Genomic DNA, 57,671 nt, shown 5'->3' with positions numbered 1-57,671 from the left:
ACGTCGAAAAAATCACCCCCGGTCAGTTCAGCCAGGGTCTGCTTGTCGCCTTCGCCGATGTGCACGGCGGCGTGGATATCCAAGTGTTGCTTACAGAACGCAAGACGATCCTCACGGGTATCCAGCACAGTGACTTGCGCCCCTCGCAGGCCGGCGAAGATCGCCGCCGCCATGCCGATCGGGCCGGTGCCGACCACCAGCGCGCGTTTATCCGCCTGGACATTTGAGCGCCGTACAGCGTGGGCGCCGATGGACAGGAACTCGATCATCGCCGCCTGATCGAGGGAAACACCCACCGCCTTGTGCACGAACTCGTGGGGAACGCTCAGGTACTCAGTGAACGCGCCATCGCAATGAACCCCCAGCACTTGAATGCGGGTGCAGCAGTTGGTCTTGCCCTGGCGGCAGGCGATACATGTCCCGCAGGAAAGGTAGGGCATCACATAGACAACATCACCGATGGCGAGGTCGCTGGCGCTGTCCGTCTCGTCGACAACGCCGGAGAACTCGTGGCCCATGACGCGCGGATATTCGAGGTACGGCTGATGGCCGGTGAAGATGTGCAGGTCGGTGCCGCAGACCCCGACGCGCTTGACCCGGATGAGGATCTCTCCCGGTTTCCTGAGGGGCTTTTCACGTTCGATGGCGGTTAACGAGCCGGGTTCGTTACAGATGACAGTCAGCATGTCGATGCTCCTTGGCTGGCGTGCAGGCAGTGGCTGCCTGCAGGCGGGAGGAGGGTTGTAAGCGCACGGCTGCCGGGACCGGGGCTCTTTTTTGTTGTGGGCGGGCAGTGACCTGCACCGATGGCCTTGGCCCGAAACTACACGCCGTAAAAAATATTGGCAAGACCAATTAATAAAAATATGAATTGGACTTACCAAATTCAATCTGGACGTCGCCCGTCGCTGCATCTTGAGTGAACCCAGGTCCATCCCGGCAGGTCACTCGTTTGTCAGGAACGAAAAACAGGATGGATCCTCTGATGCGACCTATCGACCTCGCCAGCCTCTCTTTCGCCGCGCTGCTGTGCGTGGCATGCACAAGTCAAGCGCCCGCAACATGGAGCTACGCAGACGCCCAAGGACGGGCCAACCTTCCCCCCAACCAGGCCTACCCCGAGCTTTTTGAAGCGGTGCAACGTGGGCAGGTGTTCACCGACCAGAAACATTTCGTGGACGCATTGCCCAACCGTGATCCGGCGCAGATCCGCGCCGATTACCTGGCCCAACGTGGCCGCGACGGCTTCGATATCAAGGCCTTCGTGTCAGATAACTTCATCGAATCCGGCGTAGCCGAAAGCCCGGCGCCCAAGCCCGGCGCTCCGATCAAGGCACACATCGACAGCCTCTGGCCGGTACTGAGTCGATCCTACAGCCAGGTGCCGGCCTACAGCAGTTTGTTGCCCCTGCCGCAGCCTTATGTGGTGCCCGGCGGACGTTTTCGCGAGATGTACTACTGGGATTCGTATTTCACCATGTTGGGGCTTGAGCAGAGCGGTGATAAGGCCCAGGTCCGGCAAATGACCGACAACTTTGCCTACATGATCGACACCTACGGCCACATTCCCAACGGCAATCGCACCTACTACTTGAGCCGGTCGCAGCCGCCATTCTTTGCTTACATGGTGGAGTTGCAGGCGCGCATCGAAGGCGACCAGGCCTATGGACGATACCTGCCACAGTTGCAGAAGGAGTATGCCTATTGGATGGAGGGCGCCCAGGCACTCAAGCCCGGCACGGCTGAGCGGCACGTGGTCAAGCTCGCCGATGGCAGTGTGCTCAACCGCTATTGGGACGCCAGCCCGACGCCTCGACAGGAATCCTGGTTGCAAGATGTCAGCACCGCCGAGCAGGCGTCGGACCGGCCCCGGGAGGAGGTCTGGCGTGACCTGCGCGCTGGCGCCGAAAGTGGCTGGGACTTCAGCTCGCGCTGGTTGGACGACGGCCAGAACCTGGCGAGCATTCGCACCACCGCTATTGTGCCCGTGGATCTGAATAGTCTGATCTATCATCTGGAAAACACCATCGCCAAAGCCTGCGCGACGGTGCAGAACAGCCCCTGCGTCCAGGCTTACGGCCGGCGTGCCGAACTGCGCCAGCGCGCCATCGAGAAGCACTTGTGGAATGCCGACAAAGGCTTCTACGTGGACTACGACTGGCAACGCAACCAGCCCCGCCAGCAGCTCACGGCCGCGACGCTGTTCCCGCTGTATACGGGCCTGGCGTCTGTCGAGCATGCCAATCGCACCGCCGATGCGGTACGCGATGGCCTGTTGCGCCCCGGCGGCATCGCCACCACCCAGGTCAGTAATGGCCAGCAGTGGGACGAGCCCAATGGCTGGGCTCCGTTGCAGTGGGTCGCGGTGGAGGGGCTGGACCAATACCGGCAAACCGCCCTGGCACAGCAAATTGGCAGCCGCTTCTTGCAGCAAGTCGAGAACCTTTACCGCAAGGAAAACAAACTGGTGGAGAAATACGATCTGTCCGGGCGCGGTGACGGCGGGGGAGGCGGCGAATATGAATTGCAGGACGGCTTCGGCTGGACGAACGGGGTGACGCTCAAACTGCTGGGTAAATATGGCGCGACTCCCCCAACCCTAGTAGGCAAGTGAATGCCGTACACATCCTGTGGGAGCGAGCTTGCTCGCGATGACTGAGTGCCAGCCACCCTCAATGTTGCTGAACCACCGCTATCGCGAGCAAGCTCGCTCCCACAGGGGGATGTGTGGTGTGGTCAAGTCGCATCATCACCTTAAGTAGGAAGGTGGGCTCGCTATTCATGCACCGTCACCCGATTGCGCCCGCTCTTCTTCGACGTATACAGCGCCTGGTCCGCCCTGGCGATCAGGTCGGCGTGGTCGTTCGAGGGTTGGCTCAGGTCGGCCACGCCCAGGCTGATGGTGAAGCGGATCGCCTGGTCGTTGTAGTGCACTTGCAGCGCTTCGACGGCCTTGCGCAGGCGCTCGGCGAAAATCTGCGCGCCGGCCTTGTCGGTGTCCGACAGCACCACGCCGAACTCTTCACCGCCATAACGCCCGGCCACGTCGGCCTCACGCACATGCTCGCGCAATAGCCTGGCGACGTGCTCGATGACCTTGTCGCCGGCCTGGTGACCGTAGGTGTCGTTGACCCGCTTGAAGTGGTCGATATCGAGCATCACCAGGCTCAATGCATGGCCGTAGCGCTGGTGCCGGGCGTAGGCGGCTTTCAGGTTGCTCTCCCAATGGCCGCGGTTGTACAGCCCCGTCAGCCGATCGGTGCTGGAGAGTTGCTGCAACTGCGCGTTGGCGGCCTGGAGCTGGTGCCGGTTGGTGGCGACGTCGGTGACGTCATAGATCACCAGGCAGATGTGCTTGATGGTGTTGTCAGGCGAGCGCAGCGGCAGCAGCGTGGTGTTCTGGTACATGAACGCTTCCTGGCCGGTGATCGGCTGGTAGCTCTTGAACCGGATCAGGTACGGTCGCTGTTCCCAGACCGTGAACGCCGGTGTGCCCAGGGTCGCGACACTTTCCACCTTGCGGCTGAACCATTGGCGATCGATTTCAGGGAATAGAGTGAAAAAATGCTGATTGTGCGCATCCTTGGGTTGCACCCCGGAGCGGTTCTCCATGAAGGTGTTCCAGACCTGCACGCGGTACTCGCGGTCGAGCACCACGACCCCGACGTCGATGCTCTGAACGATGGCCAGCAACCAGTGAAACTCGTTCAGATCGATGGAATCGTTCATGGGTCAGCTCATCAGGTAGGCGAGTTTGTGGGTCAACCGTTCGATGGAGTCTTCCGTGAACAGCAGCAACAGGTCGAAGCGAATATCGTGCCCTTCCAGGCTGTAGCTGATTTCCACGGCCAGGGTCTTTTTCCAGTGCTTGCGGTTGACCTGGATCAGTTCCTCGATGGCCGCGTGCTGGCCGAGAATCTGCGGATGGCCCTGGGAAAACACCACGTCGATCTGTTCGGCAATGCTGCTCAGGCACGCACCGATCAAGACGCTGGAAAGGTCCAGCAACATTTCCAGGTCCGAATAATCGGCGCTCTCGCGCTGCATCAATTGCGCGATGTCGGCGATTTCCGAGTCATGGAATATCAGCAGGGCTTCGCCGGCGATGCCGCTGCCGATGAAACCCTGGCAGATGGCCGTGAGTTGCTGGGAGCTGCCGACGTCGTTGAGCGCCATATGCAGTTCCCCGACCTCGAGGATGTTCACGTTCGGCACCGGCAACTGCACGAAGACCCCAAGCACCTTGGCGATCAGGGCCGCCGCCCGGCCGATGGCCACGTTGACCGTCTCGCGGAACACGTCGTGAAAACTGATGGTGGCGTTCGTGGCCGAACGATTTTGCAGCGGCACCTGGCCGGATGGGGTCAGTAGCCCCACCCGGGTGAGGGTCTGGCGCAGTTCGTTTTCGTCGAACGGCTTTTTCAGGAATGCCAACGCGCCCAGCTCAAGCACGCGGCGCACTGCCTCGTCCTGGACGTCACCGGAAATCACGATGACTTGCGCCTGCAATCCCTCGGCGCGCAAGGCACTCAGCACTTGGTAGCCGTCCATCTCCGGCATGGTCAGGTCGAGCAGCACCACTTGCCCCAGGCCCTGGCGTATGGCGTCCATCGCCTGGCGCCCGTTGACCGCCTCGGTGACCGAGACCGGCCAGTCTGTCGGCAACGCGCGCAACACCTGTTTGCGCGCCATGTTGGAGTCGTCGCACACCACCAGGGGAATCAACGACACAGGGGCAACCAGTGTCGTTCAATGGCAGGGGAGGTCCTACGTACATCATTCATAGGCTGGCAGGGGCCCTTTGCTTAACGAACGGGAGTTATCCGGCATTGCGTCCTGCATGAAAGACCTGCAGGACACTGTTGTATTAAAAACTGGACCAATAAGTCAGGGGCGTCAACTGCACTTCGTCATGATGACCAGCGCGAAGCCACGGTCGACGTGCCGATTGGCAGTGGCAGGCGCAGTTTGTGGTCTATAGTTTTCTGCAGGTCCGGAACCCTTCAGTGCTGGCGGCCAGGCATTACGGACGCCTCGCAGCGTTGCCGCGTCGGATACCCGCAGGCCGTCGGCAGTGAATAATGCAGGGAGCACACCATGGCGATCCAACGGGCGAGTGTACTGACGTCGGCCCAGGATGTCGGCCATCGTGGAAACACCTTGTCCGATGCGACGAGCGATCTGTTTCTGCGCCGCTTCGACCAGGTCAAGGAAGCCTACATTCTGTTCCCGCTGCTGGCGGCTCTCCTGCTGTCCGTCATATGGGCGGGCACCCTGTACCTGGTCAAGGTCCAACAGGCCCGTGCGCAGCAGGGCATCGCCGAGGCGAGCCTGGAAATCGGTGCCACCTACGAAGCGCAGATCCTGCGGGCGATGCGTGAAATCGACCAGACCCTCAAGCTCGTCAAGTACACCTACGAGTCCGAGCGCGAGACAAACCCGCTGCCCAAGCTCAAGGCACGCGCCTTGCTGCCTTCACCTTACTTGTTTGATGTCAGCGTGGTCGATGCCAGTGGCCTGGTCGTCGCCAGCACCCAGTCGAGCGAGCTCGGAAACCGGATCGCCAAGGATGAGCTGCAAGCGGTGGGGCGTGACACTGCACTGTCGATCAGCCGCCCGTGGAAAAGCCCGGCGACGGGGGAGTGGAGGTTGCGTTTCAGCCGGCGGCTCGACGCGGCGGGTGGCGCGTTCGCCGGGATCGCCATGGTCGAAGTCGATGCGGCCTATTTCGTCAGCAGTTATGACCCCTCGAAGCTTGGCAATCAGGGTTTGCTCGGCCTATTGGGCATCGACGGCATCTTTCGGGCACGGCGCAGCGGGGAAGCGATCTCGGCCGGCGACGAGGTCGATTACGCCGCTGTGGTGCCGGACACCGAAAACACTGAAGCCATACGTTCGATCAATGGATGGGACGGTGTGCGGCGCTACACCAGCGCCCGCCAGCTCTACGATTTTCCATTGGCGGTGATTGTCGGCTTGTCCGAGCAAGAACAACTGGCCGCGGTGAATCAGCAAGCGCGGACCTATCTCTGGCGCGCCGCGGGCGGCAGCCTGTTGCTGGTGTTGTTGGCGGGGCTGCTCGCCCGGATGAGCTGGCAACTGGTGCAAAGCCGCCTGCGCGCGGCCGAAGCGAAAATTGCCTACGCTGAAAATGTCGAGTACCTGGCCTATCACGACGGCCTTACGGCGTTGCCCAATCGCAGTCTGTTCAGCAAGCTGTTGAGCCAGAGCATCGGCGAGGCAGGCCGTTATCACCGGCAACTGGCGGTGCTGTTCCTTGACCTCGACCGCTTCAAGCAAGTCAACGATACGCTTGGGCACGATGCCGGCGATCAATTGCTCCAGGAGGTCGCGCTGCGACTCAAGGGGTGCCTGCGCGCCAGCGATACGGTGGCCCGGTTGGGCGGCGATGAATTCGTGATCCTGCTGCCGGAGCTGTCCGATGACAAGGACGTGGCAACCACCGCCCAGAACATCCTGGGCGCCATTGGCCGGCCCTTCAACCTCCAGGGCCAGGAGTTCCGGGTGACCGCCAGCGTCGGCATCAGTGTCTTCCCACAGGATGGCCTGGACGAGCAGACCCTCAAGAAAAACGCCGATATCGCGATGTACCAGGCCAAGCAACGCGGCAAGAATAACTTCCAGTTCTACTCCGCGAAGTTGAACGCGGACTCACTGGAACGGTTGACACTGGAGTTGAGCTTGCGCCACGCACTGGAACGCCACGAGTTCGAGCTTCACTACCAGGCCAAGCGAGATATCGGCAGTGGCCGAATGACCGGCATGGAAGCGCTCCTGCGCTGGAATCATCCGGACCTGGGTATCGTGGCGCCGATGCAATTCATCCCCGTCGCGGAAGAGACCGGTTTGATCGTGCCGATCGGCAAGTGGGTACTCAAGACCGCCTGCCAGCAAAACGTGGCCTGGCAGCAACAGGGATTGCCGCACCTGGGGGTCGCCGTGAACCTCACGGCACGGCAGTTTGCCGATGAGAACCTGCTCACGGACCTGGCGCAGATATTGGCCGAAACCGGTATGGATGCACGTCTGCTGGAGCTGGAAATCGCCGAGAGCCTGCTCATGCGGGACGTCAAGAGAGCGTTGAGCGTGTTGACCGGGCTCAAACACCTGAAGGTCCGCATCGCCATCGATGATTTCGGCATTGGCTATTCTTCGCTCTCTGCCCTCGAACAGTTTCCGCTCGACGTCATCAAGATTGATCGCTCGTGTATCTGCGATACCAGCAGCGTGTCGGAAGACAAAGCCTTGACCGAGGCCATTATCGCCATGGGCCGGACCCTCAGCCTGACCGTGGTGGCCCAAGGCGTGGAAACCAAGGAACAGGCCGATTTCCTGCGCGACAATGCCTGCGACGAGCTCCAGGGCTTTTACTTCAACAAGCCGGTTCCTGCCGATCAGTTCAAGGTGTTGCTGCAAGCCCAGGCGGCCGAGACGGATCTCGATACGTAAAGGCCCGTGCTTATTGCGGCAGTGCCCTGACGCTGCCGTCCACCTCCCGAGCATCGATATAGCCAATGGTGCCGGGGTTCTCTGCAACACGCTTCTTGACCTCTGCACTGCTTGAAACAGCCTGGGGCGGTTGGCCTCTGCCGGTAAAGATGATTTTCGACCAGTGCGCCTTGAGCTGGGAGGCGGACTTGCCGGTGAACGTTGTGTAGAACTCATCGCGCGTCGGCGAATCTTCCGTCAGGTCTATGGGAGTTGCCTGTCCGCCGTCGGGGAAACGACTGGTCTTGCCGAGGAAAATATCCGCCACCTGATTGCGCGCAAGCGCTTTCACCGGGCTGGACGTGGCGACGACCACGACCACCTCGGCCTTGACGGCAGCGCTGGCTGCGCACATGGCGAGCCCCGCTACGGCGAATCCGATGAGCCTCGCAAACCACATGGCCCGCTCCATCAGAATACAAAATCGACAGCTAGGCTGATGACGTTGAATGAGCCCCCCGGCTCGAAGTCCGATTGGGGGTTGATCAACGGGCCGACCGAGTTGCCCTTGAAGCGTGTGTGATCGTATTGCAGCTTGGCGTCCATGTTCTTGGTGAAATCCCAGCGCACGCCCAGGGAAAGGGTCTGCTGGCCTTCGTTGGAGCCCAGGACAGAGTTGAGTGCACCGTTGAGCTGCGCGGCAGCCCCCGCCAGGGCGGGCGGCAACGCCGATGTCGTCAAGCCCGGGCTGGAGACTTCTGTTTCGGTCTTGGAACGAGCGTAGGTGGCATAGGGGGTGAACGCTTCAATGCGGTACCCGCCGCTGATGTACCAGGCGCTGGTCCTGCCCAGGCCGGAGCGGCTATCGAGACGCCCCCATTCGCTCATGACGAACCAATCGCCCGGATCATAACTGGCGCCTACTCCAAGGAAGGTGACGGGCGTGTCATCGGAGTCGTAGCGATCGGCGATGGCGATGCCTTCTGCACCAAACTCCCTGAACGTATCGAAGAGTGAGTTGAACTGCTCCAGGGTCAGGTCGGCTTTCATGAAGGTGATGCGCGTGGTCAGCACGCCGAACTCGGTGGTGTTGGTGACCCCCCAGAAGTTTCTCGTCAGTACCTTGCCGGCGCCGTCAGGCCGGCGGCTGTCGGTCTGACCGTAGTGCGCCTGCACGGTATCGGTGATTTCATCGACATGAAACCGATAGCTGCCATCGATGCCGTCGCTGCTGGAGATCGGCATCAGGCTGTAGACCTCCATGGGCGCCCGCACCCAGGGCAGGGTATAGCCCACTTTTCGAGTGTCGGAGACCAGGAAAGTCGGCAATACGGTACGGCCAACGCGTGCGTTGAAGTCCGGCGTGAACTGGTACTTGATGTTGGCCCACTCGACAAAGGGTCGGTAGCTGTTGTCGTAGCGCTGCTCTGAAATGACCTGCACCACGGCCGACAGCTGCGGGGTGAACGTAGCGGTCAGCTGAGCACCGATCAGGCTGTCGACGTCGGCGCTCCAGTTGCGTGAATGACCGGCGCCGTTGGGTTTGAAGAGACTGGAGGTGAAGTCGGCTTTTTTCTCGCTGGAGTGAACGATCCCCACCGTGCCGAAGCTGCTCAACGAGAACATCGCCGTATCGGCTGTGTCGGCGCTGGCCCCGCCGGCATACAGCGTCATGACGGCCAGGGCCAGGGTATTGGGTCTTGTCGCCATAGGGTCAACGAGACCTCGTTGCATGGATCGCCATTCGTCTGTTCCTTGTAACGTTGGCTGAAACTGCGTGAAACCACCGAAGCGTAGTCTAGATCGCCAATTTGAGCGTAAAGGTCGCCCCCGTTCCCGGGCCCTCGCTGTGGGCCTCCAGCGAACCGCCCATCTCCATGGCCGCCAGGACGCAGCTGTGCAGGCCAAAGCCATGGCCATCCTTGCGCGTGGTAAAGCCATGGGCAAAGATGCGCGTCAGGTTTTCGGGGGCGATGCCTTCGCCATTGTCGATGACCTTGATCACCAGGGCGTTCTCTTGGGCAAGCTCACTCTGGAGGATGATTTGATGGGCAAGCTCCGGCCTGTCATCCATCGCCCTGCTGGCGTTTTTTATCAAGTTGACCAGGATCAGCAGCACCCGGTGCTTGTCCAACAGCAGCAAGGGCGTTTCGGCAAAGTTCCGCACCACGGTTATCCGGCGCGCCGCGATGATGCCGGCGTTCATGCGCAGGGCATCCTCGATCAGGTCCTTTATCTGCACGGTTTCGGCGATGCTGGAGGTGCCTGCATAGGATTGCTGGGCGGCGACGATTTCCTTGATGTGATCAACGCTTTTAGTCAGTTGGCCGAGTTCCTCGGTCATGCTCTGTTGCTCGATTGCAAGCGCGTCCACCAGTTGGTTCAGGTAGCCGGGCAGCAGCTTGCCTTTTTCGTCATGGGAGATGAAGTCGCCAAGATTCTCGGCATGCTCGTTCATCATTTGCACCGCCTTGCCGAGCCCCAAGGCTTTGCTGGTACGCAGCTTGCGGGTGACGAGGTCGGCGGAGATATTCACGCTGTTGAGCACATTGCCCACGTTGTGCAGGACGTTGGTGGCGATTTCCGCCATGCCCGCCTGGCGGGCGGCCGCGGCCAGTTGCGTCTGGGCTTCGGCGGCGCGCAAACGGCTTTGCGCCAGTTGCCAGCTCATCCGGGCGAGCAGGCTCACCAACAACACCAGCACCAGGCTGCCGCCCGCGGCGCGCCAGAGATAGGTGCGCGCTTGCTGGTTCACCGCGGCCAGTTGCTCTTGCTCGGACAAGCCGACAATCACCGCCAACGGAAAGTCGTAGAGCTGGCGGGCACTGGTGTAGCGCCGCACCCCGTCCCACCCATTGACCGAGAGCACGGCCTCGGTGTTTTCGGCGTCCGGCACCACGGCGCTGTAATCGACCGTATCGCCGGCCAGTACCGTTTCCCCGGTGCGCCGCACGCGGAAGATACCGTCAGTGCCAAGGAGCCCGAGCGCACCCTGGTCGCCGAGTTTCGAGGCGTCGTAGCTGCTGACGAAATAGGCCGCATCGACCTCGACCCTGGCGATCCCGGAAAGCCCGCCATCCGCCGCGTCGAGTCGCCGACTGAAGCGCAGGCGCCATTCCCCGGTGACAGGGCTTTTCCATGGGTGGCTGATGGACAGTGAGTCGCTATGGCGCAGCGTTTGTTGCTCATCCGGGTCCGCGATATTTTCCCGCTCGTTGACCCGCGTGCTTGCCACGAGCCTGCCGTCCGGGTTGACCACACTGACGTCAAACACCAAGGCCGGCGGCAACAAGGCCCGCTCCTGGAGCCGGCGCAAGGGATTGGGCTCACCCTCAGCTTCGTAGGTGTATTTGACCAGCTTGAGGGTTTGATCGATTTCGTGAATGGCGCGCAACATTTGCGCTTCATAGGTGGCGCCCATCTCCAGGCTTGCCGTCGCGGCGCTCTGTTGCGCGCGGGCCTGTTCAACCTTGATCAGGTACAGGGTCGCGGTCCAGATCGCCAGCAACAGCAGCGCGGCCAGCAACGGGAACAGAATGTAGGCTTCCTTGGCCTGGTCGAAGCCGAACCGAAACACGCCGGCCCCGGTATCCCCATCCATCTCTGCATGACGGACAGGGCCAGGGGCCAACCTCAGTGTCTCAGGCCGCTGGATCGGCATGGTGTGCTCCCTGCATTGTTCACTACCGAAGGCTGGTGGGCATCCGACATGGTTGCGGCTCGAGGGGGTGTTGCTCCTATGGCCCGAGCGAAACTCTGGATCTGTCAGGAACTATAGACCACAAAACCTGCATGCTAATAGGCGAGCAGGGATGTTGTGCCACACAGGTCGTTTACGCTTTTCAGAGATCTGTCCACGAAGGAAGGGGCACACGTCGCCCCCGTGGCGAGGGAGCTTGCTCCCGCTGGGCTGCGCAGCAGCCCCATAGGCAGCCACTGAGGTGTATCAGGAAGATGTCATCAGCTTCATGGGGGGCGCTTCGCACCCCAGCGGGAGCAAGCTCCCTCGCCACAGGGGCACTTTTGCACGCTCTATTGCATAGACACGGAATGCGGGTTCACACCGCTTGCTTGACCTTGCGATGCACCCACTGCGCCTCGTCCTGCAGTTCGAGGACTTGCCAATGGAAGTGCTCCAGGGAGGCGCTGTGCCCGACGCTGATCAGGATCGTGTCCGGCAGCGTTTGCTTGAGCAGTTGATAGCAGCGCGCTTCGTTTGCCGCATCCAGCGCCGAGCTGCTCTCGTCGAGAAACAGCACCGCAGGGCGGGCCAGCAGGGCCCGGACGAATGCACAGCGTTGCTGTTCGCCGACGCTGAGGGTCTGCGTCCAGTCCCGTTCCTGCTCCAGCTGATCGGCCAGGTGTTGCAGGCCGACTTGCTCCATGATCTGGCGCAGCGCCGCATCTTCTTCGCGGCGCGGTGGTGTGGGGTACCACAGCGCTTCGCGCAGGCTGCCCAGCGGCAGGTAGGGTTTTTGCGACAGTGTCAGGGCGCGCTCACGGTCATAACGACTTGAACCGCGAGCATGATGCCAAAGCCCGGTAATCGTGCGGATCAGCGTCGATTTGCCGTAGCCGGACGGCGCGCTGATCATCAGGCTGTCGCCGGGTTTGAGGGAAAGGTTGAAGCCTTTGAACAATGGCCGGCCGTTCGGCAGCCAGATGTCCAGGTCCTCGATGTCGAGGCCGTTGGCCTGCTGTTGGTGCCTGACCTGGGACTTGACCTCGACGTTATCCAGGCGCGCCTGGAAACCGGCCAGCCGATCGATCACCGACTTCCATTCCGACAGCTCCGGGAACACGCTCACCAGGTAGGCGATGGCCGCGTGCACTTCGCCGAAGGCCGCGCTTATCTGGGTCAGGCGGCCGAGGGGAAAGGCGCCGGCAAAGAACTGTGGCGCCATGATGAACATCGGGATGACCGTCGCGCTGCGCAAGTAGAAAGTCGAGTAGCCCATGATCAGCTTCTGTTTCTTCACCAGCGCCCAGAAGTTCTCCAGCGCCGCCTCCAAGCGATGGTTGAAACGTTCGTTCTCCACGACTTCGCCCCGGTATTGCGCCACCGAATCAGCGTTCTCCCGCAGGCGGATGAGCGAGAAGCGAAAATCCGCCTCACGCCGTTGTTGCATGAAATTGAGGCTGGGCAGCGCGCGACCCAACCAGAAGGCAAGGCCGGTTCCCAGCAGTGCGTACACCAGGGCGACCCACACCAGCAGCCCCGGAATGACCACCGATTGGTCGTTGAACGGCACACTGACGAGGCTGGAGGCCTGCCAGAGGATATGCAGGAAGGAAAACAGCGACACCACCGACGTCAACAAGCCCAGGCTCAACTTCAGCGACTTGACGATAAACAGGTCGATGTCCTCGGCGATCCGCTGATCGGGGTTGTCGACGTCGGTCTCGGTCAGCTTCAGTTTCTGGTAGCGCTGGTCGCCCAGCCATTGATCGAGCATGTTGCGGGTCGCCCAGCGCCGCCAGCGGATGGTCAGCTTCTGCTGGAAGTGGAATGCACCTACGGTAAAGGCGGCCGTGCCGATCTGCAGCAGGATGAATTGCAGGCTACCGACCAGGAAGCCGTGGTAGTCCAGGGCCTGCAAGGCGTTATAGAAATGCAGGTTCCAGAAATTGGTGAGGATATTGACGCCGACCAGGCACAGGGTCATCAGCACGGTGGCCAACAGCAGCAACAGGGCCGGGTACTTTTCCTCGGAGGCCCAGAAAGGCCGCGCGAGACGCCAGAAATTGCGAAGTGTGTGCATGGGGTCTTGGTAAGCCTGGTCGCTAACGACGTTGAGTTTGCAGGGGCAGGAGGATAGGATCAGCCAATGCTAATCGTTTGCATTAATTAGGGAAAGCCACGGGAGCCCCGTTATCGAATTTCCAGAATGGCTTAACCAGGCCTGGCCGCCGATACAGCGGGTTATCCGGCAGGCACCTGGCGACCAGCCTGCCATCGCGTTGAGCCTGCTTGCCGAGCCTGCCGTACTGCAACCCTTGCTGAGCCGGTTTGCCCTGCGTTACCCGGGCGTGAACCGCGCCGCCGTGGTCTCGCAGTGGTCGATGAACTACATGAGTATTGTCCTGCCGGCCACCCTGGCCTGCGTGCTGACGCGTTACTGCGCCATCGAATTCTGGGGCGAGGACGCGCTGCTGCTGCACGACGACGGTCAACCTGCGGCGCTGGGCCTGGCCACCGGGCTGTCGGCCTTGGGCGCGGATGATCGTGCCGCGTACTGGTCGCGATTGATCCACGAGCACCTGGCGCCGCTGTTCAGCACCTTGGCCGCCGCCGGTGGCCTGGCTCCGAAGATATTGTGGGGCAACTTCGTCGCCATCTGGGACGGCGCGTTCGCCAGGATGGACCCCGACCTGTCCAGGGACGGCTTCGCTGAGGCGCACCAGTGGCTGGAACAGGTCACGGTGAACAACGGACGCTTGAAGCTGCGGGGCCTGCAACGCATGGTTGAATCGCCGGCGCCGCAGATTTGCCCGTGCTTGCCGCTGCGTCGGCATTGCTGCCTGCATTATCAGCTGCACGAGCCGGTCGAAGGCCAACCGCCCGTGCTCTGCGAATCCTGTCCCAAGCTGCACCGCCTGCCGGTGGCGGAGCAGGTGAGCTATCTGCGTTACATCTATGAGTAGGGGGGAGCGCATCGTTTTCTTTTGGGGTGGGTTGGACTGGACTGGATTGGATTGGATTGGATTGGATTGGATTGGATTGGATTGGATTGGATTGGGTACATATCCGTTGCTGCGGTAACGGCTGCTTAGGGTTCCGCCCTTACGGCGGGTCACTTTTGGAAGAGCGCCAAAAGTAACCAAAAGCGCTTTGCCCCACCACTCGGTGCCTCGCCTAGGCTCGGCATGCCCTCACTCCGGCATTGCTCCGTGGGCCGCCGCGAAGGGCCATCCATGGCCCAGCGCGGCTATCCCGGCATCCATGCCGGGATGCCCACTGCGCAATGCCTGCGTTCGGCCATCGTGGTTAATGGGGCGTCGAGATCAACGTCCATCACGAGGCGGCCTAGTAGCCGACCTGGTTTTGGGTGATCGCGTTTCTCCTGTGGGAGCGGGCTTGCTCGCTAAGGCGGTGTATCAGGTTGCGGTGATGTTGGATGTGCGGGCCTCATCGCGAGCAAGCTCGGCTCCCACAGGGGATCTTGGATGTTCATAAGTCTTGTGTCATCGCAGGTCCATTGTGGGAGCGAGCCTGCTCGCGAAGGCGATGTCACAGCCGATGAAGATGTTGGATGTGCCGGCCTCATCGCGGGCAAGCTCGGCTCCCACAGGGGATCTTGGGTGTTCATAAGTCTTGTGTCACCGCAGGCCCATTGTGGGAGCGAGCTTGCTCGCGATAGCGGTGGCTCAGCCACATAGATGTCGGCATGTACCCCCGCTCTTGATCTTGATCTTGATCTTGATCTTGATCTAGGGCGCCCCGTTAACCACGATGGCCGAACGCAGGCATTGCGCAGTGGGCACCTCGGCATGGATGCCGAGGTAGCCGCGCTGGGCCATGGATGGCCCTTCGCGGCGGCCCACGGAGCAATGCCGGAGTGAGGGCATGCCGAGCCCTAGCGAGGCACCGAGTGGTGGGGCAAGAGCGTTTTGGTTACTTTTGACTGGGCCGGCTTCCGGGCTCTTCAAAAGTGACCCGCCGTCAGGGCGGAACCCTAAGCAGCCGTTACCGCAGCAACGGATATTCACACTACCCGCCTGGAAAAAGGCGAGTAGATGTTTCAAAAAAAGCGAACAGCATTCCCCACAATGTCCAGGTCTTCCTCAAGACATCATTTGCGCCAGGGACTCGGTATCAGCCTGCGGGGCAACTTCGCTGAGCTTGCCATGTTCGATGCGAATCAGCCGGTCGGCCAAACCGAAGTAGGCGTCGTCATGGGAGATGACGATCAGCAGTTTGCCGCGTTTGCGCAGGTCCGGCAGGATCCGGGTGTAGAAAAAGTGCTTGAACACCGGGTCCTGGTCGGCGGCCCATTCGTCGAACAGGTAGCACGGACGATCATCCAGGTACGCACTGAGCAGCGCCAGGCGCTTGCGTTGCCCGGTGGACAGCGCCAGCGTCGTCAGTTTGCCTTCCTCGATTTGCACCTTGTGGTCCAGTTGCAAGTGCACCAGGTAGTCCTGCGCCTGTTTCACCAGGTGCGGATCGTCGCCATCGAACAGGTTCTCGAACAGGCAGAAGTCGGTGAAGATCGCCGAGAAGTGCTGCCGGTAATGGTGGTTGTCATTGCTCGAAGACACTTGCTCGTCGAGCATGATCTCGCCGCTTTCCGGCCGGTACAGCCCGGTCAGCAACAAGGCCAGGGTGGTCTTGCCGCTGCCGTTGCCGCCGGTGATGAACACCACTTCGCCGGCATTTAGGGTGAGGTCGATGGGGCCCAGGGTGAAATGACCGTCCTCGCGCTCGCGGTAATAGGTGTGGGTGACCTGGCGGCACACCAGGCTGCGAACCTGGGTTGGCGAGATCGTGTCGAGGGCCTCGTCGGCGGTTTGCATCTCGCCTTCCAGGGCGCGGATCTTGTTCAGCGCCACGCTGGCCCGGCCGAGGGTCGGCAAGGCGTGCATCAGCTCCGACAGCGGCGTGATCATGTAGAGGATCGCCAGGATATAGCCGGTAACCAGGCTTGCGCTCAGGTCGATGAAATGCGGCGCGGCGAACAGCACCACGCCGATCAGCAGGTAGAACACCGCATTGCCCCAGTTCAGGACCAGGGCGTAGATGCTCATGCCCCGGACAAAATCGCGGCGATATTGCTGGCTCACCGGTATCAGCAGGCGGGTGAAGAAGTGCTGTCGACGCGGATGGTTGAGTTGCAGTTCCTTGCTGCCATCGGTGAGCAGGCGGTATTGATTGAACAACTGGTCCTTGAGCTCGCGAGCGCGGGAGATCGAGGTCAGTGCCCGGCGTTGTGGCCAGTGAAAGCTCAGGCTACCGAGGGCGATCAGCAGCAGCGTCAGACCGAGCAACGGCATGCTGAGCCAACCCAGGTAGCCGAGGCACGCGGCGATGATCCCGACGTTGACCAGCAGGATCGGCACCAGTTCCACCGCCTGGCTGATGGTTTGTGTATCGTCGGTGAGCATTGCCAGCAGGCGATGTTTGCCCAGGCGCTGCAATTGCGCGTAGGGCGTGTCGATCAGCTTGGCGCTCAGGTGCAGGCGCATGTCGTTGACCGCGGCCTGGCCCAGGCGCAGCAGGCTGATGTCGGAGACGATCCGCGACACCGCGACCAACACCACCAGGCCGGCGAAGAGCAGGCCATCCACCGGGCGCAGCTTATCGAACACCTCCAGGCTGTGGTTGATATTGGCGATCAGGCCGGCCGCTGCGAGGCCGCAGGTCAGCCCCGTCAGGGTCGCCACCAGCAGTGCGCGCCATGAGCGTTTAGCCATGAGTAACAACAGATCCATTTCAAACCGCTCCGTGTGTAGCAATGGCCATGAGGCGCGCCGCCAATTGTTCATGCAAGGCGCGTTGCTCAAGGATGGTCAGGTGTTGTGCGGCGATGACCTCGCGGGTCAGCGGCCCACTGCTCAGGCGTTCCCACTGCGGGTCGGCGAAGTCAGGCTGGTCCAGGGTGTCGCTGGCCCACCAGACATGCACCGGGCAACTGAGCCGGGCAGGTTGGAAAGTCGCCAGCAGATGTTGCGTATGCTGCTGGTAGCGCAGCCGCGTTTGCAAATGCTCCCAACTGTCGCCATCGAGTTGCAGGCCTTGTTGCCGTGCCCACTGGACCAGTTCCGGCAGGCGTGCCGCGGGGGGCAGGGCGTCCAGTTGCGCGAGCAACGCGGCCATGATCGGCGGCGGCAACTGGCGCAACACGGCCTGGCTGTCCGGTGTCAGTGCTTGGGTAGCCGATTCCAGCAGTGCTTGGACACTGTTTTCCGGCGCCTGATGCTGGTATTGCGAGTCGATGATACCGAGAAACGCCACTTCTTCGCCCTGGCGTTCCAGGCGCGCGGCTGCGGCAATCGCGAGCAGGCCGCCGAGGGAGAAGCCCAGCAGGTGATAAGGCCCCTGCGGTTGCTGCTGGCGCAGGTGCTCGACATAAAGCGCGCCGAGGCTCTCGATATCGCCGCCCAGCGTTGCGCTGTCGTCGCTCAGGTACGCCGCCTGCAAGCCCCACAGGTGCCAGCCCGAAAGCGGCGCCAGCAGCGTGCGGTAATCCTGCACGTGGCCGGTGGAGGGGTGGAAACAGAACAGGTTGGCGGCTTCAACGGCGTTGGGCGCCGACAGCCGGACCAGCGGCGAGAGCTTGAGCTCGGCCTGTACCAGCGCCGCAAACGCCGAGACGCTCGGGGCGTTGAACACCGCATTGACCGTCACCGGTGCCGACAGCGCGGTCTGCAAGCGGCTGGCAAGGGTCACTGCTGCCAGGGAGTGGCCGCCCAGCTCGAAGAAGTCATCGTCGATGCCCACCCGCTCCAGGCCCAGCACCTGTGCCCAGACGTCGGCGAGCAGGGCTTCCAGCGGCGTGCGGGGCAAGGCGCTGCCGACCGTGTCGAGGACTTTGTCGGCCCATTGCTGCAAGGTCTTGCGGTCGAGCTTGCCGTTGCCCATCAGCGGCAAGGCTTCGACGATCCGCAGGGTGGGCAGCATGTAGTCCGGCAAGCAATCCTGGGCCTGGCCATGCAGCCGGGCGACGGTGGTCGAATGCCCGGGCGCCAGGGTCATGAAGGCGAACAGTTGCTGGCCGAGCTCGCCCCGGGGGATGCATTCCACGGCAGCCTGGGCTACACCGGGAAGGCCGGTCAGTTGCGCCTGGATCTCGTCGAGTTCCACACGGAAACCACGGATTTTTACCTGGCGGTCTGCGCGTCCGGTGATTTCCAGGCTGCCGTCATGGCGATAGCGGGCCAGGTCGCCGGTGCGATAGAGGCGTTCGCCAGGCCGTTGCGCCAGTTCGATAAAACGCCCGGCGCTTTGTTGTGCCTCCAGGTAACCGCGGGCCAGTTGCGGGCCGGCGATATACAGCTCGGCGCTTTGGCCAGGGGCGGCCAGCGCTTGCTGCTCGTCGAGCAGGTACAGGCGCATGCCGTCGAGACGGTCGCTCAGCGGCAGGCGGCGATAATCCATGGCCGGCTCGGCTTTGTGCATCACCACGCCAACGGTGGTTTCGGTCGGGCCGTAATGGTTGAAGACCGCCAGCGTCGGCGCGAGGTCGCGAATGCTTTGCAACAGGCGCCGCGAACAGATTTCGCCTCCGAGGATCAATTGCTTGCGTGGCAACACGGCAGCGCTTTGGGCGTGAATCAACCAGGCGTCGAGCAACGACGGTACGATCTTCAGGTGGTCGATCGGGTACTGCGCCTGCCAGGCAGCCCAGGCCTGGGCGTCCATCGCCGTTTCCTTGTCCAGCAGGTGCAATTCGCCGCCGCTGAGCAGTGCCGGGAACAGCAACGTGTAGCCCAAATCGGCCGCCAGGGAAGTCACCACCGCGCTGCGTTCGCCGGGCGCCAGCCCCAAGCGGCGGGACACGCTGGCGACATAACTGGCGAGCTGCCGATGCTCGACGATAACGCCTTTGGGCGTGCCGGTGCTGCCGGAGGTGAACAGCACGTAAGCCGCGTCCTCGGCTTGGATCTCGATGTCGACTGGCGTGGTGGGTGCTTGCTGCCAGGTCGCCTCATCCCGCAGGTCGAGGCTGCCGATGCCGGGCAACGCGGGGGCGCTGCCGGCCGAACCACTCAGGACCAAGACCGGCTGCGCCTGTTGCAGGATGGCCAGGGAGCGCTGTGCCGGCTGATGCACGTCCAGGGGGACGAACGCCGCGCCGCTCTTGAGCACGGCGAGCATGGCCAGGACCATCTGCGCCGAGCGATCCAGGTACAACGCCACGCGGTCTTCGCGACCCACGCCTTGAGCGCGCAGGTAATGCGCCAGTTGGTTGCTGCGGGCCTGCAATTGGGCGTAGCTCAGTGGCCCGCTGTGATCGCGCAGGGCCAAGTGCTCGGGGAACTGCGCGGCACACGCATCGAAGCGCGCCGGCACGCTGCTAAACGGCAGCGCCGCGACGTCGACTGGCGCCTGCAGGGCGGCCAGCGTCGCGGTGAAACTTGGCGACTGCAATGACAGCTCGGCCAAGGGCTTGCCCGGGTTGGCGAGGGCATCGAGCAGCAGCGATTGGAACTGCTCCAACAGGACCAGGGCGGCTTGTTCGCTGTAGCGGCTCGGCAGGTGGCAGAGGTTCAGGCGATAGCCGCCAGCGCTGGTTTCGGCCACCAGCAGCAGCTCCATGCCCGCGGGGACGGCTTGTGCGTCCAGCACGGTGAGCGTCGAGGCCAGGCTGCCCAAGGTGTCGAGCCGATCGGGCAACTGCCCACCCCACTGGAAACCGTACGGCGAGGCGTCGGCCGGCAGTGCAGCACTGACGCCGCAGTATTCCTGCCATTCCGTGGCTTGCTCGCAGAGCACCTGCAGGTTCGCCAGCGCCTGGGCAAACTGGCCGTCCGCCGCCGGTTGCCAGCGCAGGGGCAGGGGCTTGGCGAACAAGCCCCAGCAGTCGGCGAGTTCTTCGTAGTCGTCGCGGCAATCGTGGACCCAGTTCAAGGTCAGTGCCGGACTGTCGCCGGTACTCAGGCGCTGCAACAGCACGCCCCAGGCCGTCATCAAGACCTGCTCGGGCGATGCGTCGTGACGCTGGCAAAAGCTCTCCAGGGCCATGCTCAGCGGCGGGGTGGCGCTCAGGCGAGTGATGACCGAGGCGTCGGGGCGGTCGCTGCGTACCTGGCGGTAGAGCAACTCGCTGGCGGCCGGCTCGTCCAGGGCCTGGCTGGCCCAGAAGTGCCGGCCAGGCTCGGCGTCTTCATCGGCCTGCAACTCGTAGAGCCAGGCACTGTACTGGGTATAGGTCATGGCCTCGTCATCCACCGATGGTGCATCGGTCGAGGCCAAAGCCTGCGCCAGGCGCAGCAAGGTTCCGCGATCGGCGCTCAGTGCCTGCAGCTGCAGTGTCACCCGGTGGCGATCGGCCCCGAGCGCGTGCACCTCGACGCTGATGGCGTCCGCAGCCATGGCGGTGGATTCAACCACCTGCAACGGCATCAGCAGGCCCGGCTCGGGCCGCACCCGCAGGCGCAGGGCCTCGTGACACGTGCTCAGGGCAACGAGGCGCTGCTGCAGGCGCTCCAGGGCCAACGGGCCTTTGATTTCCAATTCCAGGCGCGCCGCTGGCGACCCCGCCAACCACTGGCTGCGTTGTTGCGGCGAGAGGGCGAAGGCTTCTTCACGTTTTTCGAAGGCGCTCATGCCTGCACCTCCGCAGCCGGCGACGGCTGTGCGTCGGGCAGGCTCCCGGTCAATTGTTCGCGACGCATCATCTGGCCCATGGCGACGCAGATCTTGCGCTCGCCCTCGAAGGGATCCCGGGCGTGGGCCACCAACATATTGTCCAGCATCACCATGTCACCCTTTTGCCAACTGAAACGTACCGCGCAGTCTTCATAGGCTTCGCCGATCACTTGCATCACTGCGTCTTCGATCACGCTGCCGTCGCCGTAGTAGACGTTGCGGGGCAGGTGCCCGGGGCCGAACAGGCTGATCAGGTTGCTGCGCACTTCCGGCTCCAGGCAGGCGGTGTGGTGCAGTTGCACCTGGTTGAAGAACGACAGTTCCAAGGTTTCGGGATGCGCGACGATGGCGGGGCAATGCTGGGCGATCCGCAGGTTGTCGGCCCCCAGCCATTCCCAACGCATGCCCGACGCCAGGCATTGGCGCTCGACTTCCTCGCGCTGTTCGGTCTTGAAGAAGTCCTGCCAGCGCACATCCAGCTTGTCGGTGAAGTGCCGCACATAAAGCAGCCCCAGGGCCTTGAAGCGAGCGACGATGTCCTCGGGCAAGCGCGCCAACACCTGCCGGCAATCGACGATGGGCGTGCAGCCGCCGCGCGGTGCCGGCGTTTCGCAATAGAACCACTGCTTGCGTGGCCACTGCGGCAGATGGGAGCTCTCGTTGTGGAAGAGAATCATGTGCTGTTCCGGGTACGGCGTGGAGTGGTAGATGTTCTTGCCGGACTTGTTTTTCGGCAGGTCGCCGTAGGTCCCGTAGAGGTCGGGTTCGATGGCCTGGGCGAATTGTTCGAAAGCGCCAGCGTCCGGCAGGTTGAAACCCCGGAACAGCAGCCCACCGTGGGTCAGCAACTGGGCATTGATCCATTCCCGGGCTTGCAGCGCCCAGTGCACCGGGTCCAGGTCGCCGAGCAACGGCTCGATCACCAACGGCAAGGCTTGCCCGGCGTTGAGGGTGCGGGTACGGACCTGCTCGTGGGCCACCTGGCTCACGGCGGTTGCACGGGTCTGCTTGAGCTTGCTCAGTTTCGACTGCTTGCGCGCGCTGCGGGCCGAGGCCTCGTCGAGCGGCGAATCAGGCGTGGCGCCAGCGTTGCTGCCTTCAAAGCGCCACGACCACTGGTCCAGCGCCTGCGCCGGGGCTGCGATGAGCTGTTCCAACAGGTGCTCGAAACCTTGTTCGAGGCGCTGGAGGGTCTGCTCTTGCAATACGCTGGTGCGATACACCCAGCGCACGTTCAGGCCTTGTTCCTCATCCTCTTCGACAAACACAGCGAGGTCGAACTTGCTGCTTTCCTGGGGCGATACCAAGTGCTCCACCTCAAGGTCCGGCAGGCTGGCATTGCCGCTGGGCGTGTTCTGCATGACGAACAGCACCTGGACCAGCGGATTGACCCCTGGCGTACGCGGCGGCTGCAACGCCTCGACCAGTTTGTCGAACGGCACTTGCTGGTGCTGGAACGCCGCCAGGCAATCCTCGCGCAAGCGTTGCAGGCGGGCGTCAAAGGTTTCGCCCTCGCTCAGGCGGGCCCGGATCGGCAACACGTTGACGAAGAAGCCGATGAGGTGTTCCAGGGCCGGATGTTCGCGGTTCGCCAGGTCGGTGCCGACGATAAAATCGTTGGCCCCGGTGGCGCGCTGCAACAGGCTGTTGAAGGCATTGAGCAAGACCATGAACAGCGTCGCCCGTTGCTGTTGGGCATAGGCCTTGAGCACCTGCGTCTGGGCCGCGGTGAAGCGTTGCTCCAGCGCCGCACCCTGGTAGTCGGGGCGCGTCGGGCGTGGCTGGTCAAGCGGCAGCGGGATCAGCGTTGGCGCGCCGTCGAGCTGGCGGCGCCAGTAGTCGATGGCCCGTGCCAGCAGGCGCTGTTGCGCTTCGCTGCGTTGCCAGTAGGCATAGTCGGCGAACTGGATCGGCAACACCGGCAGCACCGGTGTCGAGCCGCTGGTGCGGGCCTGGTAGCCGACGATCAGCTCCTGCATCAGGATGCCCATGGACCAGGCGTCGGTGGCGATGTGATGCAGCACCAGTTGCAGCACATGATCATCGCTGCCCAGGCGCAGCAGGTTGGCGCGCAGCATCGGCGCCTGTTGCAGATCGAACGGGCGTGCGGCCTGTTCAGCAATCAAGCGTTGCAGGGTTTGTGCCTGTTCTTCGCTGTCGAGCTGACTCAGCTCGGTCGGCGTCAAGTCCACCACAGGCGCCGGGCTGATGATCTGGCAAGGCTGGTCGCCGTGGAGGTGGAACGCCGTGCGCAAGGATTCATGGCGCTCGAAGACTGCCTGCAACGCCGCTTGCAGCGCCGCGATGTCCAGCGCGCCACGCAGCCTGACGGTGGTGGTCATGTTGTAGGCGGCGCTGGGGCCTTCGAAGCGATCCAGGAACCACAACCGTTGCTGGCTGTAGGACAGCGGCAACGGCTGGTTGCGCGGCGCCAGGGCCATCTCGCTGTCGCCGTCGACTTCGGTCTGGGCGTTGCGCTGCTGATCGACCGCCTGGGCCAATTGTTCGAGAGTGCCACGCTCGAACAGCGTGCGCAGTGGCAGGTTCACGTTCAACCGTCGACGAATCCGCGACAAGACCTGGGTGGCCAGCAGCGAGTGACCGCCGATGGCGAAGAAGTCGTCGTGCACACCGACGTCGTCCAGGCCGAGGATTTCCTGCCAGAGTTCGGCGAGCACCTTCTCGGTTGGCGTACGCGGCGCGACGCCTTGCGTTTGCGCTGTCTCGTCCTGGGGCAGACCCAGGGCGGCGAGGGCGCGACGGTCGACCTTGCCATTGGCGTTCAGCGGCAATTGCGCAAGGGCCAGCCAACGGGCCGGGACCATGTAGCTTGCCAGTTGCTGGCCCAGGTAAGCGCTCAAGACCTGTTGCGCGGACGCATCGCCGAGGTCGGCCGCTTCGTCGAGCACATACCAGGCCACCAGTTGCAACGCACCGCGGGCGTCGGGCAGCGCGAGCACCGCCGCGCTGTCCACCGCCGGGTGTTGCATCAGGCGGTTTTCGATCTCGCCCAGTTCGATGCGGTGGCCACGGATCTTCACTTGCTGGTCGCGACGGCCGAGGTACTCGATCACGCCGTCGGCGCGCATCCGGCCGATGTCACCGCTGCGATACAGCCGCGCATCGGCCTGGAATGGGTGCGGGACAAAGGCTTCGCGGGTGCGTTGCGGGTCGCGCAGGTAGCCGCGACCGACGCCGACGCCGCCGATGCACAACTCGCCGGGTACACCGATGGGGACCAGGCGCAGCGCAGAATCGAGGACGAACACTTGGTTATTGGCGGTCGGCTTGCCGATGGGCATGTGCAGGCAGTCGTCGGCCGGGGCTTGGGTGATGGGGTAGAAGGCGACGTCGTCCGAGCATTCGGCGGGGCCGTAGGCGTTCATCAACGGGATGGCTGGGAAGCGGGCGAACCAGTCTCGCGCCAGGGCCGGCGGCAATGCCTCACCGGTAGGCAAGAGCCAGCGCAGGCTCGCCAGGCTGTGGTGCGCGTGGCTTTCCTGGAGCATGCCGCGAATCAGCGCCGGCACGGTTTCCAGCAGCGTCAGTTGCTGCTCTTGAACGGCGTCGAGCAAGGCCACAGGGTCGTGGGCCTGGGCATCGGGAAGAATGTGCACGGTGGCGCCGAACAGCGGTGCGGCGAGGAACTGCCACACGCTGATATCGAACGCCGCCGAAGCCGTCTGGGCAATCCGGTCGTGCTCACCCAGGCCGAGGCTCGGGACCTTGCCGAACATGTTGTTGAGCATGCCGCGTTGTTCGACCATCACACCTTTGGGCGTGCCGGTGGAACCGGAGGTGAAGATCACGTAGGCCAGTTGATCCGGGTTATGCGCGTAGCTGACCGGCGGCTGTTCGCGGCCTTGCCAGAGTGCCTGGGCGATCAGGCAGGTGGGTTGCTGGCGCATCTGCGGCAGGACGTTGTCCAGTGCCGAGGTCGCGTGCTCGCACACCAGCAACAGCGGCGCTTCGCCCAGGTCCAGCAGCTCCGCCAGGCGGGCGTGAGGCTGTTGGATATCCACCGCCTGGAACGCGGCGCCAGCCTTGAGCGTGGCGATCATCATCGTCAGCAAGGCCAGGCCTCGCTCGGCGAACAGCGCCACCAGGGTTTCCGGGCCGGCACCGGCGGCTTGCAACGCATGGGCGATGGCGTTGGCGCGGCGATCCAGTTCTGCGTAGGTCAGCGATTGTCCCTGGCATACCGCGGCCAGGTGCTGCGGGCGGCTGCGCACTTGTTCGGCGAACAGCGCTGCATAGCCGCGCTCCAGCGGGAAATCGACGTCGCTGCGGTTGCAGTCGATCTGCAACTGCCGGCGTTCCGCCTCGGGCAGCATGTGCAGGCTGCCCAGGGGCGCCTGCGGTGTCTCCAACATGTTCGAAAGCAACTGCACCAGATGCCCGAGCATGCGCTGCACGGTGTCCGTGCTGAAACGCACGCTGTCGTAGGACAAACGAATGCCCAGGCGGTCGCCGGGGTACAACACCACCGTCATCGGGAAGTTGGTGTGCACCCGGTCTTCGTAGATATCGATGCTGAAGGCATCCAGTTGCACGCTGCTGATGTCCAGTGGCGCGTTCTCGAACACCACCAGGCTGTCGAACAACTGCTGGCCGCGCGGCACTTGGCTGCAACGCTGGATGTCCACCAGCGACGCGCTTTCGTGTTCGCGCAATTGCGCATTGTGCGACAGCAGCGCCTGCAACCAGTCGGCCACTGGCGCTTGTGGGTCGACATCGATACGCAGTGGCAGGCTGTTGATGAACAGCCCGACCATTTCTTCTACACCGGCGAGGTCAGTCGGGCGGCCGGCGACGGTCACGCCGAACAGCACGTCGCGGTTGCCGCTGTAGCGCGACAGCAACAGCGCCCAGGCGCCCTGGATCCAGGTGTTGGGGGTCAGTTGGTATTGCTGGCACAGCTGCTGCAGACGTTGGGTCTGGGCGATGCTCAGGGTCTGGTCGAAGTCGCCGACCTGTTCCGGCGCCTGTTCCGGGCCGGCCGCGGGGCTGTCCACATGCAGTGGCGTCGGCTCGCTGAAACCGGCCATTTGTGTCTGCCAGAACGCGTGTGCGGCGGCCATGTCATGGCGTTCCAGCCAGCTCATGTAGCCGCGGAACGAGCGCAAGCGCGGACGGGCCACCGGTTCCTGGCGCACGATGGCCTGGTAGATCGCCAGCAGGTCTTCCATCAGCAGGCCAAAGCACCAGGCGTCAGTCAGGATGTGGTGGAAGCTGCGCACCACGGCGAAGCGTCGCTCGTCGAGTTGGAACACCCGCAGGTGGGTCAGTGGCGCACCGGCCATGTCGAAACCTTGCAGGCGTTGTGCTTCGAGGGCCTGGTCCATGGCCAGGCGCTGCTGTTCTTCGTCGAGATGGCGCAGGTCCTGCCAGTCGAACGCCCGATGGGTTTGGCGGTACACGCATTGCAGCGGCTCATGGTCGTCCTGCCACCAGAAGGCGGTGCGCATCATCGGATGGCGCTCGAGGAACAACTGCCACGCGGCTTCCATCGCCGGGCGTTGCAATACCCCGTCCCAGCTGTAGCGTTGTTGCATCAGGTAGATGCCGCTGTGGGGTTGCAACAGCGTGTGCAGGAGCATGCCCTGTTGCATCGACGACAACGGGTAGACATCTTCGATGTTCAACCAGTCCAGCGGCTCGGCCGCCAGGGTCGCTGCTTGCTTGTGGCACAACGGGAACGCCTGGCTGGCAGGGCGCAGGTCCGGTGCGGCGACCAGTTCGGCGAGTTCGCCCAAGCGTTGAGCCAGGCGCGGTGCCCAGTCGGCGGCGAGGGTGCCCTGGCTGCGCAGGTGCAGACAGTCATCCTGCCACCAGGCGTCCAGGGTCAATGGGCAAGGCGAAGCTGCCGATGGGCTGGCGGCTTCGACCTGGGCCAGGATGCCGCGCGCTTCGCGATGGCTGTCGAGGTTGCCCAGCCAGCGAATGGCGACCGAGGCCGCCGGCAGGTCGCGCAGCGGTTCTTGCAGGTAGGTGTTGTCCGACAGGTAGCGCAGGGCGCCATAGTCGACGCCGTGTTGCGGGTAGGCGCGCATCTGCGCGGCCAGTGCCTGCAAGCGTTGCAGCAGGCTGTCGCCTTCGGGCTGGAGAAAATACGGCACTGCCAGTGCCAGCGGCCCGACGATGCGTAACGGGTCGAGGTCGGCCATGGCAATCGGCGCCGCGACCGGCAAGCGCTCGACGCTCGGCCGCGCATCGTGCACGCTCAGCGCGATCAGGCCGTTGCCGCACAGTTCACGGCACTGTTCGGCCACGGCCGCGGCCAACAGGCTGTTCCAGTCCAGTTGCAGCACTTCGCCCAGGCGCTTGAGTTCGCCTGAGGTGGCGACTGCCAGGGTCTGTTCGATCACGCTGGCCGGTTGCTGGCTGTCAGGCAGTTGCAGCGGTTCCGCGCCTGCATATTGCAGCCAATGCTCCCAGGCGTCGTCCAGGGCATCGCCTTGTGCGTGAGCCTGTTGGTGCCGCGTCCACTGGGTGAAGTCACCACCGGCGTAGGACAGGCGCACCGGCCGCTGATAACGCAGTTGCGCCAAGGCCAGGTTGAGGTCAGTCAGCAGCAGCGCCCAGGAGGCTTCGTCCAGGCACAGCGGATGAGCGGCCAGCAGCAGCGAATGTTTGCCGTTTACCTCCAGCAAGCTGGCGTGCAGGGTTTGGCCGGCGTCCAAGTCCAGCGCGTCGACACCGGCCTGGGCCAGGGCTTGCAGTTGCGCCGGGGCGCAGGCTTGAAGTGTTTCGGTGGTGATGACCGGGGCCTTGGCCGCGACCAGCACCCGTTGCTGCCATTCACCCTCCGGCAGGGCCTTGAGCGCCAGGCGCAAGGCTTGGTGGTGTTGCTGCAAAGCGCCGATGGCCTGGCTCAGCAGCTCGCTATCGATTGCCTGGGTCAGCGCCACGCAACGCCAAGTCGCGTGCAACGGCCCTTGTTGCAAGCGCGCCCATTGCCCGGCGGCCAGCGGCAGTTCGTAGCCATCGGCAATGGCTTGTGCCACGCCCTGGCTGGCATCGGCGCCCAGCACTCGGGCGATGTCGGCGATGGTGCGGTTTTCGAAGAGCTGGCGAGGCGTGAGTTTCAGCCCTTGCTGGTTGGCGCGGGCGATGATCTGCAAGTTGATGATCGAGTCGCCGCCCAAGGCGAAGAAGTTGTCATGCACGCCGACACGCTCAAGCTTCAGCACCTCTTGCCAGATGGCGGCCAACTGCGCTTCGACTTCATTGCGCGGGGCAACGTGGGTGGCGCTGTCGTCCGTAGGTTTTTGCGGGAGCGGCAGGCGCTGGACATCGACCTTGCCGTTACGGGTCAGGGGCAGTTCATCGAGGGTGATGAAGTGCGCCGGCACCATGTAGTCCGGCACCCGCGCGGCGAGGTCGTTACGCAGCTTGGTGGCGGACAGCGACTGGCTGGCAACCAGGTAGGCCACCAGGCGCAGGCTGCCGTCCAATTCGACGGCGCGGACCAGCGCCTGTTCGATCAGCGGCGACAGGCGCTTGAGCTGCGCCTCGACTTCGCCCAGTTCCAGGCGGTTGCCACGGATCTTGACCTGGCTGTCGACCCGACCGAGGAACGCCAGTTGGCCGTCCACTTGCCAGCGCACGCGGTCGCCGGTGCGGTACCAGCGTTGCTGATCGGCGTCGAGGTGGAAGCGTTCGGCGGTCAGGTCCGGGCGGTGCAGGTAACCCCGGGCCAGGGCGCCGTTGATCAGCAGCTCACCGGACACCCCGGTGGGCACCAACCGACCGTTGGCATCCACCACTTGCAGTCGGCGGTTCGGCAGCGGCCGGCCGAGGGCGATGCTGCGCAGGCCCGCGGGCAGTTCGGTGGCAATCGCCCCGACCGTCGCTTCGCTAGGCCCATAGTGGTTGAACACCCTGAGCCCTGGGGCCAGGCGGTTGACCTGCTCCAGCAGGGCCGGGCTGAGGGCGTCGCCACCGAAGACCAGCAGGGCGCGCGGCAATAGGCGGGCATCGGGCAGCGCCTGCAACAGGCCCGCCAGATGGCTTGGGGTGATCTTCAGCACATCCACCGGATGTTGCTCGAAGAGCTCGGCCAGTGCCAGGGGGCTGAAACCGCTGTCTTCATCCACCAGCAACAGGCTGGCGCCGCTGCACAGGGCGCCGAACAGCTGGGTGTGTCCGAGGTCGGCGGCGATGCTCGACAGCAAGCCGTAACGGGCCGCCGACGGTGGGTTGAGTACTGCGTGCACCGCCGTCAGGTAATCAACGATGGACTGGTGCTCGACCACCACCCCCTTGGGGGTGCCGGTGGAGCCCGAGGTGTAGATCACGTAGGCGGCGTCAGTCGGGTTGTGGGCCACGGTGGGTGGCGTGTCTGGCTGCGAGGTGATGGCCTCGGCTTGTTCCGCCAGCCACAGCGTCGGCGTGTGCTCGGCCAGGCCCTTGAGCAGGGGCGAGGCGGACGCGCCGATCAGCAGCGCGGCGCGGCTGTCCACCAGCACGTCGGCCAGGCGCCCGGCGGGCTGCTTGAGGTCCAGCGGCAGATAGGCGGCGCCGGCCTTGAGGGTGGCCAGCAGGGCAATCACGAACTCGGCGCTGCGCTCCAGGGCCAGTGCCACGACGCTGTCGTGGCCGATGCCCTTGGCGCGCAAATACTGGCTGAGACGGTTGGCCTGCTGGTCCAGTTCACGGTAGCTCAGGGCGACCTGACGGTCGCGGACCGCCAGGTGTTCCGGGTGCGCGGCCACCTGTTGTTCGAAGCGCTGGTGCAGGCACGCAGCGGGCACCGGCAGTTGTACGCCGCGACCCTGCGCGAGCAGTTGTTGGCGTTCTTCAGGGCTCAGCCACTCAAGCTCGCTGACCCGGCACTGCCCTTGCGCCGTCATCGCCAACAGGATGGCGCGCAATTGCGCCGACAACACCGCGATCTCGGCATCGCTGAAGCGACTGCGGTCGTAGCTGATCAGGTAGTGCAGTTGTGTGTCCGGCACCACGATCAGCGACAGCGGGAAGTGGTTGCGGCCTTGGGTGAGGGTGATGCCGTCGGCCTGCTGGTCGCTGCTCGGGGCACTGAAGCTCAAGCCGCCGGTGTCCTGGTTGAGCGCGTCGGTGACCGGGAAGTTCTCGAACACCAGGATCGAGTCGAACAGCGCCTGTTCGGCGGCGATACGCGTCATCGACTTGAGCTTGCCCAGCGGCAGGTAGGCGTGGTGACGCAGATCGCTGTTGGCTTGCTGCAAGTGTTGCAGCCAGGTCACCAGCGTCGGCGCGTCAGCCCATTGCACGCGCAACGGCAATGTATTGATGAACAGCCCGACGGTGCTGTCCACCGCCGCCAGGTTCTCCGGACGTCCGGCGACGGTGACGCCATAGACCACGTCATCACGCCCGGCGTGTTGGCCCAGCAGCAGTGCCCAGGCGCCCTGGATCAGCGTGTTGATGGTCAGGTCGTGCTGACGGGCGAAGTGCGCCAGTTGCTCGGTTTCGCTGGCCGCCAGCAGGCTTTCGCGCTCGGCGAACGGTGCCCCTGCCGGTGCTGCCTGGCGTTCGGCGAAGGTGGGCAGCGGGGTCGGCTCGCTGACGTCCTGCAACTGCTCGCGCCAGAAGCCTTCGGTGGCGGCCATGTCCTGCTCCGCCAGCCAGGCGATGTAGTCCCGGTAAGGGCGGGTCGGCGCCAGGTCGGCGGGGCGGCCATGGGCTTGTTCGTAGTACAGCGCCAGCCACTCCTGGACGGCAATGCCGACGCTCCAGCCATCCATGAGGATGTGATGGAAAGTCCAGATCAGGTGCCAGCGCTCGGGGGCCAGGCGCACCAGGCACACGCGCATCAGCGGCGAGTCATTGAGCTCCAGGGGTTGCGCCCGTTGCTCCAGTGCCAACTGTTCCAGCGCGGCCTGTGGTTCGGCGCGGTCTTGCCAGTCCAGTTCGGTCAGGGGCAGCGGTACTTCCTGTTGCACCACCTGATAGGCATCGTCCAGTTCTTCCCAGAGAAACGCACTGCGCAGCACCGCGTGGCGCTGCATCAGCGCCTGCCAGGCAGCGCGAAACGCGCTCAGTTGCAGCGGGCCGTTCATGTCCAGGCTCAACTGCTGGTAATACACCCGCGAATCCGGTTCATAGACGCTGTGGAACAACAGGCCGTGCTGGGTCGGCGAAAGGGAGTAGATATCTTCGATGTTGTTCATGCTTGCTTGGTCCATTTCAAAGTCTTGAAAACTCAAGTGAGTCGATCCCGGCGCCGCGCGGGTCTGAGACCTGCGCCGGCGCCGCGTCGCTCGCTAGCTTTGGGAATTGGGTTTGGTCTTGAGCTTGCCCAGCAGCTTGTCCAGGGATTTCTGGTTCAGCGCCTTGGCCAGCGGGAAGTCCGCGGGCATCAGCGAACCTGCCTGGGGGTCGAGGCAGTGTTCGACCAGCGCCTGCAAACGTTCCAGCAGGCGAGCGGGCAAACGGCTGTCGGCATTCGGCGTGACGCTGTGCCATTCGACACGCAACACGCCGTCCTCCAGCCAGGCCACCACTTCACGGGCGTGGGTCACCCGGTTCACCGAGGCCACGTCCGGCGGCGGGACCAGGCTGCTGGCGCGCAACCAGCCCGCTGGCGTTTGCTCATGCCCCAGGTAGTTGAACAGCACATCACCGTGGCTGGCCGGCAACTCGCCGCGCTGGCGCAGCAAGCCGTAGCCCAGGCCCTGGCCGGGTACGTCACGCAAGGCTTGCTTGGCGTTGCGCACCTGATCGCCCGCGACGCCGCTGGCATTCACGCGCAGTGGGTAGAGGGTGGTGAACCAGCCGACGGTGCGGCCGACGTCCAGCCCGGCAAACGGTGCGTCACGCCCGTGGCGCTCCAGGTCCACGACGATGTCGCTGCGCTGTTCGACCTCGGCCAGGGTCGCGGCGAGGGCGGCGATCAGCAGTTCTTCCGGTTGCGTGCGGTAAGCCGCGTGGGACTCGGTCAGCCATCGCTGTGTACGGCTGGCGTCCCAGCGGGCCGACAGGGTCTGGCGTTCGGCGACCGTGGCCATGGGCGGCGGGTTTGCGCCGACCTGGGCACGCCAGTAGCGATGCTCGGCGGCAGCCTTGGCGGCATGGGCTTGCAGGTGTTCGGCCCATTGACGATACGAGGTGGTTTTCGCTGGCAACGTCGGGCTCTCGCCACGCTCCAGTGTCGGGTACAGCTGTTGGAAATCTTCCAGCAGCGGCGTCCATGACACTGCATCGATCACCAGGTGATGAGCCACCAGGTACAGGCGCTGCGGCGTGCCCTCCAGCAAGGCCGCGGCAAACAGCGGGCCGTGTTGCAGGTCCAGGCTTTGCGCGACTTGCAGCAGTTGTGCCGGGCGCTCGCAGCAGGTCAACTGGGCTGGGGCCACCGGCGCGATGTGCGCCTGCCATAGGCCGTCGACGTCGGTGAAACGCAGGCGCAGGGCGTCGTGGTGGGCGACCAGTCGATCCAGTGTGGCTTGGACGATGGCCGGCTCCAGGCGACGGTCGCTGTCGGCCAGCACCGATTGGTTCCAGTGCGTGGCCTGGACCTGTTGCTGGTCGAAGAACCACTGGTGCAAGGGCATCAGCGGCATCGGCCCGGTCACGTCACCTTGTTCGGCCTGGGTCAGCAGCGCCGTGGTCACATGGGCCAGGGCCGCTGGGGTTGGCGAACGGAACAAGTCCCGTGGCGTGAGCGAATAGCCCTGTTCACGCAAGCGCGAGATCAGTTTCAGGCCGAGAATCGAGTCGCCACCCAAGGCGAAGAAACTGTCCGAGGTGCCGACTTCACGGCCGCCGGACAAGGTGTCGCCGAGCAGCTCGCCGAACAACTGGCAAAGCAGGCGTTCCAGGTCGGTGCGCGGTGCCGCGTAGTCCTTCTGGGTGTTCGGCAAGGGCAGAGCGGCCAGGGCCTTGCGGTCGATCTTGCCGTTGGTGCTCAGGGGCAGGGCCGGGATCTGCACCCACACCGCCGGCACCATGTAGGCCGGCAGTTCGGCCGCGAGCTGGCTGTCGAGGTCCGATTGCGCGGTGCTACTGCTGTAGAACGCCACCAGGCGGTTGTCGATGACCAAGGTACAGGCTCCGGTGATGGCCGGCAGGTTCAGCAGCGCTGAGTCGATTTCCCCCAGCTCGATGCGCTGGCCGCGCAACTTCACCTGATGGTCGAGACGTCCCAGGTATTCGATGTTGCCATCGGCCAGGAAGCGGCAACGGTCGCCAGTGCGGTACAGGCGATCACCGGCCACGAACGGGCTGGCAAGGAAGCGTTCCTCGGTCAGGTCCGGACGTTTCAGATAACCCCGGGCCACACCGACGCCGCCGATGTACAACTCGCCGATGCTGCCAATCGGCAATGGCTGCATGGCCTCGTCGAGGATGTACAGGCGCAGGTTGGCGATGGGCTTGCCGATTGGCACGATCAAATCGTCCGCCGAGCAACGCCAGACCGAGACGTCGATGGCCGCTTCGGTCGGGCCGTACAGGTTGACCAGCGCCGCCGGGTGTTGACCCATGAAGCGCCGCACCAGGTCCACCGGCAGGGCTTCGCCACTGGCGAATACCTGGCGCAGGCTGTGGCAGTTGACCAGGCTCGGTTCTTCGACAAAGGCGCGGAGCATCGACGGGACGAAGTGCAAGGTCGTGACCTGTTCCTGCTGGATCAATTGGCTGAGGTAGGCCGGGTCGCGATGACCGTCCGGGCGGGCAACCACCAGGGTCGCGCCGGTGATCAGCGGCCAGAAGAACTCCCACACCGACACGTCGAAGCTGTACGGGGTTTTCTGCAGCACACGGTCGTTCGGGCCAATCGGGAAGGCGTCCTGCATCCAGTGCAGGCGGTTCATCAAGGCGCCGTGTTCGTTCATCACGCCTTTGGGTTGGCCGGTGGAACCGGAGGTGTAGAGCACGTAGGCCAGGTCGTGGGCCTCGACGCTGATGGGTTCGAACGCCGAGGCCTGGGGCAGGGCGTCGAGGGTCCAGGCTTGATGCCCGACCGGGAGGCGCGACAGCCACTGCGCTTGGGTCAAGGTGACCCGGGCATCAGCGTCTTCGATCAGGAACGCCAGGCGCGCGGCAGGCAACTCCGGGTCCAGCGGCAGCCACGCGGCGCCGGCATGGACGATGCCGAGCAAGGCCACGACCATCTCCACCGAACGCTCCATGCACAGCGGCACGATGCTGTCGGTGCCCACGCCAGCGGCGCGCAGGGCGCGGGCGACGGTTTGCGCCCGCTGGTCCAGCTCGGCATAACTCAGGCGCTGGCCTTCGAACACCAGCGCCGGAGCGTTGGGGCTCAGGGCCGCTTGTTGGCTCAGGGCGGTGTGCAGGTTGGTTGGGCCGCTGTAGTGGCGGTCGGTGGCGTTCCAGCGGTCCAGTTGCTGCTGGTCCTGCTGTTGCGGGAACAGTTCCACCAGGGTGCGTCCAGGGTTTGCCACCAGTGCATCGAGCAGCGCGCACCACTGCGCGCTCCAGCGTTGCATCGTCGTTTCGTCGTACAAGGCCGGTTGGTATTCCAGCGCCAGCGTCATGTCGCTGCCGTCGTCCTGGACTTCCCAGCTCTGTTCAAACTTGGCGTCGATCACCGGCAGCATCTGTTCTTCGACGTTCAACCCCGGCCATTGGCTGCTGTCCACCCGGCCATAGTTGAGGGAAAACAGCACCTGGAACAACGGCGTACGGTTCAAGTCGCGGTTTTGTGCGATAGCGCCGACCAGGGTGGCGAAGGGCAGGTCGGCATGGGCCTGGGCGGCACGCAGGTCGGCTTCGAGGCTGGCCAGCAGTTGCTCGGCCGGGGCCCGTTGGTCGACGTCGCTGCGGATCACCAGGGTATTGACCAGGCAGGCCAGCAACGCCTGGGTTTGCCCGTGGTCACGCTGGTCCGCCGGGGTGCCGAGACGAATCTCCCGCTGGCCGCTGTAGCGGGCCAGCAGCGCGCTCAGGGCCGTGGCCAGTACCACGTAGGTGGTCGTGCCGCGCTGACGGGCGAACTGGCGGATGGCTTCGGCGCGCTGGGTGCCAAGGCGTACGTTCAGTTGCCGGGCGCGACGATCGGCTTCGGCGCCGCGTGGATGGTCGATGGGCAGGTCGAGCTGGTAGTCGTCCTGGCCCAGGTGGTTTTTCCAGTAGCCCAGGCTGTCACTGCGCCGGGCCTGGGTGTCCGGGTGCTGTTGCCTCAGGGCGAAATCGACGTAATCGATTTCCAGCGGCGCCCAGGCGGGCGACTGCCCGTTCAGGCCGGCGGCGTAGGCCTGGGTCAGTTCGTCGATGAGCAACTGCATGGCCCAGCCGTCGGTGGCGCTGTGGTGCAGGCACACCAGCAACAGGTTTTCGTCACTGCCCTGGCGTTGCAGCAGATGCGCCCGCCAAGGCGCCGCGGCGGCCAGGTCGAACGGCGTCATCAGTGCGTCCTGGGCGCTGGCGCAGGTCGCTGCCCAGTCCTGGGTCGCAACACAAGTGACCGCGAGCGCCGGGCCGTGGTCGTCGATCAGCAATTGCGGCTCGCCGTCGACTTCGACGATACGGCTGCGCAGCACCAGGTGGCGCTGGCTGACCTGCGCAAAGGCCTCGCGCAAGACCTCGACCTGCAACTCGCCGCGCAAGGTCAGGGCGAATGGCATGTGGTACTCGCGGGACTCCGGCACCAGGCGGCTGAGCATCCAGAACCGGCGTTGAGCCAGACCCAGCGGTAATTGCGTCGGGCGCGGTTGTGCGCTGATCGATTCACCGGGCATGGCCGCGCGCAGATGCTCGGCCAGGGCTGCGACCGTCGGTTGGGCGAACACCAGCGGCAACGGTAGGGAAACCCCTAGGCGCTCACGGACCCGGCTGACCAGGCGGGTGGCCAGCAAGGAGTGACCACCGAGTTGGAAAAAGTTGTCTTCGATGCCGACTTCCGCACCACCCAGCACTTCGCTGAACAGTTCGCAGAGCACGCTTTCAGTGGCATCGCGCGGCGCGGTGCGCGGCTGGTCGCTTTGGCTCTGTGGCAGCGGCGTGGCGGCCAGGGCCTTGCGGTCGAGCTTGCCGTTGCTGTTGAGCGGCAGGTTATCGAGCTGCACGAACAGACTTGGCTGCATGTGCGCGGGCAGGCTGTCATTCAAGTCGGCACGCAGGGTCGCCTCATCGGCGTCACCGCACCAGAAACTCACCAGGCGCTGGTCGAGCAACAAGGTGGCGGCGTCGCGCACACCGGCCAGGGCCAGCAGCGCAGCGTCGATTTCCCCCAGCTCGATGCGCTGGCCGCGCAACTTCACCTGATGGTCGAGACGCCCCAGGTATTCGATGTTGCCATCGGCCAGGAAGCGGCAACGGTCGCCAGTGCGGTACAGGCGATCACCGGCCACGAACGGGCTGGCGAGGAAGCGTTCCTCTGTCAGCTCCGGGCGTTTCAGGTAACCCCGGGCCACACCGACGCCGCCGATGTACAGCTCGCCGATGCTGCCAATCGGCAATGGTTGCATGGCCTCGTCGAGGATGTACAAGCGCAGGTTGGCGATGGGCTTGCCGATTGGCACGATCACATCGTCCGCCGAGCAGCGCCAGACCGAGACGTCGATGGCCGCTTCGGTAGGGCCGTACAGGTTGACCAGCGCCGCCGGGTGTTGACCCATGAAGCGTCGCACCAGATCCACCGGCAAGGCTTCGCCACTGGCGAACACCTGGCGCAGACTCTGGCAATTGACCAGGCTCGGCTCTTCGACAAAGGCACGCAGCATCGACGGTACGAAGTGCAAGGTCGTGACCTGTTCCTGCTGGATCAACTGGCTGAGGTAGGCCGGGTCGCGATGACCATCCGGGCGGGCAACCACCAGGGTCGCGCCAGTGATCAGCGGCCAGAAGAACTCCCACACCGACACGTCGAAGCTGTACGGGGTCTTTTGCAAGACGCGGTCGTCCGGGCCAATCGGGAAGGCGTCCTGCATCCAGTGCAGGCGGTTCATCAAGGCGCCGTGTTGGTTCATCACGCCCTTGGGTTGGCCGGTGGAACCGGAGGTGTAGAGCACGTAGGCCAGGTCGTTGGCGTCGACGCTGATGGGCTCTCCAACTTCAGTATTTGGCAACGCATCCAGCGTCCAGGCTTGATGCCCGGCGGGCAGGCGCGACAGCCATTGCGCTTGGGTCAAGGTGACCCGGGCGTCGGCGTCTTCGATCAGGAACGCCAGGCGCGCGGCAGGCAACTCGGGATCCAGCGGTAGCCACGCGGCGCCGGCATGGACGATGCCGAGCAACGCCACGACCATCTCCACCGAACGCTCCATGCACAGCGGCACGATGCTGTCGGTGCCTATACCTGCGGCGCGCAGGGCGCGGGCGACGGTTTGTGCGCGCTGGTCCAGCTCGGCATAGCTCAGGCGCTGGCCTTCGAACACCAGCGCCGGGGCGTTGGGGCTCAGGGCGGCTTGTTGGCTCAGGGCGGTGTGCAAGTTGGTTGGGCCGCTGTAGTGGCGCTCAGTGGCGTTCCACTCGATCAACTGGCGCTGACGCTCGGCCGTCGGCAGCGGCGTCCAATCCCCGAGGCGGGTGTGTGGCGCGTCGAGCATGGTTTCCAGCAGTTGTTGCCATTGGTCCAGCCAACGCCGGGCGGTGGTTTCGCTGAACAGCGCGGCGCGGTATTCCAGCAACACCGACAGTACCTCGCCGTCATGCACTTCCCAGTTCAGGTCGTACTTGGTGGCCTGGGCGGTCACCGCCCGTTCGTGCACCTGCAACTGCGGCCAGTGAGCCGAGGACGAGTTGGCGTTCTGCATGGCGAACAGCACTTGGAACAGCGGCGTCTGGCCGAGGCTGCGCGAAGGTTTCAAGTGCTCGACGACCTGGTCGAACGGCACGTCCTGATGCTGCTGGGCATCCAGCACACGGTTGCGCACCTGCTTGAGCAAACCTTCGAAATCCAGCGCCGGATCCAGGTCGGCACGCATGACCACGGTGTTGACGAAGCAGCCGATCAGCGGCTGCAGCTCGGCCAATGGACGCTGGGCCACCGGGCTGCCAACCCGCACATCGCGCTGGTTGGCGTAGCGGCCCAACAGCAACTGCGCGGCGCCGAGCATGAGCATGTACAGCGTGGCGCCGCGTTGCTGGGCGAACTGTCGCAGGCGTTCCACCAGGGCCGGCGGCAATTGCAGTTGGACCGCGCCGGCCGCCGGGGCGAGCTGGTTTGGCCGGCCCTGTTCGGTGGGCAGGTCCAGCAGGTAGTCGCCGTCCTCCAGTTGGTTGCGCCAGTATTCCAGTTGGCTGCTGAACGCGGCCTGTTGAGCGGATTCGCGCTGCCAGAGGGCGTAATCGGGGTATTGCAGCGCCAGCCCTGGCAGTGCTGCCGGGGTGCCCTGGCACTGGGCGATGTAGCACTGGCGCAGTTCATCCAGCAGGTTCTGGCTGGAAGCGTCGTCGGTGGCGCAGTGGTGCACGTTGAGCAACAGCAGCGACTGGGCAGCGCCGCTGCGTTGCAATAGCGTGGCGCGGACCGGTACTTCGGCGGCGAGGTCGAAGCGGCGGCCGGTTTCTGCGTGGATCGCCGCGTCGGTCAGTTGCTGCCAATGCTCGTCGCTGGTCGCGTGCAGTGCCGTCACCTGCATACTGATATCGACCTGCGGTTCGATCACCAGCGCCAACTCGCCATCGCTATCGCGCACGATGCGGCTGCGCAGGATCTCGTGGCGTTGGACCACGCTGTTCAGGGCCGTGCGCAGGGCCTGGACGTTGAGTTCGCCGTCCAGTTGCACGGCGCTGACCACGTTGTACTCACCACCGCCGGTGCTCAGTTGTTCAAGGAACCACAAGCGTTGCTGTTCGAACGACAGCGGCAGGCGCGCCGGACGCGTCGCCGGGACGAAGGTCGCCGCCGGGGCTTGCAGGGGATCGCCCAGCAGCGCGGCCAAGGCGTCGAGGGTCGGGTGTTCGAACACCGCCCGCAACGGCGGTACGCTGGCGAACTGTTGACGCAGGCGGGCAAACAACGTCGCCGCCAGCAGCGAGTGGCCGCCGAGGTAGAAGAAATGGCTGTCACGGCCGATCTGCGACGACGGCACCTTCAGCAACTCGGCCCACAGGGCGGCCAATTGCTGTTCGGCGGCGCTGCGCGGCGGATCGAGGGCATCTGGCGCGGCTTGGATGTCCGGGGCTGGCAAGGCCTTGCGGTTGAGTTTGCCGTTGTCGGTCAGTGGCAGATCATCGAGCAGTACGAATGCCGAGGGCACCATGTAGTCGGGCAGGGCGGCGCCGATGGTTTTGCGCCAGGCGTGGATGTCGGCCTGCTGGTCGCACGTCACGTAGGCGACCAGGCGCTTGTCGCCGGGCACGTCTTCGCGGGCCAGCACCACAGCCTGGCGCACGCCCGGTTGGGCGCCGATCAAGGTTTCTATTTCCCCCAGCTCGACACGGAAACCACGGATCTTCACTTGATGATCCATGCGTCCCAGGTATTCGAGCTGGCCGTCGGGCAACCAGCGCACCAGGTCGCCGGACTTGTACATCCGCGCCCCGGCCACGGTGGAGAACGGATCTTCGATGAACACCTTCGCGGTCTGCTCGGCGCGGTTGAGGTAGCCCAGGGTCACGCCGGCACCGCCGATGTGCAGTTCCCCCGGGACGCCCACCGGCATCGGGTTGAGGAAGGCATCGAGCACGTAGGTGCGCACGTTGGCGATCGGCCGGCCGATGATCGGCCGCAGCGGGAAGTCATCCACCGCGCAACCGGTGGCATCCACGGTGCATTCGGTCGGGCCGTAGGTGTTGAAGAAGCGGCTGCCGGCAATCGACGGCAGGCGTTGCCACAGTTGCGCGTCCACCGCATCGCCACCGAACAGCACGAAGCGCGGCAGGTACACCTCGCCCCGGCGAACGCCGTCGCTTTCAAGCAGGGCCTTGAGTTGCGCCGGGGTGCATTCGAAGGCGTCCAGGCGGGTGTCGCGGAAGAATCCGGCCAGGCCCTCGGGGTCGTAGCGCACGTCTTCCGGGGTCAGGTACAGGCTGTGGCCGTCGAGCAACAGGATCAGCTCGGCCACCGAACTGTCGAAGGCGAACGAGTAGTTGAAGCTGGTGCGCATCGGCTGGTCGGTGTAGCGGCGATACAAGCCATGAATACGCGCCCAGGCCAGGTTGACCACTGAACCGTTGGTCACCAGGGTGCCCTTGGGCTTACCGGTCGAACCGGAGGTGTACATGATGTAGGCCAGGTCTTGCGGCCCGGCGAGCGGGGCAGGGTTGCTGTCCGGCTGGTTGGCGAACAGGGCTGCGTCGCTGTCCAGGCGCAAGCGCGGCAGTTCGGCGCCCAACTGTTCCAACAGGCCTTGCTGGCCAAGCAACAGTGCCGGTTGCGCGTCTTCGAGCATGTACGCCAGGCGATCCACCGGGTAGGTCGGGTCCAGCGGCACATAGGCACCACCGGACTTGAGAATGCCCAGCAGGCCGACCAGCAGTTCCAGCGAGCGCTCGACACACAGCGCCACCGGGCGGTTGGCGCCGACGCCGCGGCTGCGCAGGTAATGCGCCACCTGGTTGGCGCGACGATTGAGTTCGCCGTAGCTCAGGCGGCGGCCTTCGAAACACAGGGCGTCACGCTCCGGGGTGCGTTCGGCCTGTTGTTCGAACAACTGGGCGAAGGTCAGGTGCGTCGGCACCGCCATCTCGGTGCGGTTCCACTCGACCACGGTGCGTTGCCATTCCGCGTCCATCAGCAGCGGCAAGGCGGCGACCGGGCGCTGGGGCTCGGCGAGCATGTGTTCGAGCAAATGTTCCAGGCGCGCCAGGGTCTGGCGGGCGCTGTCGGCGACGAACAGGTCGAGGGCGAACATCAGCTCCAGCTGGATTGGCGCATTGGCCGGGCACAGCACGTGCAGGTCCAGGTCGCACTCGGAATGTCGCAGCGGCGTGTCCAGCGCTTCGAACTCCAGCCCGGGGAAGCGCAACCGCGACTCCATGGCCAGTTGCTGGGCGACCATCACCTGGTACAGCGGCGCATGGCTGAGGCTGCGTGGCAGTTGCAGGTTGTCCACCAGTTGCTCGAAGGGCAGGTCCTGATGCAGCAGGCCACTGCGCAGACGTTCGGCCACCTGTTTGACCAGGGCAGTGAAGCCGGCTTGTGGCTCGAAGTCGGCGCGGATCGCCAGGTTGTTCAACAGAATGCCCAGCAGGCCTTCGGTGCCTGGCTGTTCACGGTGGGTGACCGGGGTGCCGACCAGCACCGTGGCGTCGCCGCTCAAGCGGTGCATCAACACGGCAAAGCCGGCGAACAGGACGGTGAACGGCGTGGTGCCGAGGCGACTGGCAAAGGCTTGCACCCGGCCACTGAGGTCGGCGCTGAGTTCACGCTGCACGATCCCGGCGCGGTAGCTTTGCACCGACGGCCGTGGATGATCGGTGGGCAAGGCCAGCAGCGGGCTGGCGTCGCTGTCGCGCCGGTCCAGGGTGGTGGTCCAGTAGTCGAGTTGACGCTTGAGCTCGGCGCCTTGCAGGTGTTCGCGCTGCCAGAGGGCGAAGTCGGCGTATTGCAGTGGCAAAGCTGGCAGTTCGGCGGGGGCGCCGTTGCAACGGGCCTCATAACCCAGGGCCAGCTCGCGCAGGGCGATGGTGGCCGACCAGGCGTCCGAGACCAGGTGATGCAGGGCGATACCGAGCACGTGCTCGCCCGGCGCCAGGCGCAGCAAGCGCGCACGCAGCAGCGGTGGGCAGGTCAGGTCGAAGGGCTGCTCGAAGGTGTCTTGCAGGGCGTTGAACTGCGCGCCGGCGCGCGCGGTGGCGGTCAGCCCCGACAAGTCTTCGAAGGGCAGCGCGATGTCCAGCGCTGGGCTGATGCGCTGGCACGGCACGCCGTCGGTGCTGTGGATGCCGGTGCGCAGGATTTCGTGGCGCACCAGCAGGTCGTTCAGGCTGGCGTGCAGCGCCTCGACATTGAGTTCACCCTTGAGGTGCAGGGCGAACGGGATGTTGAACAGGGTGGTGCCCGGCGTCAGTTGCTCGATGAACCAAAGGCGTTGCTGCGAAAACGACAGCGGCAGCAGCGTCGGGCGTGGCTGGGCCTTGGGCACGCTGAGGGCGTTGCCTAGCGGTGCGGCGGCCTCGGCCTGGCGGGCGGCGATGGCCACGGCCAGCAAGGCCACGGTCGGCTGTTCGAACAGCACCCGCAACGGCAGGTCAAGCTTGAACTGAGTGCGCAGGCGGGCAACGATCTGGGTCGCCAGCAGCGAGTGTCCGCCGAGGGTGAAAAAGTTGTCTTCCACGCCCACTGTGTCGCGTCCCAGGACCTCGGCCCAGATCGACGCGACGGTGGTTTCCAGCGCGTTGCGCGGGGCGATGCTTTGCTGGGTGTCGGCCTGCCAGTCCAGCTCCCGAGCAGCCAGGGCCTTGCGATCGACCTTGCCGTTATTGTTCAGGGGCAGTTTGTCCAGGCAGACGAACGCCGCCGGCACCATGTACGGCGGCAGTTGCGCCCGCAGGTGTTCGCTCAGGCCGTCGCTGCCCAGGGTTTCGTCATGGGCCGACCAGTACGCCACCAGCCAGGCTTCGCCGACGGTGTTTTCCCGCAGCAGGACGGCGGTTTCGCGGACGTTCGGGTGCTGGGCGAGACGGTGTTCGATTTCCGTCAGTTCGATCCGGTGCCCGCGCAGTTTGACCTGCTGGTCGCGGCGGCCGAGGTATTCAATCACCCCGTCTGCACGCCAGCGTCCCAGGTCACCGGTGCGGTACAGGCGACCTTCAAATTGAGGGTGGTCGATAAACGCCTCAGCGGTGCGCTGCGGGTCGTGCAGGTAACCGCGGCCAACGCCGACGCCGCCGACACAGATTTCCCCGGCCACGCCCACCGGCACCGGGCGCAGGGATTCGTCCAGCACATACAGGCGGTTGTTGGCGGTCGGTTGGCCGATGGGCATGTGGCTGACCTCGGCCCCCGGTGCTTTGAGGATCGGTTGGAAGGCCACGTCATCGGCGCATTCGGCTGGCCCGTAGGCGTTCATCAGGGCGATGTCGGGGAACCGTGCGAACCAGTCGCGGGCCACGGTCGGCGGCAGGGCTTCGCCGGTAGGCAACACCCAGCGCAGGTCCGGCAGTTGCAAGTCGCACGGGCACAGCGCGAGCAAGGTGCGCATCAGGCTCGGGACGATTTCCAGCACGTTCAGGCGCTCGCCGGCGAGCACTTGCAACAGGCGTTGCGGGTCGTGGGCGACTTCATCGGCAAGAATGTGCACGGTGGCGCCGAGCACCGGCGCGGCGAGGAACTGCCACACCGAAATGTCGAACGCCACCGAGGCGGTCTGGGGAATCCGGTCGGCGGCGCTGAGGCCCAGGGCCGGTACTTTGCCGAAGATGTTGTTGAGCATGCCGCGCTGTTCGATCATCACGCCCTTGGGCGTGCCGGTCGAACCCGAGGTGAACAGCACGTAGGCCAGGCTGTCGGGGCGGGCGAGCACCGGCAGTGGCGCGTCGTTGCCGGACGTCCAGCAGGCTTCGGCGAACAGCGCCTCGGGTGCCTGGTCGAGGCCGCTGAGCAGTTGATCGAGCAGGCCGCTGCAGGCTTCGCTGGCAACCAGGAGCGGGGCGCGGGACAGCCCGAGGATTTCCCGCAGGCGCTCGGGCGGGTGATTGACTTCAAGGGGCAGCATCGCCGCGCCGGCCTTGAACACGGCCAGCATCATGGTCAACAGCGCCAGGCCACGGGGGGCCACCAGCGCGACCAGTTGGTCTTCAGCGGCGCCGGCCTCGCGCAGGGCGTGGGCCAGACGCGTAGAGCGCAGGTCCAGCTCGGCGTAGGTCAGCGACTCACCGGCGCAGGTCGCGGCGACCTGTCCCGGGCGCTGGGCGACTTGGGCGGCAAACAGTTCGGCGTAGCTTTGCTCCAGCGGAAAATCATGCGGGTTGCGCGCCCACTCGCCCAGCAGCTGCTGGCGTTCCTCCACGGCCAGCAGCTCGAAGCTGGCCAGCGGCGCCTCGGGTGCGGCGAGCATGCCGCGCACCAAGCTGGCGATGTGGCCCAGCAGGCGTTGCACGGTGGCGGCTTCGAAACGTTCGCGGTCATAGGAGACGCGGATGCCCAGCTGTTCGCCCGGCAGGATCACCACGGTCAAGCCGTAGTGGGTGTGCACGCTGTGGTCCATGCCTTCGAGGCTGAACTGGAAACCGCCTTCGAGAATCTGTTCGTCGATGGGCGCGTTTTCGAATACCAGGATGCTATCGAACAGGGTTTCGCCCCGAGGGAAATCGCTCCAGCCCTGAATGTCGGTCAAGGGCGTGTGTTCGAAGTCGCGCATGTCGACGTTGAGCTTTTGCAGGTCGCCCAGCCAACTGCCGAGCGAGGCGTTCGGGTCCACCGAAACCCGCAGCGGCAAGGTGTTGATGAACAGGCCGATCATTTCCGCGACACCGGTCAGGTCGGCCGGGCGCCCGGCCACGGTGACGCCGAAGACCACGTCCTGTTGCCCGCTGTAGCGTGACAGCAGAAGCGACCAGACGCCCTGGAAGAACGTGTTCGGGGTGATCCGGCGACTGCGACAGAACGCCGCCAGTGCCTGGGTTTCCTGTGCGTCGAGGTGGATCAGTTGGTCGTCCACCAGCACCGCATCGGTGTAGCGGTCGCGGGTCACGCCGTTGTCCACGGTCAGTGGCGTGGGGGCATTGAGGCCATGCAGCTGGCCGCGCCAGAACTGCTCGGCCTTGCTCGCGTCCTGGCGTTGCAGCCACTGGATGTAATCGCGAAACGGCCGCGGGCTTTTCAGCTCCGGTGTGCGGTCGTTGCACAACGCTTCGTAGACTTTGAGGAAGTCCACGGTCACCAGGGAAATGCACCAGGCGTCCATCAGGATGTGGTGGAAGCTGCGAATGAACTCGTAGGACTGATCGCCCAGGCGTACCAGCCGGAAGCGAATCAGCGGTGGCTTCGACAGGTTGAAGCCGACTTTCTGCTCGTCTTCCAGCAGCGTGCGGATTCGCGCTTCCTGCTCATGGGGGGCGAGCCCGCGCAGGTCGAGGGTGTCCAGCGGCACCTTGACCTGGCGGTGGATCACCTGCACCGGTTGCTTCTGGCTTTTCCATTGGAAACTGGCGCGCAGGGACGGGTGCAGCGCCACCACCTGGCGCCACGATTCAAGGAACGCCCCTTCATCGATGGCCCCGCCGATGCGGTAGCGATCCTGCATCAGGTACACCCCGGAGTCTTCGTGCAGCAGGGAGTGGAACAGCATCCCTTGTTGCAGCGGCGACAGCGGGTAAATGTCTTCGATCGGGTTACCGGTGGTTTTTTCGGTGGTCATTGAAAGCGTCCTGCGTAAAAAGGGGCAACGGTGATGGCGGGGCGACGGGACGAGCCGCTCACAGGTCGGCCTCGTCCAGTTCGGCCATCAGCGCTTGCATTTCGTCATCGGAAAGGCCCGAGGCGCTGAACTCGGTGCTCTCGGCCTGCGGCTCGGCGGCGCTCGGCGCCAGCGGTTGTGCGACCTCGGCCATGGCCGCGAGGGTCTGGCGTTCGAAGACTTGTTTGGCCGAGAGCGCGATGCCTTGCTCGTGGGCCTGGGCCACCACTTGCAGGCTCAGGATCGAGTCGCCGCCGATGGCGAAAAAGTTGTCGGTGACGCTCACCGTCGAGAGCTTCAAGACCTTGGCGACGATCGCTTGCAGGGCGGTTTCCATGGCGTTGCGCGGCGCCACGTGGGCGCTTTCGTCGAACTGGTCCGGGTCGGGCAATTGGCGGGTGTCGAGCTTGCCGTTGGGCGTGCGCGGAAAGCTCGCCAGGGTCAGCACCAAGGCCGGCACCATGTACGACGGCAGGCGCTCGCCGAGGAAACGCTTGATCGCCTCGGAGTCCGGTGCGTAGCCGTGGGCAGCGAGGATGTAGGCGAGCAGGCGCTTGCCGGCGGCGTGTTCCTGGACGATCACCGCGGCTTCGCGCACGTCGCTGTGGCTGCACAACTGGCGTTCGATTTCACCCAGCTCGATGCGGTAGCCGCGCACCTTGACCTGATGGTCCTTGCGCCCCAGGAACGCCAGGCGCCCGTCGGCCAACCAGCACGCCAGGTCGCCCGTACGGTAGGCGCGAGTGCCGTCGGCCAGGGTGACGAAGGCCTTGGCGGTTTCTTCGGGTTTGTGGCGATAGCCGCGGGCCAGGGTCGGGCCGGCGAGGACGATTTCCCCTGGCTCGCCAATGCCGCAGGCGCTGTCGAATTCGTTCAGCAGGCGCAGGTCCATGCCGGCGATGGGGCGGCCAATGCTGACGTTGCGATTTGGCTCCAACACTTCATAGGTGGCCCAGACCGTGGCTTCAGTGGGACCGTATTCGTTCACCAGCCGGGCGTGGGGCAGGGTCTTGCTGTGTTGCGCGATCAGCGATGGCGGGCAGGCTTCACCGGCGACGATCCAGCAGGCGAGGCTGTCGGTGCCTGCGCTGCGCTGCAATTGATCGAGCAGGGCCTGGTACAGCGACGGCAGCGACAGGCCGTGGCTGACCTGATGCTGGGCAATCAGTTGCGCCAGGCGGGACATTTCCAGCTCTTCCCCTGGGGCGGGCAAGACCAGGCGTCCGCCTTGGGCCAGGGTCCAGAAAATCCCGGCGACCGAACTGTCAAAGGCAAACGACGACAGCAGCAGGTAGGCGCGCACCGGGGTCTCATAGGCAGCCATGCGCACCTGGGTCGAGAAGCTCAGGGCGCCGTGGCTGATTTCCACGGCCTTCGGCGCACCGGTTGAGCCCGAGGTGTAGATCAAGTAGGCGAGGTCGTTCGCGTCTGGCAACGGTAGCGCCGGCCAATCGCCGAGGTCCGGCGCTGCCAGGTCATCCAGCACGAAGCGTTGCAGGTTGGCCGGCACGCTGTCGGCCAGTTCGCTGCTGACCACGATGTGGGCAATGGCGCTGTCGGCGAGCATGTAGGCGCGGCGGTCGGCTGGGTAGGTCGGGTCGATCGGCACGTAGGCGCCGCCGGCTTTCAAGACGGCGAGCATGGCGACAATGGCCGCGTTGCTGCGGGCGAACAGGATGCCGACGGGTACGCCGGGACCGATGCCGGCGGCGACCAGTCGATGGGCTAGGTGCGTGGCGCAGGCGTCGAGGCGGCTGTAGCTCAGGTCACCGTCCTGGTCGCTGAGGGCAATGGCGTCTGGCTGTTGGCGAACCTGACGGGCAATCAATTCCACCAGCGTCACCGGTTCGATGGCCGGCACGCTCGTGTGGGTGCCGATCAACTGCGATTGCAGCGTTCCACCCAGGGGCAGTTGGGCCCAGGCCCGTTGCGGTTCAGCCAGGGCGCCTTGCAGCAGTTGCAGCCATTGCTCGGCGAGGCAGCCGGCGGCTTCGGCGCTGAGGGCATGGCGGTCGTAGACCAGTTGCGCGTGCAGGCTGGCGGGCAACTGGCGTACGTTCAGGCACGCTTTCAGCGGGTTCATCACCGCGCTGGCCTGGCGTTCCTGGGCATCGCCCGAGCGCCAGGCAAAGGCGTATCCGGCGTTGAGGGTGCCGGTGTAATAGTCTTGCCAGCCGACCGCTTGTTCCAGGGTGCGAGCTACTTGAGTGCTTTGCTCCAGCAGGGTCGCCTGGGCATCCAGTGCGATGCTCACGGGCAGGCACTGCTCGAACAGCCCCAGGGTGTTTTCCAGCTCCGCGCCGCGACTTTCATGGATCAGGGTGAGCGGCACCTGTTGCTGGCCGGCCAGTCGTCCCAGTACCGCAGCCCATGCCGCCAGCAGCAGGTCCGGGGTCAGGGCCGAGTGACGGGCGAGGTCGCTCGGCAGGGTCAGGTCCAGTCGGGTTGGTGCGAACCCGCCATCGAGGGCCACTTCGAGCGGCAGTTGCAAGGTGGCCTGTTCGGTTTCGCCCGAGGGTGTCCAGAAGCTCACGCCCGGATGGTCCGGCGCGTCTTCAACCAGGCTCCAGCGCCATTCGGCGTAGTCGGCGTACTGCAAGGTCTCGGACAGGTCCGTGGCGCTGTCTTGCAGCAGTGCGCCGGCCAGCCATTTCAGGCTGGCGAGGTCGAAATGGCTGCTGGCCGCCGCCAGGTCCAGGACCGCTTGTTCATCGGACAGGCGCACCAGGGTCACGCACAGGGCGGTTGCCCAGTCACGGGGCTGGTCGGCGAGCCGGGCCAGCGCGGCGTCCTGGTCGGCGCGGCTGTGCTGGCGCAGGTCCTGGAGGTTCACCGCCTGCGAGCCGGCTTCGTCGATCACCTGCACCGGGTGGCGCAGGCCGGGTACGGGCACCAGGCACGTGCGCAGGATTTCACTGCCGGCCACCAGGGCTTGCAAGCGGTTGTTCAGTGCAGCGACGTCCAGCGGCTGCGACAGCGACCATTGCAAATGGCAGCTGAACGGGTGCTGCGCCGCGCCGTTGATGTGAGGGTAAACCGATGCCTGTTGCGGCGAAATACGAAAACCTTGAAGTCCGCTCATGTTCATCTCGACTGGAAAAGGGCTTGAGCCTGGATCACCGCACAGGCGCCGGGGCTTGCTGGACACGTGTCAGGCAAGCCGCCTGCGAACGGCGGGTGGACCCGTTGAATGTCAGACGGCAACGTCGCTCGACAGCAGGGCTTCCGCCATGCCGGTCATGATGGCGCGCTTGCCAGTGAAGGGTTCGCGACCGTGCACGGCAAGCATGTTGTCGATGAACAACACGTCCCCCTGTTGCCAACTGAACCGCACCAGCGAATCGAGGTAGGCCGCCCGTAGCGACTCCAGGACCTGCGGTTCGATCGGTTCGCCATCGCCATAAAAGGTGTTGGTGGGCAGGTCGAGGTCGTTGAAGTTGCTTTGCAGCGAATCGCGGATTCGCCCGGGCAGGGTGCTGATGTGGAAGAACGTGGCGTGGTTGAACCAGACCTCTTCGCCGGTGCGCGGGTGGCGCACCACGGCCGGTCCGCGTTGGCGGGTGCGCAGGCGATTGTTGTCTTTCCATTCCACTTCGATGCCGACGCTGGCGCAGTAGGCCTCCACTTCGCGGCGATCTTCGGACTGGAACACGGTCTGCCACGGCAGACCGAAACCGTCGCCGTAGTTGCGCACGTACAGCACGCCTTTTTCCCGGAACCGCGCTTCGATCTGCGGGCTGATCCTGGCCTTCACCGCGCGGGTCGAGCCAATCGGTGTTTCACCACCGGTTTCCGACGGCAGTTGGCAGTAGAAGAACAGCCGCAGCGGGAAGCGCGGCGAGTAGGAGTGCTCGTTGTGGGGGAAAATCATCTGGTCGGCCGGGTAGTCGGTCGAGGTGTAGATGTTGCCGCCGACCCGTGTCCGGGGCGAGGCGCGGAACATGTATTCCAGGGCGCCGGGGGAGAGGGCGGCGATCACTTGGTCGAACTGCTCGACGGACGCGACGTTGAAGCCGCGAAACAGCAAGGCGCCGTACTCCAGCAGTTTCTTTTCCAGCGACGCGCGTTCCCGGGTGGCCCAGGCGATCAGGTCGACGCCACTGACCGCCGGCTCGATCACCAGGGGCAGGGCGTGGTCCGGGCTGAGCAGGCGCTCGGTGACCAACTGTTGTTCCGAGACGTTCATGGCTTTGCGACGCACGGCGCCGAGGGCGCGTGGCGATGGGGGCACGATAGACATAACGGCATCCGACTCGGTTAAAGGGACAAGGAGCGACGTTTGGCTTGCATCATCTGGCTGCGACCGGCCAGCGCCTGTGACTGTTGTCGCTCACGGGCAAAGGCTTGGTCCCAGTTGTCGATGCGCTCGGCCAATGCCGGCAGCGGCTCGTCCAACAGGGTGTGTATCTGTTCCAGCAGGCCCGTCCACAGGTGTTGCAGGCGCAGGGCACGCTGCTGGTCGAAGTATTCGCCGCGATACTTGAGGGTCGCGGCGAGGCCTTCGCTGCCGTGCACGAGGTCGAGCACCAGGTGGAAATCCCCCGGTGCCTGGGCCACGTCCAGCGCGGACAGCTGCGCACCGGCGATGGCGGTCGGGGTCACCCGTGACGGTTGATAGTTGAGCTTGACCTGGAACAGCGGCGAGTGACCGGGGCGACGTTGCGGCGCGAGGGCCGAGACCATCAGGTCGAAAGGCAGGCCTTGATGGGCATAGGCCAGGCGCGCTTCATCGCGAACCCGCTCAAGGAAACCGGCCAGGGTCGGTTCGCCACGCAAGTCGCAACGCAGGGTCAACTGGTTGACGAAGAAACCGATGACGTCGCTGTGCTCGGCCAGTGGCCGGCCACTGACGTCGGTGCCCAACAGGAATTGCTGCTGGCCGCCCAGTTGCTTGAGCACCAATTGGTAACTGGCCAACAACAGCATGAACAAGGTCATGCCTTGCTCGCGGGCCAGTGCTGCCAGCCGTTCGCAGCGGGCCTGGGGCACGTTGAAGTCCAGGCTGTATTCGCCCGGGGCCTGGCCGCTGCCACCCAGCTCCAAGGTTTGCGGCATGCCGGCCAGGTGTGTGCGCCAGAAGTCCTGCTCGGTGGCGATCCGCTGTTCGCTCCAGTACCGGGCTTCCCATTGGGCGAAGTCGAGGTATTGCCCCGGCAGCCCCTCGTCCGTCGAGCCCGCCAGTTCCGCCAGCAGCACTTGCGCCGAATGCCCATCGAAGGCGATGTGGTGCAGGGTCAGCAGCAGGTCATGCTGTTGGTCATGTCGGCTAAGCAACTGCGCTCGCAGCAGCGGGCCGGCCTGCAAATCGACAGGGGTGGCGTGTTCGTGGGCCAGGTGCTTGCTCAGCGCCTGCTGTTGCTGCGCTTCATTCTGTTCACGCAAATCATGATGGATCAGCGCTACCGCCGTGGCCGGCAACACCTGTTGTTGCGGGCCATCGACACCGTCGCGGTACACCGTGCGCAACACGCCATGCCGCTCGACCAGCGTGTTCAAGCGCAAGGCCAGCGTCTCGATGTCCAGCGGCCCTTGCAGGCGCAGATGCAGCACCAGGTTGTGGCGGGTGTCGTCCGGGTTCAGTTGGCGCAGGAACCACAGGCGACGTTGGGCGAACGATTGATGGCCCTGGCTGAGGTTGGCCTCCTCGGTCGAAGCTTCGGCCGTGGGCGCTGGTTCATTCAGGAAACCTTGCAGGGCCAGCGCCCATTGCCCCAGGGTGGTGTCCCCGAACAGGCTTTGAGTATCGAGGCTCCAGCCCAGGTCCTTGTGCAGGCGCGCAGCGAAGTCGGCCACGCCGATGGAGTCCAGGCCCTGGCCGATCAGGCTGCGTTCGAAGTGGGCGGACAGATATGGGTTGACCGTGTGCAGCGTCTGTTCCAGCCATTGGCGGCAGGCGACTTGGGCCTGTTGCGGTGTCTCGGCCACCAGGCGCTTGAACTGGGCAAGGTCAAGGGTCTCGCCGTGCGAGGCAGGCTGCCCACCGCTCTGGGCGATGATGCTCAACGTGCCCGCGGCCAGTTGTTTGCGTGCGCCTTGGCGGGCGATCTTGCCGCTGGTGGTCATCGGGATCGTGCCGGCTTGCACCAGGACAATCTGGTCGATGCCGCAGTCGGCGGCTTCGCGCACGGCGTTTTGCATCGACGCGAACAGCGCCGGATGATGCGCCGGGTCGACGAACTTGCGCTGCGGCTCGGCGACGATCACCAGTTTCTCGCGGCCCAGGGCCGGGTCCATTTCCGAGAAGGCGGCGATGCGTCCAGTGCGGATGCCTGGCTCGGCGTCGGTGATGGCGAATTCGATGTCGTGGGGATAGAGGTTGCGTCCGTTGAGAATCAGCAGGTCCTTGAGTCGTCCGCAGATGACGACCTGACCTTCGTGCATGAAACCCAGGTCGCCGGAGCGCAGGTAATGCTCCGTTGAACCGACAATCCGTGCTTCAAAGGCTTCGCGAGTGGCCTCGGGGTTCTTCCAATAGGACTCGGCGTTGCTCGGGCCCTTGAGCCAGACTTCGCCGATGCGGTCGGCAGCGCAGCGTTCGAAGGTGTGCGGGTCGACGATGGCGATGCCGTGCAAGGCTTGCGGGTAACCGCAGGCGACGAACTCCACGGCGGCGGCATCGGCCGTCGCCAGGGCCACGCGACCGGTCTCCAGCACGGCTTTGTCCAGGCGCAGCACCAGCGGCAGCGCATCGGCCGGCGTGGCGCTGACGCACAGGGTCGCTTCGGCCTGGCCATACCCGGGGCTGATGGCCAACGGGTTCAGGCCACACGCGGCAAAGCGTTGGGCGAAGGCCTCCAGGGTGCCAGGGTGGATCGGTTCGGCGCCGTTGATCGCGTGTTTCCAGGCGCTCAGGTCGAGCTGCGCGATCAGGTTGTCGCTGACCACGCGGTTGCACAGGGCATAGGCGAAGTTGGGGGCGAAACTGGCGGTGGCGCGGTAGCGACTCAACGCCTGCAACCAGGTCGACGGCGCATTGACGAAGGTCTGGGACGCCATCAGGTAGCACGGCATGCCGCTGTAGAGCGGGGCCAGCATGCCGCCGATAAGGCCCATGTCGTGGTACAGCGGCAGCCAGTTGACCATGGCGCCGTGCTCGTCGAACGCGTAGGCCTGGCGCATCAGTTCGACGTTGGCGATCAGGTTGCGTTGACGCACCTCGACGCCTTTTGGCGAACCGGTAGAGCCGGAGGTGTATTGCAGGAAGGCCACGGTCGAACCGTCGACGGCCGGGCGTTGCCACTGGCTGGCCGGTGGCGTGCCCAGGTCCTGGACGGTCAGCACCTCGACGCGTCCCTGCACCAGTTCCAGCAAGCCTTCGCAATAATCTGCCGGTGCAAGAATCAGCGCCGGTTCGGCATCCACCACCACGTTGCGGACGCGATCGAGGTGGCGCGGTTTGCGCGACGGCGGTGGAAACAGCGGCACGGCAATCAGCCCCGCATACAGGCAGGCACAGAAGGCGCGGGCGTAGTCGAGGCTGCTGGGCAGCATCAATAGCACCCGATCACCCTGGGCATAACGCGCTTGCAGCGCGGCCGCCAGGGCTTGGGATTGCTCGTGCAGTTGGGCAAAGGTCAGGGTTTCGCCGATCGCTACGCCGTCCGGCAGAAAATGCAGGGCCGCGCGCTGAGGGAAGTGCTGGGCGTTGGCTTCCAGCACGTCGATCCAGTGTTCGAATGAAAACATGTGCAATTCACGCCATGGCCACGATGACTTTGCGGTCACCGGTAAAAGGATTGCGACCGTGTGCCACCAGTCGGTTGTCGAGCATCAGGATATCGCCGGGCTGCCAGGGAAAACTGATGGCAGTCTCGCGGTAGACCTCGCGCACGGTGTCGAGCATGTCGTCGGTAATCGGCGAGCCGTCGCCGAAATAGACATGGCGCGGCAGGTTCTCTTCACCCACCGCCGCCAGCAGGCTGGCGCGTACGTTTGGTTCGATGGCTGAGACATGGAACAGGTGCGCCTGGTTGAACCAGACCCACTCACCGGTCTCGGGATGCTGCTGCACGGCGGCGCAACGCTGGCGGGTGCGCAGGTCGCCATCGGCTTTCCATTCCCACTCGATGTCGTTGTCCTGGCAGTAGCGTTCGACCTGGGCGCGGTCCTGGGTGTTGAAGACTTTTTCCCAGGGCAGGTCCAGTGCGCCGCTGTAGTTGCGCACGTAGAGCAACTCGCGGCTGGCGAACAGCTCGCGAATCCCGGCAGGCATGCGCTGGTAGATCAGGCGGCTGTCGGCAATCGGGGTCTCGCCACCGGTTTCGCTGGCCTTGATGCAGTGGAACCAGATGTGCGAAGGCCAGGGGCGGGTGTAGGCCTGTTCGTTGTGCAACGGGATGAATTGATGGGCCGGATACTCGGTGGAGCTATAGACCCCGGCGAAGACCTTGCTGCGTGGCGTGGAGCCGAATTCGTAACTGGCCAGCGGTGCACCGAAGCTGGCAGCGAAGCGCTTGAAATCAATGGGCGTGGCGACGGTGAAACCGCGAAACAACACGCCGCCAACGGTGCTCAGGACATGGGCCAGGCTGTCGCGGATCGAGGTGTCCAGGTCGTGGATCGACTGCCCCGGTGTCCCCTGCACCAGCACGGGGAGCGATTGGGCGCTTGCATCCGTGGGCGCCATTGAAAAAAGCTCGGAACGCCCGTTCAGGTGTTCGATGGAGGTCATCCTTGTGCATCCTCTTATAGCGTCTTCGACCAGTCACAAGACCTTGAAAGCAGGGCAGCGGTCAGCGATGTAGGACTCGTCTGTAATATATGTAAGGCAATACAAGACGACATACTAGGTACAAATGAGAGGGATTATCAATACTATTTATTTAATTTTTTTTTTGGATTAGACTCCGCTCCGCTGGCGCCAAACAGCCTTCGGCCAGCTCAAAAAACCTAAAAATATCTGTCGCAGGGGAGCGGGGCGTGAATTTCAAAAAGAACACAATTGCGTTGGCTGTAGGGTCGGCCATCGGCCTGAGCAACGGCGCTTGGGCGGCCGAAGAAGCCGGCAAGATGGAGATCGCTCCAATCACCGTAACCGGTGAAAAGATCGACCGTACCCTCGAAAAGACCCAGTCCAGCGTCGTGGTCGTCACCGACAAGAACCTGCGTGAGCACGGCGACAAGGACCTGGTGGATGTGTTTGCCCGCACGCCCGGCGTTTATACCCAGGCGGGTAATGAAACATGGGGTATCCGGGGGGTGCCGGTTTCCGGTTTTGACGACCAGGGCCCGGCGACCCTCAACGGGGCTGTGTCGGTGTATGTCGACGGTGCGGTGCAGCCAAACCGTGCGCTGACCCTCAGCCCGGTTCCGCTCTGGGATGCCGAGCAGATCGAAGTACTCCTGGGTCCGCAATCCACCACCCAGGGTCGTAACTCCCTGGCTGGCGCGGTGGTTATCCGGACCAAGAACCCAACGTTCGAACCGAGCTTTTCGGCGCAAACCAACGTGGGCAACTACGGCGAGCGCGGGGCAGCCGTGGCGGGCGGTGGCTCGATCGTGGATGACAAGATCGCCGGGCGTATCGCCGTGGACTATGGCGAAGGTGACGGCTACATCCGCAATACCACTCTCAATGAAGATGCCAACCCGCGTCGCACCAGCAACACCCGTGGCAAGTTGCTGATTCTGCCCAATGACGACACCGATGTTCTGCTGACCTACGCCCACAGTGAGCATCGTCAGGGCGACCGCTCGACCATGCGTGTCAACGGCAAGCCGAGCTACTACGACATTTCGTCCAACACCAAGGCCTTCGACAATCTCAAGCAGGACACTCTCAGCGCCAAAGTGGACTACCGCCTGAACGATGCCTGGTCGCTGACGAGCATGACGGCCAATACCAGTACGGACTACAGCAACCGTCTGGACTTTGACCAGACAGCCGTGGACGACCAGGTCGTTTTGCGTAAACAGGATGGCAACCTGTTCAGTCAGGAGCTGCGCTTGAATTACGCGTCCGACACCGTCAAGAGTTTCGTGGGTGCCTATTATGGGCGTAACACCAACGACTTCCATGACCGATTGTTGTTCGATGGCGCGCTGTTCGGCACGGTCAAGGGCGATACCACTATCGAGAACAAGGCGGTGTTCGGTGAAGTCAACTGGACGTTCGCACCGCGCTGGACTTTGATCACCGGCCTGCGTTACGACCACGAGACCAACGACACTGATGTCGAGCAGGATGATTTTTCCGAGCCCGCGAAAGTCAGCAAGTCGTTTGACGCCGTGCTGCCGAAACTCGGTATTGACTATGAGCTGGCCGCGGATCAGTACCTTGGTTTCATGGTGCAGAAGGGCTATCGCGGCGGTGGTGTAAACCTGCGCTCCGGTAGTGGTCACCAAGCCTACGATCCGGAATACACCACGAACTACGAGCTGTCCTACCGCGGTTCGTTCTTCGACAAGACCCTGCGTGCCCGCGCCAACCTGTACTACACCGATTGGAAAGACCAGCAGGTCGGCCTGCGGCAGAGCGGTAGCTCGGTCATTGACATTTACAACGCCGGTCGCAGCGACATCAAGGGCCTGGAAGTTTTCGTAGAGAAAGACATCTCTGAACAATTGACCTTGAACGTCGGTGGCGCCATTACCGATAGCAAATACAAGGACTTTGTCACCGGCACCGGCCAGGACATGAGCGGCGAATCGTTTATCGGATCGCCTAAATACAAGGTGTCCGTGGGTGGTGTGTATCGCTTCGACGACCGCCTGATATTCGGTACTGACGTTATCTACCAGAGCACCGCGCCTTCGGAATATGCGTTCGATGCCAACGGCAAGGTCACCGGCGAGCGTCGCAGCGACAACTACGTGCTGGTGAATTTCAACACCGAGTACAAAGTCACCAAAAATGTCGCGGTGTCTGCCTACGTGAAGAATGCGTTCGACAAGGAATACGTCACCAACAATCGCAGCGACGACATCATCGACGTCGGCGCACCGCGCACGGTGGGGATGATCCTTCGCTACGACATGTAAGCAACGTCATGTAAAACCCACAGGCGCGAGGAGGCAATCTCCCCGCGCCCGCTCTGCAACGTTTCGGATATTTGTTTCCAGGCTGTTCGTTCCCTTCCAAACCCAGCCTCCATGGAGGAAATCATGAGTGCTTTTTCGAATGTCACAGCGGGTGGCGCGCAACAGCTACGCCTGTTGCACACCGGTCTGTCGAGTCCTTACTGCCTCGATTCGACACCACTGCTGGAACGTCAGCAACAGCAGGAATCCAACGCCCGCAGTTACCCGCGACGCATTCCGCTGGTGCTTGAAAGGGCCCATGGCATTTATGTGCAGGACAGCCGGGGGCAAGTGTTCGTCGATTGCCTGGCCGGTGCCGGGACCCTGGCGCTGGGGCACAACCACCCGGTGATCATCGAAGCCATCACCCAGGTCATGGCGGCTGGTGTGCCGATGCATACCCTGGACCTCATGACGCCTGTGAAGGACGCCTTCGTCCAAGAGATTTTCGCTTGCCTGCCCAGCGAGTTCGCTCGCCATGCACGCATCCAGTTCTGCGGCCCGAGTGGGGCCGATGCGGTGGAAGCCGCCCTCAAGTTGACCCGTACCGCGACCGGACGGCATTCGGTCCTGGCGTTCGAAGGGGCCTATCACGGGATGACCCTGGGCACGCTGGCCATCAGCGGCAACCTGTCGCCGAAAAATGCCCTCGGCGCGTTGATGCCAGGCGTGCAGCGCCTGCCGTTCCCCCACGACTATCGTTGCCCGTTCGGGGTGGCCGGCGATCAGGCAGTCACCTTGAACGTGCGCTACCTCGAGCACTTGCTCAACGACCCGGAAAGCGGGGTGACCGCACCGGCGGCGATGATCCTGGAACCGATCCAGGGCGAGGGCGGGGTGATTGCCGCGCCGGACCGCTGGCTGCAGGAACTGCGCCGGTTGACCCAGGCCCACGGCATTCCGCTGATCGTCGACGAGATCCAGTGCGGTATTGCCCGCAGCGGGCGGATGTTCGGCTTCGAGCAATCGGGCATTACGCCGGATGTCATCACCCTGTCCAAAGCAATCGGCGGCGGGTTGCCGCTGTCGGTGATGGTCTACCACGAGTCGCTGGACGTCTGGCAGCCGGGTGCCCACGCCGGCACGTTCCGCGGCAATCAACTGGCGATGGCGGCGGGTACCGCGACCTTGCGTTTTATCCGCGATCAAGGCCTGGTCCAGCACGCTGAAACGGTGGGCGCCCACCTGCAAAAACAATTGCAGGCGCTGCAAAACGAGTTCGCCTGGATCGGCGATGTGCGTGGACGCGGCCTGATGCTCGGCATGGAAATCGTCGACCCGCAAGGCACCCCAGACGTACAGGGCCATCCGCCAGTGGACACGGCCCGGGCCAAGGCGTTCCAGCAGGCTTGCCTGAAGCACGGCTTGATCGTTGAACTGGGCGGACGCCACGGCGCGACGGTACGCTTCCTGCCGCCGCTGATCATCACAGAGCAGGAAATCGATTTCGTCGCAAAAATCCTGTTCCAGGCCGCAAGCACAATCAACGAGCGCCCCGCAGGCTGATCATCCCGGTAACACCAAACCCTGTGGGAGCGGGCTTGCTCGCGAAGGCGGCGGCACATTCAACATCAATGCAAGCTGACCCACCACTATCGCGAGCAAGCTCAGCTCCCACAGGGATTTGTGGCGAACGCCGGCCCCCTGATTACCCCGGC

At 64.2% G+C, this 57,671-nt stretch carries 21 protein-coding genes (1 of these 21 running past the window's edge); 5 read left to right on the top strand and 16 right to left on the bottom strand.

All coding sequences use genetic code 11. The features are described 5' to 3' along the window. A protein-coding gene (locus LQ215_RS07190) for a zinc-binding alcohol dehydrogenase family protein (protein WP_230148370.1) crosses the window boundary here: on the bottom strand, nucleotides 1–686 show its 5' portion. 325 nt of this gene lie to the left of the window's left edge; the window shows 686 of its 1,011 coding nt (coding positions 1–686); it begins with the start codon at nucleotides 684–686; its stop codon lies beyond the left edge, outside the window. A gap of 299 nt (nucleotides 687–985) precedes the next feature. Here LQ215_RS07190 and treA point away from each other — a divergent pair, with 299 nt between their 5' ends. Then, complete coding sequence (treA, locus tag LQ215_RS07185) at nucleotides 986–2,614, top strand: alpha,alpha-trehalase TreA (RefSeq protein ID WP_230148368.1); 1,629 nt, start codon at nucleotides 986–988, stop codon at nucleotides 2,612–2,614. Between the two features lie 161 nt (nucleotides 2,615–2,775). On the opposite strand, the gene LQ215_RS07180 is transcribed toward treA, so the two are convergent. Both LQ215_RS07180 and LQ215_RS07175 read right to left on the bottom strand, forming a co-directional pair. Continuing rightward, a complete protein-coding gene (locus tag LQ215_RS07180) occupies nucleotides 2,776–3,729 on the bottom strand; it encodes a GGDEF domain-containing protein (RefSeq protein ID WP_230148366.1) in 954 nt (317 codons plus the stop codon). 3 nt (nucleotides 3,730–3,732) lie between these two features. Further along, nucleotides 3,733–4,731, bottom strand: a complete 999-nt coding sequence (locus LQ215_RS07175; protein WP_290369099.1) for a response regulator — start codon at nucleotides 4,729–4,731, stop codon at nucleotides 3,733–3,735. Nucleotides 4,732–5,097: 366 nt separating this feature from the next. Between LQ215_RS07175 and LQ215_RS07170 the strand changes: the two genes are divergently transcribed. Continuing rightward, complete coding sequence (locus LQ215_RS07170; protein ID WP_230148357.1) at nucleotides 5,098–7,470, top strand: putative bifunctional diguanylate cyclase/phosphodiesterase; 2,373 nt, start codon at nucleotides 5,098–5,100, stop codon at nucleotides 7,468–7,470. A 10-nt stretch (nucleotides 7,471–7,480) separates the two neighbouring features. On the opposite strand, the gene LQ215_RS07165 is transcribed toward LQ215_RS07170, so the two are convergent. The 4 genes from LQ215_RS07165 to LQ215_RS07150 all read right to left on the bottom strand — a co-directional run bounded on the left by LQ215_RS07165 (nucleotide 7,481) and on the right by LQ215_RS07150 (nucleotide 13,211). Continuing rightward, nucleotides 7,481–7,909 carry a substrate-binding domain-containing protein gene (locus LQ215_RS07165; RefSeq protein WP_230148356.1) on the bottom strand — a complete coding sequence of 143 codons (429 nt, stop codon included), beginning with the start codon at nucleotides 7,907–7,909 and terminating at the stop codon, nucleotides 7,481–7,483. Nucleotides 7,910–7,920: 11 nt separating this feature from the next. Beyond that, nucleotides 7,921–9,159, bottom strand: coding sequence for a porin (locus tag LQ215_RS07160; RefSeq protein WP_230148354.1), 1,239 nt, complete (start codon nucleotides 9,157–9,159; stop codon nucleotides 7,921–7,923). A gap of 88 nt (nucleotides 9,160–9,247) precedes the next feature. Beyond that, on the bottom strand, nucleotides 9,248–11,110 hold the full coding sequence (locus tag LQ215_RS07155) for an ATP-binding protein (protein WP_230148352.1): 1,863 nt from the start codon (nucleotides 11,108–11,110) through the stop codon (nucleotides 9,248–9,250). 397 nt (nucleotides 11,111–11,507) lie between these two features. Next, the gene (locus LQ215_RS07150; protein ID WP_230148350.1) at nucleotides 11,508–13,211 is read right to left on the bottom strand and encodes an ABC transporter ATP-binding protein/permease; all 1,704 of its coding nucleotides are present in this window, start codon (nucleotides 13,209–13,211) and stop codon (nucleotides 11,508–11,510) included. Between the two features lie 199 nt (nucleotides 13,212–13,410). On the opposite strand from LQ215_RS07150, the gene fhuF reads away from it, so the two are divergent. Then, entirely contained in the window at nucleotides 13,411–14,094 is a 684-nt protein-coding gene (fhuF, locus tag LQ215_RS07145) for a siderophore-iron reductase FhuF (RefSeq protein ID WP_230148348.1), read from the top strand. A 786-nt stretch (nucleotides 14,095–14,880) separates the two neighbouring features. On the opposite strand, the gene LQ215_RS07140 is transcribed toward fhuF, so the two are convergent. The 9 genes from LQ215_RS07140 to LQ215_RS07100 all read right to left on the bottom strand — a co-directional run bounded on the left by LQ215_RS07140 (nucleotide 14,881) and on the right by LQ215_RS07100 (nucleotide 53,665). Continuing rightward, nucleotides 14,881–15,018, bottom strand: coding sequence for a hypothetical protein (locus LQ215_RS07140; protein WP_230148451.1), 138 nt, complete (start codon nucleotides 15,016–15,018; stop codon nucleotides 14,881–14,883). A 216-nt stretch (nucleotides 15,019–15,234) separates the two neighbouring features. Continuing rightward, a complete protein-coding gene (locus LQ215_RS07135) occupies nucleotides 15,235–16,881 on the bottom strand; it encodes a cyclic peptide export ABC transporter (RefSeq protein WP_230148346.1) in 1,647 nt (548 codons plus the stop codon). A gap of 1 nt (nucleotide 16,882) precedes the next feature. Beyond that, complete coding sequence (locus tag LQ215_RS07130) at nucleotides 16,883–20,719, bottom strand: non-ribosomal peptide synthetase (RefSeq protein WP_230148344.1); 3,837 nt, start codon at nucleotides 20,717–20,719, stop codon at nucleotides 16,883–16,885. After that, nucleotides 20,716–30,915, bottom strand: coding sequence for a non-ribosomal peptide synthetase (locus LQ215_RS07125; protein WP_230148342.1), 10,200 nt, complete (start codon nucleotides 30,913–30,915; stop codon nucleotides 20,716–20,718). Before LQ215_RS07125 ends, LQ215_RS07130 begins: the two co-directional genes overlap by 4 nt. Nucleotides 30,916–31,008: 93 nt before the next feature. Then, nucleotides 31,009–44,955: a non-ribosomal peptide synthase/polyketide synthase gene (locus LQ215_RS07120; protein WP_230148340.1), complete on the bottom strand. Its 13,947-nt coding sequence runs from the start codon at nucleotides 44,953–44,955 to the stop codon at nucleotides 31,009–31,011. A 58-nt stretch (nucleotides 44,956–45,013) separates the two neighbouring features. Further along, nucleotides 45,014–48,076 carry a non-ribosomal peptide synthetase gene (locus LQ215_RS07115; RefSeq protein WP_230148338.1) on the bottom strand — a complete coding sequence of 1,021 codons (3,063 nt, stop codon included), beginning with the start codon at nucleotides 48,074–48,076 and terminating at the stop codon, nucleotides 45,014–45,016. A gap of 111 nt (nucleotides 48,077–48,187) precedes the next feature. Beyond that, a complete protein-coding gene (locus tag LQ215_RS07110) occupies nucleotides 48,188–49,234 on the bottom strand; it encodes a TauD/TfdA family dioxygenase (protein ID WP_230148336.1) in 1,047 nt (348 codons plus the stop codon). A 17-nt stretch (nucleotides 49,235–49,251) separates the two neighbouring features. Next, entirely contained in the window at nucleotides 49,252–52,680 is a 3,429-nt protein-coding gene (locus LQ215_RS07105; RefSeq protein WP_230148334.1) for a condensation domain-containing protein, read from the bottom strand. A 7-nt stretch (nucleotides 52,681–52,687) separates the two neighbouring features. Then, complete coding sequence (locus LQ215_RS07100) at nucleotides 52,688–53,665, bottom strand: TauD/TfdA family dioxygenase (protein WP_230148332.1); 978 nt, start codon at nucleotides 53,663–53,665, stop codon at nucleotides 52,688–52,690. 248 nt (nucleotides 53,666–53,913) lie between these two features. Between LQ215_RS07100 and LQ215_RS07095 the strand changes: the two genes are divergently transcribed. Next, nucleotides 53,914–55,974, top strand: a complete 2,061-nt coding sequence (locus tag LQ215_RS07095) for a TonB-dependent receptor (protein WP_230148330.1) — start codon at nucleotides 53,914–53,916, stop codon at nucleotides 55,972–55,974. 123 nt (nucleotides 55,975–56,097) lie between these two features. Further along, the gene (locus tag LQ215_RS07090) at nucleotides 56,098–57,519 is read left to right on the top strand and encodes a diaminobutyrate--2-oxoglutarate transaminase (RefSeq protein WP_230148328.1); all 1,422 of its coding nucleotides are present in this window, start codon (nucleotides 56,098–56,100) and stop codon (nucleotides 57,517–57,519) included. Nucleotides 57,520–57,671 lie beyond the last annotated feature (152 nt).

Source organism: Pseudomonas brassicacearum (assembly GCF_918698105.1).
In the GTDB taxonomy this organism is placed as follows: Bacteria; Pseudomonadota; Gammaproteobacteria; order Pseudomonadales; family Pseudomonadaceae; genus Aquipseudomonas; species Aquipseudomonas brassicacearum_F.
The sequence above is the reverse complement of the archived record's forward strand: the minus strand, read 5'-3'. Positions and strand labels throughout refer to the sequence as shown.

Bases quoted from the DNA above. Each gene is read 5' to 3' on its own strand.
- LQ215_RS07130 (WP_230148344.1), bottom strand. From the start codon at position 20,719: ATGAGCGCCTTCGAAAAACGTGAAGAAGCCTTCGCCCTCTCGCCGCAA.
- LQ215_RS07120 (WP_230148340.1), bottom strand. From the start codon at position 44,955: ATGACCACCGAAAAAACCACCGGTAACCCGATCGAAGACATTTACCCG.
- LQ215_RS07090 (WP_230148328.1), top strand. From the start codon at position 56,098: ATGAGTGCTTTTTCGAATGTCACAGCGGGTGGCGCGCAACAGCTACGC.
- LQ215_RS07100 (WP_230148332.1), bottom strand. From the start codon at position 53,665: ATGACCTCCATCGAACACCTGAACGGGCGTTCCGAGCTTTTTTCAATG.
- LQ215_RS07115 (WP_230148338.1), bottom strand. From the start codon at position 48,076: ATGAGCGGACTTCAAGGTTTTCGTATTTCGCCGCAACAGGCATCGGTT.
- LQ215_RS07140 (WP_230148451.1), bottom strand. From the start codon at position 15,018: ATGCCCTCACTCCGGCATTGCTCCGTGGGCCGCCGCGAAGGGCCATCC.
- LQ215_RS07110 (WP_230148336.1), bottom strand. From the start codon at position 49,234: ATGTCTATCGTGCCCCCATCGCCACGCGCCCTCGGCGCCGTGCGTCGC.
- LQ215_RS07135 (WP_230148346.1), bottom strand. From the start codon at position 16,881: ATGGATCTGTTGTTACTCATGGCTAAACGCTCATGGCGCGCACTGCTG.
- LQ215_RS07150 (WP_230148350.1), bottom strand. From the start codon at position 13,211: ATGCACACACTTCGCAATTTCTGGCGTCTCGCGCGGCCTTTCTGGGCC.
- LQ215_RS07125 (WP_230148342.1), bottom strand. From the start codon at position 30,915: ATGAACAACATCGAAGATATCTACTCCCTTTCGCCGACCCAGCACGGC.
- LQ215_RS07170 (WP_230148357.1), top strand. From the start codon at position 5,098: ATGGCGATCCAACGGGCGAGTGTACTGACGTCGGCCCAGGATGTCGGC.
- LQ215_RS07180 (WP_230148366.1), bottom strand. From the start codon at position 3,729: ATGAACGATTCCATCGATCTGAACGAGTTTCACTGGTTGCTGGCCATC.
- LQ215_RS07165 (WP_230148356.1), bottom strand. From the start codon at position 7,909: ATGTGGTTTGCGAGGCTCATCGGATTCGCCGTAGCGGGGCTCGCCATG.
- LQ215_RS07155 (WP_230148352.1), bottom strand. From the start codon at position 11,110: ATGCCGATCCAGCGGCCTGAGACACTGAGGTTGGCCCCTGGCCCTGTC.
- LQ215_RS07160 (WP_230148354.1), bottom strand. From the start codon at position 9,159: ATGGCGACAAGACCCAATACCCTGGCCCTGGCCGTCATGACGCTGTAT.
- LQ215_RS07105 (WP_230148334.1), bottom strand. From the start codon at position 52,680: ATGTTTTCATTCGAACACTGGATCGACGTGCTGGAAGCCAACGCCCAG.
- treA (WP_230148368.1), top strand. From the start codon at position 986: ATGCGACCTATCGACCTCGCCAGCCTCTCTTTCGCCGCGCTGCTGTGC.